General features: G+C 63.0%; 58 protein-coding genes and 2 pseudogenes. 28 read left to right on the top strand and 32 right to left on the bottom strand.

What is annotated here, in order from left to right; all coding sequences use genetic code 11:
- Positions 1–704, bottom strand: a 704-nt coding sequence (locus tag AC1DIN_RS26990) for an SOS response-associated peptidase family protein (protein ID WP_476811977.1), incomplete at its 3' end; no start/stop codon positions are given.
- Positions 697–1,077, bottom strand: a complete 381-nt coding sequence (locus AC1DIN_RS26985) for a hypothetical protein (protein ID WP_441471591.1) — start codon at positions 1,075–1,077, stop codon at positions 697–699. The genes AC1DIN_RS26985 and AC1DIN_RS26990, both read right to left, overlap by 8 nt.
- 407 nt (positions 1,078–1,484) lie before the next feature.
- Here AC1DIN_RS26985 and AC1DIN_RS26980 point away from each other — a divergent pair, with 407 nt between their 5' ends.
- Positions 1,485–1,814 (top strand): hypothetical protein, encoded by a 330-nt coding sequence (locus AC1DIN_RS26980; RefSeq protein ID WP_476811976.1) that lies wholly within the window; start codon positions 1,485–1,487, stop codon positions 1,812–1,814.
- Here AC1DIN_RS26980 and AC1DIN_RS26975 read toward each other — a convergent pair.
- From AC1DIN_RS26975 to AC1DIN_RS26960, 4 genes are all read right to left on the bottom strand, one after another.
- Positions 1,800–2,021, bottom strand: coding sequence for a hypothetical protein (locus AC1DIN_RS26975; protein ID WP_476811975.1), 222 nt, complete (start codon positions 2,019–2,021; stop codon positions 1,800–1,802). The genes AC1DIN_RS26980 and AC1DIN_RS26975 overlap by 15 nt on opposite strands.
- 598 nt (positions 2,022–2,619) lie before the next feature.
- Complete coding sequence (locus AC1DIN_RS26970; RefSeq protein ID WP_476811974.1) at positions 2,620–2,895, bottom strand: type II toxin-antitoxin system HicB family antitoxin; 276 nt, start codon at positions 2,893–2,895, stop codon at positions 2,620–2,622.
- A gap of 239 nt (positions 2,896–3,134) precedes the next feature.
- Complete coding sequence (locus AC1DIN_RS26965) at positions 3,135–4,172, bottom strand: hypothetical protein (protein ID WP_476811973.1); 1,038 nt, start codon at positions 4,170–4,172, stop codon at positions 3,135–3,137.
- A gap of 172 nt (positions 4,173–4,344) precedes the next feature.
- A protein-coding gene (locus AC1DIN_RS26960) for an IS3 family transposase (protein ID WP_476811972.1) occupies positions 4,345–5,525 on the bottom strand; the annotation gives its coding sequence in 2 pieces (ribosomal slippage) (positions 4,345–5,270 and positions 5,270–5,525; 1,182 coding nt in all).
- A gap of 202 nt (positions 5,526–5,727) precedes the next feature.
- Between AC1DIN_RS26960 and AC1DIN_RS26955 the strand changes: the two genes are divergently transcribed.
- Positions 5,728–5,970 carry a hypothetical protein gene (locus AC1DIN_RS26955; RefSeq protein WP_476811971.1) on the top strand — a complete coding sequence of 81 codons (243 nt, stop codon included), beginning with the start codon at positions 5,728–5,730 and terminating at the stop codon, positions 5,968–5,970.
- A 418-nt stretch (positions 5,971–6,388) separates the two neighbouring features.
- Here the strand turns inward: AC1DIN_RS26955 and AC1DIN_RS26950 are convergent, their stop codons facing one another.
- The 8 genes from AC1DIN_RS26950 to AC1DIN_RS26915 all read right to left on the bottom strand — a co-directional run bounded on the left by AC1DIN_RS26950 (position 6,389) and on the right by AC1DIN_RS26915 (position 15,647).
- The gene (locus AC1DIN_RS26950; RefSeq protein WP_441473576.1) at positions 6,389–6,595 is read right to left on the bottom strand and encodes a hypothetical protein; all 207 of its coding nucleotides are present in this window, start codon (positions 6,593–6,595) and stop codon (positions 6,389–6,391) included.
- 496 nt (positions 6,596–7,091) lie between these two features.
- Positions 7,092–8,573: a sensor histidine kinase gene (locus tag AC1DIN_RS26945; protein ID WP_476811970.1), complete on the bottom strand. Its 1,482-nt coding sequence runs from the start codon at positions 8,571–8,573 to the stop codon at positions 7,092–7,094.
- A 488-nt stretch (positions 8,574–9,061) separates the two neighbouring features.
- Positions 9,062–9,892, bottom strand: coding sequence for a transposase (locus AC1DIN_RS26940; protein WP_476811969.1), 831 nt, complete (start codon positions 9,890–9,892; stop codon positions 9,062–9,064).
- A gap of 352 nt (positions 9,893–10,244) precedes the next feature.
- Positions 10,245–12,203 (bottom strand): FAD-binding monooxygenase, encoded by a 1,959-nt coding sequence (locus AC1DIN_RS26935; RefSeq protein ID WP_476811968.1) that lies wholly within the window; start codon positions 12,201–12,203, stop codon positions 10,245–10,247.
- A gap of 46 nt (positions 12,204–12,249) precedes the next feature.
- Positions 12,250–13,038 carry a class II aldolase/adducin family protein gene (locus tag AC1DIN_RS26930; RefSeq protein ID WP_476811967.1) on the bottom strand — a complete coding sequence of 263 codons (789 nt, stop codon included), beginning with the start codon at positions 13,036–13,038 and terminating at the stop codon, positions 12,250–12,252.
- A gap of 34 nt (positions 13,039–13,072) precedes the next feature.
- On the bottom strand, positions 13,073–13,279 hold the full coding sequence (locus AC1DIN_RS26925; protein ID WP_142020961.1) for a hypothetical protein: 207 nt from the start codon (positions 13,277–13,279) through the stop codon (positions 13,073–13,075).
- Positions 13,280–13,481: 202 nt separating this feature from the next.
- A complete protein-coding gene (locus AC1DIN_RS26920) occupies positions 13,482–14,678 on the bottom strand; it encodes a Gfo/Idh/MocA family oxidoreductase (protein WP_476811966.1) in 1,197 nt (398 codons plus the stop codon).
- Between the two features lie 9 nt (positions 14,679–14,687).
- Positions 14,688–15,647 (bottom strand): PDR/VanB family oxidoreductase, encoded by a 960-nt coding sequence (locus AC1DIN_RS26915; RefSeq protein WP_476811965.1) that lies wholly within the window; start codon positions 15,645–15,647, stop codon positions 14,688–14,690.
- 115 nt (positions 15,648–15,762) lie between these two features.
- Between AC1DIN_RS26915 and AC1DIN_RS26910 the strand changes: the two genes are divergently transcribed.
- The 3 genes from AC1DIN_RS26910 (at position 15,763) to AC1DIN_RS26900 (ending at position 20,558) form a co-directional block, all read left to right on the top strand.
- Positions 15,763–17,097, top strand: a complete 1,335-nt coding sequence (locus AC1DIN_RS26910; RefSeq protein WP_476811964.1) for a Rieske 2Fe-2S domain-containing protein — start codon at positions 15,763–15,765, stop codon at positions 17,095–17,097.
- Between the two features lie 131 nt (positions 17,098–17,228).
- Positions 17,229–18,692, top strand: a complete 1,464-nt coding sequence (locus tag AC1DIN_RS26905) for an aldehyde dehydrogenase family protein (protein WP_476811963.1) — start codon at positions 17,229–17,231, stop codon at positions 18,690–18,692.
- A 78-nt stretch (positions 18,693–18,770) separates the two neighbouring features.
- A complete protein-coding gene (locus tag AC1DIN_RS26900) occupies positions 18,771–20,558 on the top strand; it encodes a thiamine pyrophosphate-binding protein (RefSeq protein ID WP_476811962.1) in 1,788 nt (595 codons plus the stop codon).
- A gap of 154 nt (positions 20,559–20,712) precedes the next feature.
- On the opposite strand, the gene AC1DIN_RS26895 is transcribed toward AC1DIN_RS26900, so the two are convergent.
- Positions 20,713–21,228 (bottom strand): MarR family winged helix-turn-helix transcriptional regulator, encoded by a 516-nt coding sequence (locus AC1DIN_RS26895; RefSeq protein WP_476811961.1) that lies wholly within the window; start codon positions 21,226–21,228, stop codon positions 20,713–20,715.
- Between the two features lie 330 nt (positions 21,229–21,558).
- Here AC1DIN_RS26895 and AC1DIN_RS26890 point away from each other — a divergent pair, with 330 nt between their 5' ends.
- From AC1DIN_RS26890 to AC1DIN_RS26860, 7 genes are all read left to right on the top strand, one after another.
- Complete coding sequence (locus tag AC1DIN_RS26890) at positions 21,559–22,410, top strand: ABC transporter ATP-binding protein (RefSeq protein ID WP_142020955.1); 852 nt, start codon at positions 21,559–21,561, stop codon at positions 22,408–22,410.
- A gap of 3 nt (positions 22,411–22,413) precedes the next feature.
- Positions 22,414–23,169 carry an ABC transporter permease gene (locus AC1DIN_RS26885; RefSeq protein WP_476811960.1) on the top strand — a complete coding sequence of 252 codons (756 nt, stop codon included), beginning with the start codon at positions 22,414–22,416 and terminating at the stop codon, positions 23,167–23,169.
- A gap of 133 nt (positions 23,170–23,302) precedes the next feature.
- Positions 23,303–24,232, top strand: a complete 930-nt coding sequence (locus tag AC1DIN_RS26880; protein ID WP_476811978.1) for a LysR family transcriptional regulator — start codon at positions 23,303–23,305, stop codon at positions 24,230–24,232.
- A gap of 122 nt (positions 24,233–24,354) precedes the next feature.
- Positions 24,355–25,347 (top strand): ABC transporter substrate-binding protein, encoded by a 993-nt coding sequence (locus AC1DIN_RS26875; protein WP_476811959.1) that lies wholly within the window; start codon positions 24,355–24,357, stop codon positions 25,345–25,347.
- A 101-nt stretch (positions 25,348–25,448) separates the two neighbouring features.
- Entirely contained in the window at positions 25,449–26,411 is a 963-nt protein-coding gene (locus tag AC1DIN_RS26870) for an ABC transporter substrate-binding protein (RefSeq protein WP_476811958.1), read from the top strand.
- Positions 26,412–26,453: 42 nt separating this feature from the next.
- On the top strand, positions 26,454–27,266 hold the full coding sequence (locus AC1DIN_RS26865) for an ABC transporter permease (protein ID WP_476811957.1): 813 nt from the start codon (positions 26,454–26,456) through the stop codon (positions 27,264–27,266).
- Positions 27,256–28,203 (top strand): DMT family transporter, encoded by a 948-nt coding sequence (locus AC1DIN_RS26860; protein WP_476811956.1) that lies wholly within the window; start codon positions 27,256–27,258, stop codon positions 28,201–28,203. The genes AC1DIN_RS26865 and AC1DIN_RS26860 overlap by 11 nt, the downstream gene beginning before the upstream one ends.
- A 510-nt stretch (positions 28,204–28,713) precedes the next feature.
- Here the strand turns inward: AC1DIN_RS26860 and AC1DIN_RS26855 are convergent.
- Positions 28,714–29,283 (bottom strand): inorganic diphosphatase, encoded by a 570-nt coding sequence (locus AC1DIN_RS26855; RefSeq protein WP_476811955.1) that lies wholly within the window; start codon positions 29,281–29,283, stop codon positions 28,714–28,716.
- Positions 29,284–30,027: 744 nt separating this feature from the next.
- Here AC1DIN_RS26855 and AC1DIN_RS26850 point away from each other — a divergent pair.
- On the top strand, positions 30,028–30,420 hold the full coding sequence (locus AC1DIN_RS26850) for a hypothetical protein (protein ID WP_476811954.1): 393 nt from the start codon (positions 30,028–30,030) through the stop codon (positions 30,418–30,420).
- Positions 30,421–30,678: 258 nt separating this feature from the next.
- On the opposite strand, the gene AC1DIN_RS26845 is transcribed toward AC1DIN_RS26850, so the two are convergent.
- Positions 30,679–30,966 (bottom strand): PRC-barrel domain containing protein, encoded by a 288-nt coding sequence (locus AC1DIN_RS26845; RefSeq protein ID WP_441473600.1) that lies wholly within the window; start codon positions 30,964–30,966, stop codon positions 30,679–30,681.
- Positions 30,967–31,050: 84 nt separating this feature from the next.
- Between AC1DIN_RS26845 and AC1DIN_RS26840 the strand changes: the two genes are divergently transcribed.
- Complete coding sequence (locus AC1DIN_RS26840) at positions 31,051–31,218, top strand: hypothetical protein (protein WP_441473601.1); 168 nt, start codon at positions 31,051–31,053, stop codon at positions 31,216–31,218.
- A gap of 608 nt (positions 31,219–31,826) precedes the next feature.
- Here the strand turns inward: AC1DIN_RS26840 and AC1DIN_RS26835 are convergent.
- Positions 31,827–31,955 carry a MucR family transcriptional regulator gene (locus tag AC1DIN_RS26835; RefSeq protein ID WP_441473602.1) on the bottom strand — a complete coding sequence of 43 codons (129 nt, stop codon included), beginning with the start codon at positions 31,953–31,955 and terminating at the stop codon, positions 31,827–31,829.
- 184 nt (positions 31,956–32,139) lie between these two features.
- On the opposite strand from AC1DIN_RS26835, the gene AC1DIN_RS26830 reads away from it, so the two are divergent.
- The 3 genes from AC1DIN_RS26830 to AC1DIN_RS26820 all read left to right on the top strand — a co-directional run bounded on the left by AC1DIN_RS26830 (position 32,140) and on the right by AC1DIN_RS26820 (position 34,141).
- The gene (locus tag AC1DIN_RS26830) at positions 32,140–33,138 is read left to right on the top strand and encodes a helix-turn-helix domain-containing protein (protein ID WP_476811953.1); all 999 of its coding nucleotides are present in this window, start codon (positions 32,140–32,142) and stop codon (positions 33,136–33,138) included.
- A 372-nt stretch (positions 33,139–33,510) separates the two neighbouring features.
- Positions 33,511–33,765 carry a hypothetical protein gene (locus AC1DIN_RS26825; protein ID WP_476811952.1) on the top strand — a complete coding sequence of 85 codons (255 nt, stop codon included), beginning with the start codon at positions 33,511–33,513 and terminating at the stop codon, positions 33,763–33,765.
- Positions 33,766–33,832: 67 nt separating this feature from the next.
- Entirely contained in the window at positions 33,833–34,141 is a 309-nt protein-coding gene (locus AC1DIN_RS26820) for a DUF1236 domain-containing protein (protein WP_441473896.1), read from the top strand.
- A gap of 107 nt (positions 34,142–34,248) precedes the next feature.
- On the opposite strand, the gene AC1DIN_RS26815 is transcribed toward AC1DIN_RS26820, so the two are convergent.
- The 3 genes from AC1DIN_RS26815 to AC1DIN_RS26805 all read right to left on the bottom strand — a co-directional run bounded on the left by AC1DIN_RS26815 (position 34,249) and on the right by AC1DIN_RS26805 (position 35,579).
- On the bottom strand, positions 34,249–34,818 hold the full coding sequence (locus tag AC1DIN_RS26815; protein WP_476811951.1) for a peptidoglycan-binding domain-containing protein: 570 nt from the start codon (positions 34,816–34,818) through the stop codon (positions 34,249–34,251).
- 68 nt (positions 34,819–34,886) lie between these two features.
- Positions 34,887–35,159 (bottom strand): DUF4376 domain-containing protein, encoded by a 273-nt coding sequence (locus AC1DIN_RS26810; protein ID WP_476767390.1) that lies wholly within the window; start codon positions 35,157–35,159, stop codon positions 34,887–34,889.
- Between the two features lie 210 nt (positions 35,160–35,369).
- Positions 35,370–35,579: a cold-shock protein gene (locus AC1DIN_RS26805; RefSeq protein WP_441473898.1), complete on the bottom strand. Its 210-nt coding sequence runs from the start codon at positions 35,577–35,579 to the stop codon at positions 35,370–35,372.
- Positions 35,580–35,626: 47 nt separating this feature from the next.
- On the opposite strand from AC1DIN_RS26805, the gene AC1DIN_RS26800 reads away from it, so the two are divergent.
- Together AC1DIN_RS26800 and AC1DIN_RS26795 are read left to right on the top strand one after the other, a co-directional pair.
- Positions 35,627–36,418 (top strand): NAD(P)/FAD-dependent oxidoreductase, encoded by a 792-nt coding sequence (locus tag AC1DIN_RS26800; RefSeq protein ID WP_476811950.1) that lies wholly within the window; start codon positions 35,627–35,629, stop codon positions 36,416–36,418.
- Between the two features lie 125 nt (positions 36,419–36,543).
- Complete coding sequence (locus AC1DIN_RS26795) at positions 36,544–36,957, top strand: DUF1236 domain-containing protein (RefSeq protein WP_441473900.1); 414 nt, start codon at positions 36,544–36,546, stop codon at positions 36,955–36,957.
- A 101-nt stretch (positions 36,958–37,058) separates the two neighbouring features.
- Here AC1DIN_RS26795 and AC1DIN_RS26790 read toward each other — a convergent pair whose 3' ends face one another.
- The 3 genes and pseudogenes from AC1DIN_RS26790 to AC1DIN_RS26780 all read right to left on the bottom strand — a co-directional run bounded on the left by AC1DIN_RS26790 (position 37,059) and on the right by AC1DIN_RS26780 (position 39,374).
- On the bottom strand, positions 37,059–37,319 hold the full coding sequence (locus AC1DIN_RS26790; protein WP_476811949.1) for a hypothetical protein: 261 nt from the start codon (positions 37,317–37,319) through the stop codon (positions 37,059–37,061).
- A gap of 253 nt (positions 37,320–37,572) precedes the next feature.
- Positions 37,573–38,253: pseudogene (locus AC1DIN_RS26785) on the bottom strand (UdgX family uracil-DNA binding protein); the annotation flags it as partial.
- Positions 38,254–38,504: 251 nt separating this feature from the next.
- A complete protein-coding gene (locus tag AC1DIN_RS26780) occupies positions 38,505–39,374 on the bottom strand; it encodes a hypothetical protein (RefSeq protein WP_476811948.1) in 870 nt (289 codons plus the stop codon).
- A gap of 250 nt (positions 39,375–39,624) precedes the next feature.
- Between AC1DIN_RS26780 and AC1DIN_RS26775 the strand changes: the two genes are divergently transcribed.
- The 5 genes from AC1DIN_RS26775 (at position 39,625) to AC1DIN_RS26755 (ending at position 41,854) form a co-directional block, all read left to right on the top strand.
- Entirely contained in the window at positions 39,625–39,813 is a 189-nt protein-coding gene (locus AC1DIN_RS26775; protein ID WP_476811947.1) for a hypothetical protein, read from the top strand.
- Between the two features lie 158 nt (positions 39,814–39,971).
- Positions 39,972–40,373 carry a GNAT family N-acetyltransferase gene (locus AC1DIN_RS26770; protein WP_476811946.1) on the top strand — a complete coding sequence of 134 codons (402 nt, stop codon included), beginning with the start codon at positions 39,972–39,974 and terminating at the stop codon, positions 40,371–40,373.
- Positions 40,370–40,747, top strand: a complete 378-nt coding sequence (locus tag AC1DIN_RS26765) for a VOC family protein (protein ID WP_441473903.1) — start codon at positions 40,370–40,372, stop codon at positions 40,745–40,747. Before AC1DIN_RS26770 ends, AC1DIN_RS26765 begins: the two co-directional genes overlap by 4 nt.
- 11 nt (positions 40,748–40,758) lie before the next feature.
- Complete coding sequence (locus AC1DIN_RS26760) at positions 40,759–40,947, top strand: DUF3008 family protein (protein WP_113584337.1); 189 nt, start codon at positions 40,759–40,761, stop codon at positions 40,945–40,947.
- 49 nt (positions 40,948–40,996) lie between these two features.
- Positions 40,997–41,854, top strand: coding sequence for an SDR family oxidoreductase (locus AC1DIN_RS26755; RefSeq protein ID WP_476811945.1), 858 nt, complete (start codon positions 40,997–40,999; stop codon positions 41,852–41,854).
- A gap of 11 nt (positions 41,855–41,865) precedes the next feature.
- Here AC1DIN_RS26755 and AC1DIN_RS26750 read toward each other — a convergent pair whose 3' ends face one another.
- The 4 genes from AC1DIN_RS26750 to AC1DIN_RS26735 all read right to left on the bottom strand — a co-directional run bounded on the left by AC1DIN_RS26750 (position 41,866) and on the right by AC1DIN_RS26735 (position 43,848).
- Positions 41,866–42,111 carry a hypothetical protein gene (locus AC1DIN_RS26750; protein ID WP_476811944.1) on the bottom strand — a complete coding sequence of 82 codons (246 nt, stop codon included), beginning with the start codon at positions 42,109–42,111 and terminating at the stop codon, positions 41,866–41,868.
- A gap of 296 nt (positions 42,112–42,407) precedes the next feature.
- A complete protein-coding gene (locus tag AC1DIN_RS26745) occupies positions 42,408–42,911 on the bottom strand; it encodes a YciE/YciF ferroxidase family protein (RefSeq protein WP_476811943.1) in 504 nt (167 codons plus the stop codon).
- A 141-nt stretch (positions 42,912–43,052) separates the two neighbouring features.
- Complete coding sequence (locus tag AC1DIN_RS26740; RefSeq protein WP_441473906.1) at positions 43,053–43,232, bottom strand: hypothetical protein; 180 nt, start codon at positions 43,230–43,232, stop codon at positions 43,053–43,055.
- A gap of 202 nt (positions 43,233–43,434) precedes the next feature.
- Positions 43,435–43,848: a low affinity iron permease family protein gene (locus tag AC1DIN_RS26735; protein ID WP_476811942.1), complete on the bottom strand. Its 414-nt coding sequence runs from the start codon at positions 43,846–43,848 to the stop codon at positions 43,435–43,437.
- Positions 43,849–43,988: 140 nt separating this feature from the next.
- On the opposite strand from AC1DIN_RS26735, the gene AC1DIN_RS26730 reads away from it, so the two are divergent.
- Both AC1DIN_RS26730 and AC1DIN_RS26725 read left to right on the top strand, forming a co-directional pair.
- A complete protein-coding gene (locus tag AC1DIN_RS26730) occupies positions 43,989–44,543 on the top strand; it encodes a phosphatase PAP2 family protein (protein ID WP_441473908.1) in 555 nt (184 codons plus the stop codon).
- Positions 44,544–44,552: 9 nt separating this feature from the next.
- Positions 44,553–45,449 carry a DUF6328 family protein gene (locus tag AC1DIN_RS26725; protein WP_476811941.1) on the top strand — a complete coding sequence of 299 codons (897 nt, stop codon included), beginning with the start codon at positions 44,553–44,555 and terminating at the stop codon, positions 45,447–45,449.
- 145 nt (positions 45,450–45,594) lie between these two features.
- Here the strand turns inward: AC1DIN_RS26725 and AC1DIN_RS26720 are convergent, their stop codons facing one another.
- Positions 45,595–46,839: an NRAMP family divalent metal transporter gene (locus AC1DIN_RS26720; RefSeq protein ID WP_476811940.1), complete on the bottom strand. Its 1,245-nt coding sequence runs from the start codon at positions 46,837–46,839 to the stop codon at positions 45,595–45,597.
- Positions 46,840–46,972: 133 nt separating this feature from the next.
- Positions 46,973–48,250: pseudogene (locus AC1DIN_RS26715) on the bottom strand (amylo-alpha-1,6-glucosidase); the annotation flags it as partial.
- Between the two features lie 89 nt (positions 48,251–48,339).
- On the opposite strand from AC1DIN_RS26715, the gene AC1DIN_RS26710 reads away from it, so the two are divergent.
- On the top strand, positions 48,340–49,107 hold the full coding sequence (locus AC1DIN_RS26710; RefSeq protein WP_476811939.1) for a hypothetical protein: 768 nt from the start codon (positions 48,340–48,342) through the stop codon (positions 49,105–49,107).
- A gap of 88 nt (positions 49,108–49,195) precedes the next feature.
- The gene (locus AC1DIN_RS26705; RefSeq protein WP_476811938.1) at positions 49,196–50,815 is read left to right on the top strand and encodes an ATP-dependent nuclease; all 1,620 of its coding nucleotides are present in this window, start codon (positions 49,196–49,198) and stop codon (positions 50,813–50,815) included.
- Positions 50,816–51,082: 267 nt separating this feature from the next.
- Here the strand turns inward: AC1DIN_RS26705 and AC1DIN_RS26700 are convergent, their stop codons facing one another.
- Positions 51,083–51,475 carry an ABC transporter permease gene (locus AC1DIN_RS26700; protein ID WP_476811937.1) on the bottom strand — a complete coding sequence of 131 codons (393 nt, stop codon included), beginning with the start codon at positions 51,473–51,475 and terminating at the stop codon, positions 51,083–51,085.
- Positions 51,476–51,484: 9 nt separating this feature from the next.
- Positions 51,485–51,798, bottom strand: a 314-nt coding sequence (locus AC1DIN_RS26695) for a hypothetical protein (RefSeq protein WP_476811936.1), incomplete at its 5' end; no start/stop codon positions are given.

The following is a 51,798-nucleotide window of genomic DNA, read 5'->3' as shown; positions in this document are numbered from 1 at the left end:
TTCACACCGCGGGCTACGATGCTCAACGAGCCATCCGGCAACGGTCGCTGCAGCGCCCACGCCTGTTCCCACGGCGCCGTCATCCAGGTTTCGCACTCCTCCGGTGTCGTGAGGATGACCGGCATCGCCTTGGGATGGATCGCCTTCACCTCGGCATTCGGATCGGTGGTGAGGAAGGCATAGAGATCGGCCGTCACCTCACCCTCCTTGACCTTCCGCACACTCCGCCATTGAGGCGTCCACACCCCGGCGAAGAACGCGGTTGGGCGCTCCTCCCCGAACGCGAACCAGATGTCGCCGCCAGCGTCCTTGTTGAATTCGGAGAAGGATGTGAACGGCACCAGGCAGCGATGCCCGACCCCCAGAAATTTCTGCCAGTGCGAGTATTTCGTATCCCGGATGTTCGTGTTGCCGGCGCTCGGCTCCATGCGGATCATCTGAGCCATGTCGACGGCCTTGCCCTTCGCCGCGAGTTTGTCTGCCCGCAGCTTCGCCGCTTTCTCGATGAYGAAGAATGGAGACGGCATGCCCCAGCGCGCCATGGCGAGCTCAGGGAGGCCACCGCCCACCGGATTGCGGATCACAGGAGCGGTATAGTCGGGGAAGATGCCGGGTTGCTGGACAATCTGCGCCGCAACGTCGAACCGGGCGAACAGCTTGCGCATCGCCTCGACGTTTCGCGTGTGGCTGTAGAGATTACACATCGTCACCGCCAACCCTGCGCCTGCGCTCAATCGGCGCTGGCTCGGCCGGCAGCATGTCCGTCTTGCCGCCCTCGATCAAGCTGAGGCCCATCATCGGCGGAGGCCAGTCGGGTGGCGACGTTCGGCCGATATCAGGGCAGTAGGCCCCGCACTTCATGCCGTACTTCTGCGGCTTGCGTGTGGGGTTACCGTGCCGCCAAGGGCAAGGCTCTCGGAACAGTGCGAGGAGTTGGGCGAGCGTCGCGTGTGCGCCATACCGCCAGGCCAAGGAAGCCAGCCGAGCGTCCCCGCTGCGCCGGCAGTAGTGGCAGCGGAAGCGCACCACCACCCACGGAAAATCCCGAAGCTCGGTCTGGTCGTTCGGCTGTTTCATTGGTCATTCGGGTTCGCGAACAGGCCGCGCTCCCTGTGAGAACAGCCCGCGCAGATACCCGCGCGAGACGGAACGATSGGCGTCGGCGAGCAGAACGTTGAAATCGTGCAGAACTGCCCGTAGCGCGGCCGCTCGCTGCCATGCTCAGCGACCAGATCGTTGATTTCGCACTCAATTYCATTCGCCAAGTCGGGTTCTGGTGCGGGTTCGGGTGACATGGCTTGCGTCCTCGAGYATGAGAACATAATGAGAACAAACCGCGCCTAGGAGTCAAGCTATGAACGTCGACACCTTCTTCCTTCAGCCCTTCAAGACGCATCGGAAGAAGCTCGTCCCGGCGCAGCGATCGACGTCCTCGCGCGTCACGGGGCCATCCCGGAGGAATTCGAGGAGCAGATCCGAGCGCTATGAAGCGAAATCCGCGCCGCGCCTACGACAAGGACGGGAAGGAGATCCAGCCGGCGACGGTCGGATCGGAACGCGCCCGCGGATGCAAGCTGGCTGAGGTCTGGTGCAACGACTGTGTTCGCTATGCTGAGGTCAGCCTGTACGGGCTGCCTGACGATCTGCCGATCCCGGACATCTGCCTGCGCTATCGCTGCTCCAAGTGCGGCGGCAAAAATCTCTCGTCTCGCGGGAGCATAAGCGAACACTACGAGAAGGCCCAGGAGAGCCGGGGCAAGTCGACGCGGAGCCCGCCGGCAATCGTCGGCGGGCATGACTCAGCTGAGCACTGAATGATTGTAATGAAGCAGGACGTTCTGCTTCAGATCCTCCTCGTCGAGCGCCAGGGGCGCAAACCCGGCGACGAGGCAGGCGATTCTGGTCCGCTCCCTTTCATGCTCCGGCTCGGGAATGGACCTCTTGACCTCGTCCCAGACGGCCTCCAGTGCGGCATAGACCCGAGCGAGATCGGCAGGATCGGTCAACGATAAAAACGGCATGACTCCTTTCCCCTAGAAGTGAACCGCGGGGAAAAAATTTAGGTGCCGTGGAGCGGTTCGCAAGAGCGCCGAATGGCGATCGGAACAGCCGCCTCCCGCCGCAGTTGAATCGTTGGCAATAGCGTTGTGTGAGGTGTGCAGTGGTTGCGTTGCGAAAACCTGCAGGGCCGTCCGCGCGCCGCCCCATGCCCCCTAAGCGCGAACTCTATCGGGAGCGCTGCCAGGATGAGTATGGCAACCACTATATCGTCATTGTCTGGCGCGAGTGGCCCGGCCTCCTAACGACATCCTACACGCTCAAGGACGGCACGCCGGTTCACTATGAAGACGAGTGCAGCTTCTCGCTTCCATCGGGAAAAATGATAACCCGGTGCGAGGACTAGGCCGCGCCAGGTGTGCGGCTCAGCGTCCGGTTTGAGGATAGGATTGAAGGTTGGCTCTGTGGCCTCGAATTGGTCCACTGATCAGCACCCCCGCGGGTGCGTAAGTCGGAAGCCGCATCGGCGTCCGAAAGCGGAGCGCAGCCGGCAGTGAAAGCACGAACTGGGAGGCGGCAAGGAAGGTATGGACCGGTACCTTGAAACGGTGTGCCGGGGCGCTAGCCCGATAGTTTCAATGGCACAGCAACAAACACAGCCCCGCGCCTGCGTGCTGCTCTGACGTCACGATCGGCCTGAATATCCTGAAGAGCACGAGCCGGCGGCAAGTGCCCGCCATGAGCCAGGGCCTCAGCGGCCCATTCGCGCAGGCACGTTCGCGCCGATGCGACGCATTCGTCCAGCGTCCTACCGGCGGAGATGGCACCTGGAACGTCGGGAAACCACCCGCCGTAAAGCGTTTGAGGTTCTTTTTCGATGACGGCTACAAAATGCATACCTCAGCGTCCCGATCTGGGAATTCTTGCGGTGAATCTATCCTGAAAACCATGTGATCAGCCGATCTCGGTCTCTGAAGCTCGACGAGAAATCACGCCTCAAGAAACGAAATCGGAGGCGGAAACGCTCTTCATCGTAGCGAGTTCCGTCGAATTTCGTGGGTCATTGAAAATCGTCGTTGCCAGCAGGTCCACTGCCGACGTCTTACCGGCCGAGCCCAGTCAACTTGCGACCAGCCTCAGCGCAATGCCTGGGCATCCGGCCCTACTGTCTTGGACAATAAAAGCACCTGTGCGCCGCGCGCCGGTGCATCAGCCGCTGAAGACGGTTTGGTCGTCTGAAGGGCTACGAGATCAGCCAACTCTGCCGCAGAAACCGCTTCCAGATTCGATGCCGTGCGTGGATCACGGTTCATCGAATACGCCCATTTGATAGCTGCAGTTCGGCTGTCAACCAAGCGCGCGATGATGCGTAAACTGTCGCCGGACTGACGAACGCTGCCTTCGAGAATGTATCGAGGCACAAGTGGATCACCGAGAGATGCAGTCGATACACCGGTCGACGAGTCCTTACCGAAGACCCTTAGTCGCTTCAGCTGTGAGAGGCGATTCAGAACCTCCTCGGAAAGCGCTGCGGCGAATGTGACGCATTCCGACGACGCTGACAGACTAACGAAGGGCCTTACGATTACCTCCGGGTCAACCATGTCTTCGGAAGTCGTTGGCTGGGCAGCCGAACGCACCCGCATGGCCTGCATGACAACGGTCAGGCTCAGTGCCATCGCGAGAAACAGAGCGCAGGCCAAAGACCAAGGGTGGTTGGCGAGTGCCGCAAGCCCGATGCCTCGGCTTTGCATAGTTACCTTTAGCGGCTCAGTTTGAAACTGCTGCGGCGGCGTTGCATCCTGCCAGCGGAATGTCGGAACGTAGCTGCCCTTTGCCACCTCGATAACGACCGGATCCCGTTTCCCGTCGAGCAAATAATACCGTTCCAGAGCGCGCCTCAGGCGGGCTGCCTCAATCCGTACAACCGGGTCGTTCATTGCGTCGAAGTCTTCACATCGGCCAAACACGGCAATCGCAATCGTGTAGGCTTTCAGTTGGCGCTGTCGCCCGCAAAGCGTCTCATCGACAATGAATTGGAGAAATGCCCTGATGCGTTCCGGGACAATGAAATCCATGCTTCCAGCGATACGATCCAGCTGAGACCTGACTGCATCGGCACCGGGAAACGCAGTGACTGCGCCATCGTAGTTTGACTGTTCTGAAGCTTCCACGGCCGCCTCCAAGAACGCAAGGCGCAACAAAACTGACAGTCTGAACGCTACGGTAGCCCCATCCAGTGTTGAACGCCAACGCCAAATCCCACTGGAGGTGATCCAGTTCTGCCCTCCAATAAAGCCGCATGCGCGCCCTGATCCGCCCCCGCCGGCTGGTCCAATGTGATTGTTAGTGGACGGTTGGCCTGGGCGCCAGCGCGGGCGGCGTAGCAGGTCCGGGATGCGCAGCCGCCCGCGCGGCCATCGCGGGGATGAAGACCTCGGGGGCGGGAGGCTTGTAACCAAGCGAGCCATGCGGGCGGACGGTGTTGAAGTGCCGGCGCCAGCTTTCGATGACGATCTTGGCCTCAGTGAGGGTATAGAAGATCTCGCCGTCGAGCAGCTCGTCCCGGAGCCTGGCATTGAACGACTCGATGAAGCCATTCTCCCAAGGGCTGCCGGGTGCGATGTAGGCGGTCTTGGCACCGACCGCGCCGATCCAGGCTTGCACTGCCTTCGCGACGAACTCCGGCCCATTATCTGAGCGAATGTGCTCTGGCACGCCGCGCAGGATGAACAGGTCCGAGAGCACGTCGATAACGTCGATCCCCTTCAGCCTGCGATCGATGCGGATCGCCAGGCATTCATGGGTGAACTCGTCGATCACGTTGAGCATGCGGTATTTTCTCCCGTCATGGGTGCGGTCCTCGACGAAGTCGTAGGACCAGACGTGGTTGGGTCGTTCGGCGCGAAGGCGGATGCAGGATCCGTCTCCCAGCCAGAGTCGGCTGCGTTTGGGTTGTCGAGCCGGAACCTTCAGCCCCTCGCGTCGCCAGATGCGCTCGACCCGCTTGTCGTTGATCACCCAGCCTGCCGTCGAACGCAGCAACTCGGCGATCTTGCGATAGCCGTAGCGGCCGTAACAGCGGGCCAGCTCGACGATATCGGCGATGAGTTGCTCCTCATCGTCGCGCCCGCGCGGGATCCGGCGCTGGGTCGAGCGGTGTTGCCCCAGCACGCGGCAGATCCGCCGCTCCGATACCTTCAGGGCAAGCCGGACATGATCGATGCAGGCACGGCGACGCGCGGGGCTCAGTARTTTCCCGASGCRGCYTCCTTCAGGATCAGCTTGTCGAGCGTCAGGTCCGCSACGGCRCGMCGGAGCCGGGCGTTCTCRGCCTCGAGCTCCTTCATCCGCCTCACCTGRTCCGTCTTCAGGCCGCCGAACTCRCGGCGCCAGCGRTARTARCTAACCTCCGTCACGYCGATCGAGCGGATCGCGTCGGCAACGGATTGCCCCTGYGAKACCARCACATCGACCTGGCGYAGCTTCSCGACGATCTCTTCGGGCTTGTGGCGCTTCTTCGGCATCTCGGTCCTCCTGTCTGCCAAAAGACATACTTCAGGGTGGACCAATTCAACGGGGGTGGATCAGCCCTCCCCTCGGGGCCTCGACGCGGAGTTCAAAGATGGGATTGCATTTCCCCGGTGCGCAGGCGCGAAAATGACATCAAGGACAATATTTGCGGGTCCAAAGAAGGATTAACTTGCGCCTTTGATCGCAGCGGTCGCTATGACGCCAGAACAGAAATCAGGGCTGGCGCGGCTGATGCTCCGCTGGCCCGAGCGGCGGGGCGAGCTTGAGCGAGCCGCCCACGGTTCGGTTCTCGACCTCTATGAAAGCTACGAGCTAGCGTCGCTCGCTTACATCCGGTGGTCTCAGAAAGCGGAGCCGGCGGCGGTAGTTATCGCGGCAGACTATCGGCGCATCCTGATCGAACTTGAACACGACATCGCGGCCGCCCTCGCCGGATAGCCCCAAAGGCAAAAAGGCTCCGCCAGCCGGAGCGGATGGGGCCAGCCCTCTAACTGTGACCGCGCCATCACAGCGCAGGGCCGATGCGGTCAGAGTGGGGCTAGAACGTTGCGCTACCGCCGCAGATCAAGGCGGGTCTGCGGGAGGGCTTGTTATGCGTGCGCCCAATCCCTCAGAGGCCTCAATGGCCCGCATCCACGGCGTTTTGATCCGGACGGCTATCGTGGTTGCTCTAGCCGCGGTTGTGCTGCTGCCCCTGGCCCTTCGTTGAGAGCTATCTGCCGCTCCGCGCCACACGAAAAAAGGCCCGCCCGCCGAAGCCAGGGGGCCTAAATCATTTAGCGGAGGGTCGTCGGTATCCGTTCGGCCGCCAGAGTGGGGGCGTCCTTGTCTTCCGCGATGCAAGAGGCAATTTGGTTCAGCGCGTCGCCCGCCGCGTCTCCCGCACGACCGTTGGCGCCGTAACAGCACCTGCTGCTCCTCCGACAACCGCGCCAACCGGGCCGCCCACTGCGGCGCCGGTGCCGGCTCCGACCGCGGCTCCGCCGACGCGCTGCTCGGTCGTGCTACAGGCTGTCGTGGCGATCGCGACTGCGAAGAGCAGAGCTAAAGTCAGTGCATTCATGGCGTATCCTCCTTGGGCCATGAACACACGCCGAGGGGCGCAGTTCCTCAAATGAAAGATGGCCCGATCGCCTTCGGAGATCGGGCCGATCATCGTTGTCGCAGCGACGACGTTCAGACCGTTGTTTGGTTCCGCTCCATGCGCCTGATACACATCAGCTTATTGTCGGTATCGATCGAGGGCCTTTTCCTTCAGGTCTACCTCATCTTCTGCGACCGTGAACAAGGCCGCCACTAGGTAGGCCAGCCTCGTCCTCTCCTTCTCAGCAATCGCATCGGGAATGGCCGATCCGACGTCGTTCCATGGGCACCCAAAGCCGCCTGTGCCCGAGCGAAGTCAATGGGGTCATTCAACGCGGAGAATGACATCGCTCCTTCCTCCGCCAGGATTCTGCGTTAAGAAATCTAGCTCGCTGGCGGGGCGCTTCAAGAGCGTTTGCCAAAACGAAAAGGCGCCGCCAGCCGGCACCTGACGGACAGGCGCCAGCGCCCGAAGGTCAGGAGCCGGCTTCGCTGGCTCCTCCGTCGAGCGCGTGGAAGGGCGCATCGAGCGTGAAGATCAACCCGGCGGGCAGATAGACGCTGGCGGTGCCGGTCCGCACGGCCGGGAAGGAGCGTTCGATAAGCCGGGTGCCGAACCCCCTGCGTGATGGCGGCGTCACGGGCGGACCGCCGCTCTCCTGCCAGCGCAGCCGGAACTGCTTGACGCCCTCCATATCATCCACGCCCCAGTTAAGCGTGACGATGCCGGTCTGATTGGAGAGCGCGCCGTACTTCACCGCGTTTGTCGTCAGCTCGTGCAGGATCAGCGTCAGCGCGAGAGCGGCTTTCGGCCCGAGCACGACTTCGCCTCCCTCGATCCGGAAGCGCGCCGCATCGCCCTGAAGCGCTATGACGCTCCGCGCAATGTCGGCCACGCTCGCATCGGCGCGCCGGCCACCGACCAGTAGATCATGGGCGCGCGCAAGCGCCGCCAGACGGGCGCCGAAGATCTCGCGCGCCGCTTCGAGCGAGTGCGCATCGCGGAAGGTCTGGGAAGCCAGCGCCTGGACCATGGCCAGGGTATTCTTAACGCGATGCGCCAGCTCCTGCATGAGCAGGCGCTGCTCGGCCTCCGCCTCCTTGCGCTCGGTGACGTCGAGATGCGCTCCGACGAGTCGTATCGCCTTGTCGTCTGCATCGCGCTCGATCTGCGCGGTCGCCGAGATCCAGCGCACCGCCCCATCGGAAGGCCGGATGATGCGATACTCCGCCTGATATTCGGTGTCTGTCCCTTGCACCGCCGCGCGGAAATGGCTTTCGACCGCGTGCCGTTCCTCGGGATGGATGCGCCGGACCCAATCTTCATGCGTTTCCTGGGCCGCCTCGGGCGGCAGGCCATGGATCAGCAGATATTCCGGCGAGCGGCGGTTGCGGAAACCCGAGCGCAGATCCACCTCGAGCCCACCCACGCGGCCGATTTTCTGGACCTGCGCCAGCTCCTGCTCGCGCCGCCGCAGCGCCTGCTCTGCGTGCACGCGCTCCGTCGTCTCGGTGACGAGCGCAAGCACGCCCGCGACCTTGCCTGCCTCATCCAGCACAGGGCTGTAATCGACGTTCAGCCACACTTCTTCGGCCGTGCCGGTCCTGTAGAATACGAAGGGCAGGTCGCGATAGGAGGACGATTGCCCGGCGAAAACCTCCGCCATCACCGCCCGGTTGAATGCCTCGACCTCGGGCCAGGCTTCGAAGACGCTCATCCCGAGCGTGGCCGGGTGCCTGGCACCGGCAATGACCGAATAGGAGTCGTTGTAGAACATCAGCCCCCGCTCTCCCCAGAGCAGCGTCATCGCCGATGGCGACAGCAGGATCAGTTGCAGGGCATCGCGGAGATGAGGCGGCCAGCCGGATGGCGCCCCGAGCTCGGTTTCCTGGCCGGTCCAGCGCCGCAGCAGTGCCACGATCTCGCCCTGTCCGACGGGCCAGGCTCGCTGTTCCATGGTCGTATCCCCCAACCGACCAGAATGTGACGTCGCAAACCGTATCGGCCCGCAGCCGGCTGTGGCGGACATTCCAAGGCCGCCACAAGCGGCCTTCGAGCCCTCTCCAGAACGAGTAACAGGCACGACGGTTCCCGAGCGTGTCAAAAGACATTCCGGCCTGTCGATCTAGGGACCTCCGCGGCAAAAGCACTGGCGGCGACGGGCATCGAGGAGGTCGCTCGCTCGGCGCTGAGCAAGATCTGCGTCTGCCAGTCCCGGGCGAGCTCGGTTCGCTCGCGCCGGCCACACAACAGGTCATCGTGCGTCAATGTCTGCTTCCGGGCGATCATACAATATCTGGAGGTGGCGCTTTCACGCGGAAGCTAGCGCGCAGATTTCCCGGAACTTGCTCACATTAATAAGGTTTTAAGGTCGGCCTACTGAGGGTCGTTCGCAATCCGGGGGACTATCTGTGTATGCACAATCCCTATCTAAGTCAGCTTGGATCATATGTGCGAGCCTGCGAAACTTCCTGGAGGATTCACGTCGGGCGCTGGCATGGTTTGGGCGACGATTTCTGCGAAAGCCTCCAGATCGATTGGCTTGCCGAACAGGAAACCCTGGCCAAAGCGGCATCCCAAATCTCTCACCCGCGCGCACTCTTCGTGCGTCTCTATGCCTTCAGCGACGATCTGGAAGCCCAGTTCATCGGACAGGCGAATAATCGCTTCGACGATGATGGTTTTCGATCGGCTTTGCCCTAGGCCGCGGATGAAGCTGCTATCGATTTTGAGTTCGGTGATGGGAAGCTCCTCCAAGTAGCGCAGATTGGAGTATCCGGTTCCGAAATCATCGATCGAGAGGCCAACGCCGAGGTTTCGCAGGCGCGTCATGATGGAAATCATCGCGGGCGAAGTCTCCGCCATCTTGGTTTCCGTAAGCTCAAGGGTGATCCAACGAGGATCGACGCTGCTCGCCGAAATGACGTCGTTCACGAATTCGGGCATATCGCGATGGCTGAATTCGATGGCTGACACATTGATTGAGACGTTGAGCGCACGTTTGTTGGATCTCGGACTTGTCGCGGCAAACGCCTCGGCGCCGACAAGGTCCAAGGCGAGATCGGCGACGAGCTTGCGCAGCTTCGCGTTCTCGTCCTCGAGCTGCTTCAGCCGGCGCATCTCGGCCGGCAGCAGCCCCTCGTACTTCTTCTTCCAGTTGAAATACGTCGCCTGGTTGATCCCGGCCCGCCGGCAGATCTCCGCCACCGGAATCCCGTCCGCGCCCTGCTTCAGGATGAACGCCTTCTGGGCGTCCGAGAACTTCGAATCCTTCATCGTCTTCCGCTCCTCCCAGCCCATGGGAAACGACGCGGAAAACTCTAGCTCAAAGCGATCCAGTTTTAAGGGCTCAGATCACGAATGACGGTTTCAACGCCCTACGGTGACGGAATTCAACGCACCCATTCGTCTAAGCAATTGAATTATTTGAGTGCGCGGTGACAAACTCAGGCTCTCCTGACACAAGCCAAACTGGCCAGCCCGATCGAGTGATCCACTGAATATGCTAATTTAGCAGCTGGCGAGGGAAGCTTCCACGGGCTGCATCTGGCTGTCGCAGCGCAACTGGTGGCATTCGCGATCTTTGCGCTCCGGCGCCGCGGCTGGCGCAGAGCCATGCCCGCTTGACTCAGTTCACCTGCTCGATATCCGAAATGACGCCTTCGAAATAAGCCGCCAGCGCCGCGTAAGCATCCAGCGGCAGCACATGGGCGATGTATTGGTCTGGTCGCACGATCACAAGGCAGCCGCGCTCGCGGTCGATGCCACGCATGTCGAAGATGTCCTGGCAGGAGTGGAGATCGGGACAGAATATCTTCTCGTAGTCGCGCAGACCCAGGCGTCCTTTCCGGGGCAGAAGTAGCTCCGGCATCGCCTCCAGCTTGAGATCGCGATGCCCCTGTTGGACGATCGCACGCAAATCTATGACGGCGTCGACATCGTCCCCGGCCCGCCGGGATCGCCGGACCGGCGACGAGGGCGAATTCGCCAGGAAGTCACAGAGCGCACGCAACCGCGAAGACCGCGTTGCCGGATCGCTCCGATCTGCGAAAGCGTAGAGCCGCCATCGGCCATCGGCCAGCGCGACATGACCGAGTTGGACCGGCTTGGCATCGGCCAGACGCACCACCGGCGCGGAATGGAAGCGGGTGCCGATCGACAGCCCCCGGGCCAGATCGGCATACGTCGGCTCGCCTGTAAGCAATGACGGAGCGTAGCGGGTTGCCGTCCCGGCGGTATAGCGCCCGTGTCTGACGAAATAGGCCTGGACCTCCTTCGGGTCGACACCTTCGCTGTCCGATGCCGATGACTTCAAGGGCGCGCTGAGCATCTTCGCCCATTCACGATCGAAATCGATCAGCTCCCGCGCGATCGCCCGTCGTTCGGACGAATAGCTGTGCAGCAGTTCCGGCCCGGATCGCCTCTGAAGGACGGCCGCGAGTTTCCAGCCCAGGTTGAAGCTGTCCTGCATCGAGACGTTCATGCCCTGCCCCGCCTTCGGGCTGTGGGTATGGCACGCATCGCCGGCGATGAAGACGCAAGGCGGGCGGCCTTCCACCTCTTCGGCCGGCACATCATCGAACTTGTCGCAAAGGCGCTGCCCGATCTCATAGACGGAGCACCAGACAACCTCATGAACCTCGAATGCGTAGGGATGTAGGATACGTTGCGCCGCGGCGATCAGGTGCTCGACGCCGAAATTGCGGTTCGCGACCCGCTCATTTTCGCTGAGCTTGTCGAGCTCGACATAGATCCGGATCAGATAGCCGCCTTCGCGCGGGATGATCAGGATCGAACCCTCGCCGGCCGACTGGATCAACGCCTTCAACCGCACATCCGGGAAATCGGTCACGGCCAGCACGTCCATGACACCCCAGGCCTGATTGGCGGAATCGCCGTGCAAGGCGCGCCCGATCGCTTTGCGCACGGCGCTACGGGCGCCATCGCAGCCGACGACGTAGCGCGCCCGGACGGTCTCGATCTCGCCCTCCTGCCCAGGATCGAGACGCTCCAGTTGCACCGTCGCCCGATGCGGCGACGCGCCCGACCCGGCCGCGCTGCCTATATCGATCTGCAGATCAACCAGACGCCGCGAATAGCTCGGCTCCAGCCGTGTCGGCGCCTTGCGCATGACGTCAAGGAAGAAGTCATGCACCCGCGCCTGGTTCAGGATCACATGGGGAAATTCGGAGAGTCCGTCCTCGACGTCTTGGATCCGGCCATGGCGGATGATGTTCTCCGGCCGCTCCGCGTCGGGCTTCCAGAACGAAACCTCGTTGACCCAGTAGCTTTCCTTGAGAACCCGCTCGGAAAAGCCGAAGGCATGGAACATCTCGATCGTCCGGCATGCAATGCCGTCGGCCTGTCCGAGTTCCAGGGGCCCGCTCTTCTGGTCGACGATCCGGGTCTTGATATCGGGGAAGGCAGCAAGTTGCGCCGCCAGCGTCAGGCCGGCCGGCCCGCAGCCGACGATGAGGACATCGACCTCCGCCGGCATGGTCTCGAAGGTCGGGGGGTTCTCGCTGCCCTCGGGGCGTTCGGAAACGTTCGGATCGCCGGCCCGAAAGCCATTCAGATGAAACTGCATGGAGGCCACCCTCGGCGCTTTGGACGATTGATGCCAGCGAGACCGTTCAGCTTCGCCGGGCGCGCGCCTGTTCCAGCCACATCTCCCAGGGGCGATGAACCTGCGCTTCGATATTCGCAACGCAGGAGCGGCTTTCGCCCTCGGTGAGATAGGTTACCTCGCCGAGCTGCATCGCCTGCAACTGGTAGCGTGCATTAAGTTCGGCATAGACCGCGCGATAGACCGCCTGCTTGATCGAGCCGCCCACCACCGTCGAGCCATGCCCCCGCATAAGCACGATGTCGTGGCCGTCGAAATGTTCGGCCAGGGAGCCGCCGAGGTGGCTGTTGCTGATCAGGAGGTCGGTTGCGTCGCCACCGGCTTCGCGGATCTCGAAAACCGGCGCGCCCTGTCCGACGAAGCCGGCCATGTGGAACATCGCCCTTAGCCGCACCCCCTTCACGACGCTGAGCGGCACGATCGAATGTGAGTGGCTATGGACCACGGCCATCACATCGGGACGCCTGCGAAAGATCTCGGCGTGGATGAAGCGCTCGAGATAAACCCTGCGGCCGGCTGCGTTCACCGCCTCGCCGTCGAGCGAAAATTCAACGATGTCCTCGGCCGTGACTCCGCTCGGCGCCATGTTGCGGGCCAGCAGGAAACGGTCTGGGCGCTTGTCGTGCCGCACGCTGATATGGCCGAAAGCGTCGACGACGCCCTGGTCGAAGAGGATGTGATTGGCAGCGACGAGCTCCTCGATCATCTCCTGCGATGGGGAGACGGAGGCGTCGGCCGTATCGGCGACGTCGACCGCGATTGGATGATGATGTTCGCCATGATCTGACGCGCACATAGTTCGGTTCCTCCCAAAATCGCCGGTCGAGAGCCTAGCGTCGGTTGGCCGGCTCTTCCGGAGCCGGATTGTTCGCGGTGGAGGCTAGGATCGCGATGGTGTCCTGCTCCGCCGCAGCGGCGCTCTTATAGCGGGGCGCTGTGGTGACCAGCGGGCGCTCGGCATCGGCCGGATAATAGATCTCGATCGCGAAACGACCCGTGGCGTGGTCCTCGACAGGCTCGATGCGGATGAGCGGCATGGCGGATTCCCTGGCGGCGCGGCTGCTGTGCGTAGGCTGAACTAGACCGTGCGCCGCCTGGCCGGTCCAAGACAAAAAGGCTTCTCCTGCCAAGCATTTTCATGCCAGGCGGGACGATTTTACTGGCGGCCGGGCCCATGCTGGATCCGCTCGGGCCGAGCCGACCGGTCGGCAAACTCGTCTCCAGCTTTGGGATATCGGCTCAAGCCGCTGCGACCTGGTGGCGAAGGACGACCTCCCGTCCCCTACGCGCGGATTCAAGGATCGCGAGGCAGACTTCAAGTGTCGCCATGCCCCAGGCGCCGGAATGCAGAGGCGGAATGCCGCCCCTCGCCGCGGCATGGAGCTCGTCAACCACCTCGGCGCGCGGCACGGTTGGCGCCGGCACCGGCTCGAGCCAACGTTTGTCATCGGCATAGACCATCACGCCCTCAGCGAGGGGGCGCAGATCGGCCTGCTCGCAGCAGACCGTGATCGGCCCGAAGTGATTATGCGCGGCTGTCACGGGCGCCGCGACGGGGCTCTTCGCCACGCCATAGGTGCGGGTGTTCTTGAGCGCGGCTTCCTCCTCCGGCGTCGAGACCTGCGCCAACCCGCGCCGCGCGCTGCCATAGCTCTCCGGGTCGCGCCGCTGGCCCATCTCGCCGATCCAGCCGAGCTGCTCATCGCTGTCGTAGCGGCCATAGCCGCTATAGGTCAGCATCGCGCTGGCCCCGTCCTTGAAGACGAGGAACGCCTGGTAAGCTCCCTCGGTCGGGCGTGCCGGATCGAACCGTCCGGTGGTGGCCCGCACGGTCGCAACCTGCCCGCCGCCGAGCAGCCGGGCGATATCGACCTGATGGGCACCCTGGCTGAACACGACGCCGCCCCCTTGCGCGGTGTCGAGCTCTTCCGGACGGCGCGGCCGGTAAAGGAAATCGGTGTGGTTGGACGCCGTAATCATGCGCGCGCGGCCGAAACAGCCCGAACGAATCAGCTCCGCTGCCTTCAGATAAGGCGCGTCGAAGGAATGGCTGTGCCCGACCAGGAGATGCACGCCGCCGGCCTGCGCCGCCTCGATCATCGCCCGGCAATCGGCGAGGGTCAGGGCCATCGGCTTCTCGACGAGGACATGCTTGCCACGGGCCGCCGCGAGCCGGACATGGGCCACATGGAATTGGTGCGGCGAGGCGATGTAGAGCGCCTCGACCGCCGCGTCGTCGCAAAGCTGATCGACGCTATCGTAGCTGCGCGCGGGTTCACCGGGCCGCGAAAAATCGCTCTCGAACTGCCCACGCGCCTCCGCGCGCGGATCGGCGGCGGCGACGAGCCGCACGAGCGGATGATGCGCCAGCGTTGGCAGCATCAGCATGAAGGCGCGTCCCAGCCCGACGACACCCAGACGTAGCGGCTCATTCATTGCGGCCACCTAAAGGTCGAGCACGAGTTCGGCGGACTTCGCCCGCGACACGCAGATCATGATGTTGCGGGCGCGCTCGTGCTCGGCCAGCGCCAGGTCGCGGTGATCGGGCTCGCCCGAGACGAGCCGCGTCCTGCAGGTGCCGCAGGTGCCGCTCTCGCAGGAGGACGGCAACACCTTGCCGGCCTCGCGCAGCACTTCGAGGATCGACTTGTCGACCGGGACCTCGAAGCGCTCGCCGCTTTTCGCCAGCGCGACCGTGAAGGGGGTGTTGTCTTCCGGCCGGGCCTTGGCCGCACCGAAATCCTCGAAATGCACCGCCGACGACGACCAATGCCCGGTCATGTCGCGCACCGCCTCCATCAGGCCGCGCGGCCCGCAGCAATAGAGATGGGCGCCCTTCGGCTCCTCCAGCACCGGCCAGAGGTCATAGGCCTTCTCCGGATCGCCGCCGTCATGGTGGATCACCACCTTGCCGCGGAACTCCGGGCTCAGGAACTCGTCGCGGAAGGCCATCATCTCGGGTGAGCGCGTGAAATAGTAGAGCTTGAACGGCTTCGCCCGTGTCGCGATCAAATGCTTGATCATCGCGCGGATCGGCGTGATGCCGATGCCGCCGGCGATGAAGATATAGCTCGAGGGACCGGGCTTCAGCGCGAAGTCGTTCTTCGGCAAGGTGATCTCGATCTCGTCCCCGGCTTGTGTCTCCTCGATCAGGCTGATCGACCCGCCCCGGCCGCCGAGCTCCTTCTTGACGGCGATGACATAGTGGTCGGTCTCGTCGGGATCGTTGCAGAGCGAGTATTTCCGCACCTCGCCAGTGGGAACCCTGACGCCGAGATGCGCGCCCGGCGTGAATGGCGCCAGCGCAACGCCATTCACCGGGCACAGCTCGAACAGGCAGATGTCCTGCGCGACCATCTGCTTGTCCGCGATCGTGACCCGTAAGGTCGCTTTTTCCTCGCTCATGTTCGCCTCCGCCCGCCTCTCTCGACAAGGGCTTGAAACCGGAATAACTTAAGACTTAGATATCTAAGTAAATGGCGATTGGCTAGCCCCGACCGCACGACTGGAGGGATCGTCCGTGCTGACCCGTGAGGAAAATGAACTGCTCTGCCGCGTCGAGGGCGAGGCCCCAATGGGCGCGCTCATGCGGCGCCACTGGGTGCCGGCGCTGCTGTCCGAACAGCTCGTCGAGAGCGACGGCGCGCCGGTCCGTGTGCAGCTCTTCGGCGAGGACCTCGTCGCCTTCCGCGATACGGACGGGCGCATCGGCGTGCTCGGCGAGTTCTGCCCGCACCGCAAGGCCTCGCTCTTCTTCGGCCGCAACGAGGAATGCGGCCTGCGCTGCCTCTACCATGGCTGGAAGTTCGACGTGGACGGCAAGGTGCTGGAGATGGTCTCCGAGCCGGCCGAGAGCGGCTTCGCCGAGAAGGTCCAGCACAAGTCCTATCCGACGCAGGAGGCCGGCGGCTTCATCTGGGTCTATATGGGGCCGAAGGAGCTGATGCCGGCATTCGAGGCGCCGCCCTGGGCGCCGACGCCGGAGGCCAAGGTCTCGATCGTGAAGATCGACCTGCCCTGCAACTGGGCGCAGATCATGGAGGGGCAGATCGATTCCGCCCATTCCTCCAGCCTGCATTCATCGGACATGAAGCCTGCTCGCGTCACGACCGCCGGCGCCAACGCGACGCATTGGACGCGCCCCTCGACCGACAAGAACCCGCGCATCCAGGTCCAGCTCACAAATTACGGCTTCCGCTACGCCGCGATCCGCCGTCCGATCGTCAACGCCCAGACGCATGACTATATCCGGCTGACGGTCTTCGTCGCGCCCTTCGCGGCGCTGATCCCGCCGAACGCCTCCTACAATGTCGCGACCGTGATCGTGCCCAAGGACGACGTCTCCAGCTATTTCCACTTCATCGCCTGGGGCAATGACGACTGCATCGACCAGGAGAGCTGGCGCAAGTTCTGTGTGGCGCAGGTCGGCATCGATCTCGACAAGACCTACAAGCCCGTCCTGCGCAACAAGGCGAACGGCTATCTGCAGGATCGCAAGGCGATGAAGCTGGGCGACTTCACCGGCGTCCCCGGCATCCCGAATCAGGACATCATGATGTGGGAGTCGATGGGGCCGATCGCCGATCGCACCAGCGAGCGCCTTGGCGCCAGCGACATCGCCATCGTCCAGTTCCGCCGCGTCATGATCGATGCCGCTCGCAAGCACGCAGCCGGCGGCGAGCCGCTGGGACTGATAGAGCCGCATATCCCGCAGGCCAAATTGCGCTCCTACCAGGGCATCGTTCCCAAGAGCGAGGATTGGCGCAAGCTCGGCGCATCGAGCGAGGAGGTCGCCGTGCTCGACGGGCTGGAGCAGGACGAGACCGAAGCGGAAATGGCGGCCGCGCGGGGCTAGAAGACTCCACGCCTTCGCAATTGCGAAGAAGCTTTTCGGCATAGCCGCCAAAGCGGGAAAGTCTTTGAACGCCGGCCATGGCTGCGCGAGTGTTTGCGGCGACGACGCGCACCATCGCCATGAGATCCGCCATGCTCGACAAACCCGCACCGACAGGCCGCAGCCTCTATATCGGGGGAAGCTGGCGGCATCCGCTGTCAGGACGCTATGTCGCCACGCTCAATCCCGGCACGAACGAGGCGATCTGCGATGTCGCCGAGGCCTCATCCGCCGATGTCGACGCCGCCGTCGAGGCGGCGCGGGCGGGTTTCAGGATCTGGCGCCAGGTCCCGCCCCTCGAGCGTTGCCGCATCCTCAAGGCGATCGCCGTGGTGGTGCGTGAAAACGCCCGCGAGCTTGCCGCGCTCGACGCGGCCAATTGCGGCAATCCGGTGCGGGAGATGCTCGGCGACGCCGCGATCGCTGCCGCGCAGCTCGACTTCTTCGGCGGTCTCGTCACCGAGATGAAGGGCGACACCATCCCGATGGGGCCGGATGCGCTCAACCTCACGATCCGCCAGCCGCTGGGCGTGGTCGCCCGCATCCTCGCCTTCAACCACCCCTTCATGTTCTGCGCCGGCAAGATGGCGGCGCCGCTGGCCGCCGGAAACGCCGTCATCATCAAGCCGCCGGAACAGGCGCCGCTGTCCTCGCTCAGACTGGCCGAACTCGTCGGCGGCCTGCTCCCGGAAGGCGTGTTCGGCGTCATTCCCGGCGGGCGGGAGGCCGGCGCCGCGCTGGCGAACCATCCCGGCATCGACAAGGTCGCGCTCATCGGCAGCGTCCAGGCCGGCCGCGCCGTGATGAAGGCCGCGAGCGACACGATCAAGCCGGTCCTGCTCGAACTCGGGGGCAAGAACGCGCTGATCGCCTATGCGGATGCCGACCCGGAGCGCGTCGCCGCAGCGGTCGTCGCCGGCATGAACTTCACCTGGTGCGGCCAGTCCTGCGGCTCGACCAGCCGCGCCTTCATCCACCGCGACATCTACGAGGCGGTCCTCGCCGGGCTGCCGGCGAGGCTCTCCGGCTACGTGCCGGGCATTCCGACCGACGAGGCCACCACCATGGGCGCGATCGTCAGCCGGACGCAGCATGCGCGCATCCTCGATTTCATCGCCTCGGCGAAGGCCGAAGGGGCGCGACTGGTCTATGGCGGCGGCGTGCCGGACGATCCCCACCTCGCCAAGGGATTCTATGTCGAGCCGACGATCTTCGCCGATGTGACACCGCAAATGCGGATCGCGCGCGAGGAAATCTTCGGGCCGGTCCTCTCGGTCCTCCCGTGGAGCGACGAGGCGCAGATGCTGCAGACGGTCAACGCCGTCGAATATGGGCTGACCTGCTCGATCTGGACCAATGATCTCGTCAAGGCGCATCGCACTGCGATGGCGGCGGAAGCCGGCTTCGTCTGGATCAACGAGGTCGCCAAGCATTTCCTGGGCACGCCCTTCGGCGGCTGGAAGCAGTCAGGCATCGGCCGTGAGGAATGCCTCGGCGAGCTCATCGCCTTCACCCAGGAAAAGAATATCCATGTCAGCCTGAAACTGCCGGGCTGACGCTCCAGACGCGCGCGCGATCGCTGCCTCGCTCAGGCGGTCGCGCGCGTTCCCAACAAGCCTATTCGGGGAAACGCCATGAACGACCTGACGCTTTCCGGCATCGATGTGCCCGTGGCATCGAGCGACAACGGCATCTGGGGCAGCGACGTCGTCGCGCAGATGCTGCGCGCGCTCGATATCCCCTATCTGGCGCTGAACCCCGGCTCCAGCTTCCGCGGCCTACATGACAGCCTCGTCAACCATCTCGGCAACCAGCAGCCGCAGATGCTGCTCTGCCTGCACGAGGAGCATGCCGTCGCGATCGCCCATGGTTACGCCAAGGTCACGGGCAAGCCGATGGGCGTCATCCTGCACAGCAATGTCGGCCTGATGCATGGCGTGATGGCGGTCTACAACGCCTGGTGCGACCGCGTGCCGATGCTGATCCTGGGCGCGACCGGGCCTGTCGACGCGGCCGAGCGCCGGCCCTGGATCGACTGGCTGCACACGGCAAAGGATCAGGGCGCCCTCATCCGGCCCTATGTGAAATGGGACGACCAGCCCGTCTCGGTCGCCGCCGCGATCGACTCGCTGATCCGCGCGACCAACCTGACGCGCAGCGCGCCGCAGGCCCCGACCTATGTCTGCCTCGACGTATCCATGCAGGAGAAGCGGCTCGAAGAGATGCCGCCGCTGCCGGACCCCAAACGCTTCGCCGTCGCCTCGCCGAGCGTCCCCCCCGCTGCGGAGATCAACCGGGCGGCGGAATTACTGCGCAACGCCAAGGCGCCGCTCATCTTGTTCGGCCGCATGTCGCGCGATGAAACCGATTGGGGCCGCCGCGTCGCGCTGGCCGAGCATCTCGACGCCGCCGTGCTGACCGACATCAAGACGGCGGCCACCTTCCCCACCGACCATCGCCTGCACGCGGCCAAGCCATCCTTCTTCCTCGACGCGCAGGCGGGCGAGGCCATTCGCGCCGCCGACGTCATCCTCGCCTTCGACTCGATCGACCTCGGGGGCACCTTGCGCCAGGCCGCCGGTCCGCTGTCGGCGCAGGTGATCAGCGTTTCGCTGGACCATCATCTGCACAATGGCTGGAGCATGGATCATCAGGCGCTGGCGCCGGCCGACCTGCATCTCGCCGCCGATCCCGACGCAACCATGCATCTGATCGCCGATGCGCTCGGGGTCGGACCCGGCACGGCGCCGGCCATTCGCCCGACATTGCCCGCGCTGGCCTTCGACGGGGAAAGCCCGCTGGATGTCGTGTCGCTTGCCGCAGCCCTGGGCGAGGCGTTGCGGGACGAAGTGATCAGCCTCGTTCGCCTGCCGCTCGGCTGGGCGACGGAGTCCTGGCATTTCCGGCATCCGCTCGACTATCTCGGCATCGATGGCGGCGCCGGCATCGGCTCGGGACCCGGCATGCTGATCGGCGCCGCGCTGGCGCTCAAAGGGTCGGGCCGTTTGCCCGTGGCGGTCCTGGGCGACGGCGACACCATGATGGCGGCCTCCGCGCTGTGGACGGCAGCGCATTACAAGCTGCCCTTCATCGCGATCGTCTCGAACAACCGCTCCTTCTTCAACGACGAGATCCATCAGGAGCGCGTCGCCAGGCAGCGCCAGCGCCCGGTCGAGAACAAATGGATCGGCCAGCGCATCGATGGGCCCGATATCGACATCGCGGCCATCGCCACTGCGCAGGGGCTCTTGGGCATCGGTCCGATCAAGACGGTGAACGACCTATGCGATGCGGTCGCCGAGGCTGTGAAGGCCGCCAAGGCCGGCGCCTCGGTTCTGATCGATGCCCGCGTCATGCCGGGCTACAACCCCGCAATGACGGCTGGCCTGACGCGCCATGCCGGCGAAAAGCCGAAGGACTAAAACCAGCTGCGTTTCCAGGGAAGTACGGGTCATCCCGGACGCTGCGAAGCGGAGGTCCGGGATCCATGCCTGAGCCTTTGCCGGTAGCGCTGAGGCATGGATCCCGGGTCAAGCCCGGGATGACGGCATGGTTCTGCTCTAAAATCAGCAGACTCTAGAACTGGGTAGGCGACTCTGGCAGCCCCGGCCCATCCGGCACATCGGCGAGATTGCGCTGGACTGCGGCGAGATAGCCGAGAAAGCGGGCTCGATCGTCCGGCGAAAAGCCGGCGGTCGCTCTCTGAACCACCTCCTGCGCCATCGGCAGCAGGGCAACCTCGAGCGCCCGCCCCTTCGGCGTCAGCAGGACGTGCAGCTTGCGCCGATCCTGCGGGTCGCGTTCGCGGCTGATGAAGCCAGCCTTCTCCATAGCTGCCAGCGCGGTCAGTGTCGTCGGCTCCATCGTACCGATCCGGCGGGAGAGCTCGCGCTGCGTCAGCCCGTCCTCCTGCCAGAGCGCGCGCAGGAAATACCACATGCCGGTGGTGACGCCGTGCGGCTCGATCTTGCTCTGCAGGTAGCGCTGCGTCGCGCGGTTCGCCATCCGCAACTGGTAGCCCACGCTGCCTTCGAAGGGCAGTTCCCGCGGTTCCGCGATCGGCTCGCCCTTGTCCTCCGCTATGCTCGCCACGGTCGCTCGCGTCTCCGGCTGCCTCGGGAACAGTATAGGCCGCAACCCGACAGCCGATAGAGTGTCCGGGAACATCCGCGCCCATCGCGAAAAGTTTGTCAGGCCAAGCAAGATAATCTTGGACCTGACCGGTAGCGCTTCACTATCGTTGCGGTCGCGTCGGCTGCGAACAGCAACCAAGACGGCTGCGCGAGGGAAGAACGACATGCCGCCGACTCCGTCGGTCCTCGATCCTATCCGGCGCCCGCGCGCCGCGCATCGGCCGCTTGCGAAGGCTGCCGGGCGAAGGTCGGGGCGATGAGCGATGGCCAGCCAGGGGATGAGCGCGCAATGCCCGCTTCGGCCACCAAATTGCGTCTAGCCGAGACCGTGAAAGAGGCCGACCTGGTCATCGACCGCGTGACGATGCGGTTCCAGACGCGCGAGGGCGTCGTCACCGCCGTCGACGACATGTCGTTCTCGGTCGAGCGCGGCGAATTCGTCTCGATCATCGGCCCGTCCGGATGCGGCAAATCGACCGTCTTCAACATCCTGGGCGGGCTGGTGCGCGGCTATGAGGGCCAAGTCAGCGTCGGCGGCGACCTGATCTCGGGCCCGCACCCCTCGATCGGCATGGTCTTCCAGGAGGAATCGACCTTTCCCTGGCGGACCGTGCTCGACAACGTCGCCTTCCCGCTCGAGGTCAAGGGTGTGCGCAAGGCCGAGCGCTACGAGACGGCGCGGCGCTTCATCGACATGGTCGGCCTGAACGGCTTCGAGCAGCGCTATCCCGCCGAGCTTTCCGGCGGCATGCGCCAGCGCGTCGCCATCGCCCGCACGCTGGTGTTCGAGCCCAAGATCCTGCTGATGGACGAGCCCTTTGCCGCGCTGGACGAGCAGACCCGCCTCCTGCTCGGCGACAAGGTTCTCAAGATTCAGGAAGAGCTGAAGCAGACCACCCTGCTGATCACGCACAACATCACCGAGGCCGTGCAGCTCTCCGATCGGGTCATCATCATGACCTTCCGCCCCGGCAAGGTGAAGCGCATCGTCGACATTCGCCTGCCACGGCCGCGCACGGGCGATGTCGTCGGCAGCGAGGCCTTCGGCCGCCATGTCGCGGAGATCTGGAACGATTTGCGCGAGGAAGCCTCGCGCGGCATGGCCGAATCCGAGGCCGGCGCCCGTCGCAGGGGGGCCTGAGCCATGTGGCTCACCAGAATCCCGCCGCTCGCAATCGGCTTCGCCACGGTCGCCCTCGGCCTGGGCGTCGTCGAGATCCTGCTGCTGCTGGGCGTGCTCAACCAGTATGTGATCCCGCTGCCGTCGACCGTCCTCGGCAGCTTCGGTCGGCTCTTCGCCGAGGAGCAGTTGCTGGAGCGGCTGACGAGGACCGGAGGCGAAGCTTTGACCGCGAGCATCCTGGTCGCCATCGTCGGCGTCGCGCTCGGCGTGCTCTTGTACAAGGCCCGCATCCTCGCGCTCGCGACCGAATCCTGGGTGGCAGGCATTGCCGCCGCGCCCGTAGTGCTCGCCTACCCGCTCTTCCTCGTCATCTTCGGGCGCAGCACCGTCACGATCATCGCGATGGGCTTCGTTGCCGGCATCGCGCCGGTCATTCTCAAGACCCTGGAAGGGCTGAAAGGCGTCAGAAAGAGCCTGATCAATGTCGGGCTCAGCTACAACCTGACCCCCGCGCAGCAGTTCTGGAAGATCGAATTCCCCGCCGCGATCCCGACGATCTTCGTCGGCGTGCGCCTCGGCCTCGTCTTCGCGCTGATCAACCTGATCGGCGTCGAGTTCCTCATCAATTTCGGCGGCCTCGGCCAGCTCATCAATGATCTCGCGGAACGCTATGATCTCGCGGGTGTTTTCGCAACGATCGTGTTCGTCATCCTCGTCAGCGTCGTGATTTTTGCGGTGCTCGAGCGCATGGAGCGCTGGTTCCGGCCAGGGCGCTGAACGACAAGCTGCACGGATGGCAAACCGGCCCGATCGAGACTGGAGCGGGCCGTCCGCCACTCGCCCCACGCCTTGTCCCGCTGGCTGAAGCGCCGCATGATGGGCTTCAAGAAAAAACGCCCGGGAGGCCGCGATCAATCTCCGCCAGCTCCGCTATTTCGTCGGGATCGCCGAAGTCGGGAACATCACTAAGGCCGCCGAGCAGCTCAATGTCGCGCAACCCGCTTTGGGTCTGCAGATTCGTCAGCTCGAGCAAGATCTTCAGACCGAGCTTCTGCTGCGCCATTCGCGTGGCGTCGTCCTGACCCAGGCCGGAGAACTCCTGCTCGAGCGCGCGCGGCGCATCCTGCAGGAGGTCGGGGACGCAAAGCGCGACGTCCGGGCGCTGGCCGGCAACGACCAGGAAATGCTGACGATGGGCCTGACGCCGAGCATCATGCTCCAGATCGGCCCCGATTTGCTGATCGACGCCAAGAACGGCATGCCCTCGGTCTCGCTCAGCCTGGTCGAGGAGCTGAGCCATGTTCTCATCGCCGCGATGGAGCGCGGCGAGCTCAATGCCGCCTTCGCCTATGGCGTCGACGAGCCACGCCCGGGGATCGAGCGGACCGCGCTGTTCGAGGAGGAGCTGATTCTCATCAGACCGGTGGGCGACGGGCCGCTGCCGGAGACGGTGACCCTCGCGGAAGCCCTGAGCCACGATCTCGTGCAGGCCGGCGAGCGCGACATGGTCCAGCGCCTGCTCAGGGCGGCGGCCGAGAAATTCTCGCTGCCGCTGCGCATCGTCTACGAGGCGCAGTCCATCCCGGCCATGCGTGCGCTCGTCGTGCGCGGCGTGGCGGCGAGCATCATACCCTATGGAACGGCCATCGAGGAATTGCGGGCCGGAAAGCTCGCCATGCAGCGCATCTCGGACCTGCCGCCGAAGCGGACGCTCTACCTGATCAGGCCCAGCGGCGCACCGGTCCTCCGTCAGCAGGAGGCGGTCGACCGCTTTTTCGATTCGGTCACCGACCACCTGCTCGAATCCCTGGGCACGCTCGCGCGTCGCGTCGGCACCTGAAACTTCTGCCATACGGCGCGCGTCTTGTTCTCATTTCGCGGAAGTCTTTGTGCCCTCGCCCAGCGCGGCGCACTCTCCCGCAAAATGATGGCGCGCCATGTCGCGCCGGCTGGGAGGAATGCGTGTCCGATTTGCGCCTGTCCATCGCCATCGGCGACTATGATCGCAACCGCCCGCTCATCGACGGAGCGGTCCAGATCGACGGTGTCGACCCCGTCTTCATGAAGCTGGTGCCGGAGGAGATCTTCTTCCGCGCCTTCCGCCATGCCGAGTTCGACGTCTGCGAGGCCTCGCTCTCCAGCTTCACCCTCAAGACGGCGCGCGGCGACAACCCCTATGTCGGCGTGCCCGCCTTCCTGTCGCGGGCCTTCCGCCACACCGGCATCTTCATCAGGACCGATCGCGGCATCGCCCGCCCCGAAGATCTGCGGGGCAAGCGTATCGGCTGCCCGGAATACCAGCTCACGGCCTGCGTCTGGATCCGCGCGATCCTCGAAAGCGACTATGGCGTCAAGCCTTCCGAGGTGACCTGGGTCCGGGGCGGCCTGGAGCAGCCTGGCCGCGCCGAGAAGATCAGCGTTGAACTGCCGCCGGAAATCACGGTCGTGCAGGCACCGGCCGATCGCTCGCTCAACGGGATGCTGATGGACGGCGAGATCGACGGCTATATCGGGCCGCGCTCGCCGCCGGCCTTCGAGGCCGGCCATCCCAAGATCGCGCGTCTCTTCCCGGACCCGACAGCCGCCGCCGCGGACTATTTCCGCCGCACCCGCATCTTCCCGATCATGCATGTGCTCTGCGTGCGCCGCAGCATCGTCGAGGCGCAGCCCTGGCTGCCGGCCGCCTTGCTGAAGGCCTTCGAGCAGTCGAAGGCGGCTGCGCTTGCCAAACTCGCCGACACTTCCGCTACCAAGGTCACGCTGCCCTTCATCGAGGAACAATTGCAGGCGGCCCGCGCCCTTATGGGGCAGGATTTCTGGTCCTATGGTGTCAGCCCCAACCGGCATACGCTGGAGGCGTTCCTCGAGGCCCATCACAGCCAGGGGCTGTCCGCTCGGCGGCTTTCGGTCGAGGAGCTCTTTCATTCCAGCACGCTGGAGGCCTTCAAGATCTGACATAGGCGGATGACCGCCGGACTTTCCACTTCGCCGCAGAAGCGAAGGCAAGACGACGAAAAGCCAGCCGCACCGAGCTGGCGATACGGGAGGACAGGATTGTGACATTCAAGACGGTTACGTTAACGCTCGCGGCGCTCGGCTTTGCGCTGTCGTTGGCGCAGGAGGCCGCCGCCCAGGACAAGCTCAAGTTGGCGATCGGCCAGCGCGGCAACTGGGACACCTCGATCTCGGAGGTCGGTACCAGGCTCGGCATCTTCAAGAAGCACAATCTCGAGCTCGAGATGCTCTACACCCAAGGAGGAGGCGAGACCCAGCAGGCCGTGCTCTCCAACAGCGTCGATATCGGCGTTGCCGGCGGCATCATGGGCGCGCTCTCAGCCTTTTCGAAGGGCGCTCCGATCCGCATCATCGGCGGGGAGACCACCGGCGCGAAGGATCTCTACTGGTATGTCAAAAGCGACTCGCCGGTGAAGACGCTGAAGGACATGGAGGGCCGCACGGTCTCCTATTCGACCAACGGCTCCTCGACCCATGGCGTGGTCAATGCCTTCGTCAAGGAGAACAATCTCAAGATCAAGCCGACGGCGACCGGAGGTCCGGCGCCGACGCTGACCCAGGTGATGTCCGGCCAGATCGATGTCGGCTGGGCGGCGCCACCCTTCGGCCTGCCGCAGCTCGACAAGGGCGAAATCCGCGTCGTCGCGACCGGCAACGACTCCTCGACCTTCAAGAACCAGACGGTCCGCCTGCTGATCGTCAACACCGCCACACTGCAGAACAAGAAGGCGCTGATCGACCGCTATATGGCCGCCTATCGCGAGACCATCGATGCGATGTATTCCAGCGACGCCGCGATCAAGGCCTATGCCGATTTCGTCGGCATCCCGGAGGCCATCGCCAGGCGCACGCGGGACGACTTCTTCCCCAAGGAAGCGCTCAACCCCGACAAGATCGTCGGCCTGGGCGAAATCGTTCCCGACGCGGTTGCGCTCAAATACACCGCCCAGCCCCTGACCAAGGAACAGCTCGGCGAGCTGATCCAGATCCCACCGCGCAAATGAGCCCGTCTCCCGGCGGCCCCATCGACCAGGAGTGATGGCGCGATGACCACAGCGATCCTCGGGCGGACAGATGCCCGCCCGGCAAAGATGAGCCAGGCGCGAGCCGTGCTGCTGACGCGGATCGGCATCATCGTCGCGATTCTGGCGCTCTGGGAGGTCACGGCGCGCTCGGGGCTGCTCTATCGCGACGTCGTGCCGTCGCTGCTCCTCATCGTCGGCGCGCTCGCCCATCTCCTGATCGAGCCGAGCTTCTATGCCAATCTCGGCGTTACCGCGGGCGAGGTCGCGCTCGCCATCCTCATCGGTGGCGGCGCAGGGGTCGCCGTCGGCATCCTGCTCGGGAGCAATCGCTTCCTGCAGCGTGCCTACGAGCCGCTGCTGCACTATCTCGGGCCGACTCCGAAGATCATCTTCTTTCCGCTCCTGATCATGTGGTTCGGTGTCGGGCCGGGCTCGAAGGTCGCGATGGGAGCGCTATCCTCGTTCTTCCCGGTCGCGATCAGCGTCGCCGCCGCGATGCGCGAGATCGATACCGTGCTGATCCGGGTCGGCATCAGTTTCCGGCTCAATGTCGGCCAGATGATCGCGAAGATCTATCTGCCGGCGATGCGCGCCCCGGTCATCAACGGCCTGCGCATCGGGCTGGGCGTCGCGATCATCGGCACGCTGCTGGCGGAGACCAAATTATCCAATCAGGGGCTGGGCTATGCGGTGATCCAGACCTACGCGACCTTCGACATGCCGCGCATGTACGCCCTGCTGATCGTCGTCTTCCTGCTGGCCGTTGGCGTGAACGCGGTGCTCGGGCGCTATGTCGAGCTGCGCGCCACCCGGCGGCATTCCGATGCGCACTGAACCTGCCGGCGGCCCTGCCCTCACCGCAAGGCAACAGGCTGGGCTGCCCGCCTCGGCCTATTGGCTGGCGGTGCTGCCGCCTCTGTTCTGGTCGGGCAATTTCCTGATCGCGCGGCTGATGCGCGACGCGATCCCGCCGGTGCAGATGTCGTTCTGGCGCTGGAGCCTGGCGCTGCTCATCCTGGCTCCGTTCTGCTGGCGGCCCATCGCCGACTCCTGGCCACGCGTCCGCGGCAACATGCCGTTCCTGGCGCTGCTCGGCGCGATCGGCGTGACCGCGTTCAACTGCTTCGTCTATGCAGCGCTGCACTACACGTCGATAGCCAACGCGGCGCTGGTCAATTCCCTGCTCCCCGTCGTCACCTTCCTGCTGGCCTATCTCATCCTGAGGGAGACGCTGAAGCCACGACAGCTCGCCGGCATCTCGCTCTCGCTCTGCGGGGCCGTCCTGGTGATCGGCCGGGGAGACCCGACCAGGCTCGCCGGGCTCGCGCTCAACGGCGGCGACCTCCTGGTCTTCGCCGGCATGAGTTGCTGGGCGCTCTACACCGTGCTGATCCGCTGGCGGCCGGCAGGGCTGCCGCCGATCGCGCTTCTCGGCGTCACCGTCTGCTTCGGCGTCCTCTTCCACCTCCCGGGCGTCGCATGGGAATACAGCACGCAGGGCGGCTTCGCGCCGACCGCGGCGATTGCCGGAGCGCTCCTCTATTTCGCGATCTTCCCCTCGGTTCTGGCCTATATCTTCTGGAACCGCTCGGTCGCCACGCTCGGCCCCGGTAAGACCGGCATGTTCATGCACCTTCTGCCACCGAGCAGCGCGCTGCTCGGCTTCGTCGTGCTCGGCGAGACGATCACCTGGTTCCACCTCGCAGGCTTCGCCATCATTACCGTCGGCATTTGGCTCGTCACTGCCGCGCCGCGCGGAACTGGATCGTAGCTGCGCTCAATCATTCGCATAGCAGTCTGCTCAAGAACAAACGTTCCTGACGACGCCTGGAACCAACTCCAACTGCTCGGCTGCCGACCTCAGTGGACTGGCCTGCTGCAGACATTCCGGACGTCGGCTTTGGCCAATTTCGGAAGCTGCCCCTTCCCAGAGACGGACCGAAGCTCAGCTGACGCAGGTCGCCTGCCTACAGCACAGAGGTCTGGTTGCGGAAGCACTTTGCCTTAACTGCGGCACTTTCAGCTTAAACGCCGCCACACCCGTATTAAAATATTTCAAGGGGTTATGAGGTGCTTTGATTGTCAGTGCGGCAAACTTCGCCTTTCCCAACAGACACGTCTACGCTTCGCGCACACGGTTTATTCCGACCTCGCTGCTCACCCATTCTGATCGGAGGTCGTGGCCCATTGTAACCGCCTTCGCATTGGTGCGGCGCGGTGGACTGACAGCAGACCTCCCGACGTGAGGCCGACCGCGCTGTCATGAGTTGGGCGCGCCGTGCTACGGGCGCGCGCTTGGCTTCCGGCTCGCTTTGCGAATTAGCGCGAGGGCTCGTTTTGCTTTTCTCACTCCAAGAACTCGCAATTGCTTATGCTCAAGCTGAGCCTTGTTTTCCCAGAAAGATTCCAGATTCTTGATGAAGGTCGATTCGATGTCGCTCAGTTTGCGAATATTTTCATAGAGATACGACTCTGTCGCGACACCTACGATGCGATCGTTGCGCTCGACGATACCGTTTTCAATCTCTTCGATCTCGAGAACCCCAAGTACCCTGATCTCCACCACGCCGCCGAYGATGCCRGGTTCATCCATGAGGATCATCACATCCATCGGATCGCCATCGTCGCAATGAGTAGAGGGAATGAACCCGAAATCGAGTGGAAAACTTTGACCTTCAGGCAGCAATTTCTTCAACGAGAAGACGCCTGTCTTCCGATCGTAGTCGTATTTGCTTCGCCGTCCCTTTGGGGTCTCGATGACTGCGCGACAGGTGCGATGGGCCTTATCCAGAAGCTTCGGCAGTCGAGTCAAATCGTGTTTCATCGCAGCTTCTCCCGTCAGGCTTTGCATGGCTGCTCGAGTTTTGCCGGCTCGCTCGAGTGGGCAACCGGATTGGTCTGCTTGGCCTATTCGGTGCGAGACGCCTCAGCGGTATCTTGGATTAGGGCCTGCTCGTTGTTCGCCCTCGACGTCGAGGTGCCTGGGGCGAGGCTCTGTATTAAGCCCCCCGCGCCGACGAGCGTCCGTCACCAACTGGGGTTTTTCTTAATTCCAACTCGTGGACTTCGGCGACCGGAAAGACCCGCTCGATTGCTTCCGGAATGCCTTCTCTGACGTTCGAAAATTCCCAGACCCAAGGGGCTGATTACCGAGCTGTCGTGAGAGGCATATGAGTGTCCTCCGAAGCGTTGCTCGCATAATTCCCACCGCAGTCGGTCGGTTCGGCAGACAACTGAGGACGAAATTCTGGTGCACGTATTCAACGTAGTTCGCAACAGGCGGTTCCGTTGTCTGCCCCCGGTCTTGCAGCATGGCAGGAGCCGAGGTGCACAGTTGGCCGCGAACACATCCACGGCAAGGGCCCGCATCCACGGCGTTTTGATCAGGGCGGCTATCGTGTTTGTTCTAGCCGCGGTTGTGGTGCTGCCCTTGGCTCTTCGGTGACAGCTATCTGACACGCCGCGCCACGAGAAATTTGCCCGACCCGCCTGAGCGAGACCGGGCCGACCCTGTTTTCCAGATTGAGATTGCTGGATGACACGAACTCGCGTGGAACCCATCTTCGTCGACAGAAAGACCGCAGCGGCTAGGATCATGATCAGCGTCGACACGTTCGACACGTGGCTGCGCGCGGGGTTCATCCCTAGACCGCAGATCGATCGAGGACAGATCGTCCGCTGGCACTGGCCCTCTTTGGAAGGGAAGCTTGCGGGCCTCAATCAGGAGCCCACACAGCCAGACCCGCTTATGGAGGGCGTCGCGCGTGTCTTCGGGAAGAGAGACAAGGCCGGGCGCAGCGATCAAGCCCCGCCCCCCGCCGACGACTATGCTGAGATGGCGCGGCGTTACGCTGCGGCACAAGAACAGTGGAAGGCCGATCTGCCGAAAAGCCCGCTATCGAAACGAGAGCGTTACTGCCTAAGCCAGTTCGAAGGCGTGAAAGCGGGAGAGCAGGTCGGCTTCAAAGACATTAGAGGATCAGCCTAGGTACTGCAGAACACCTAGAGCTTCGTCGCTTCATCGAGCGCCGCCGCGATCTGGACCGGCCCGGCGAACTCGGTTGGATACTTACTCCCGCGGGAGAGTGGGCTGTCGAAGACGTCCTCGCCGGCCGCGAGCCTGACCCAGCTCCTTGAATAGACGCGAGAGCCTTAGTCAGATTTCCGCGATACGATGGCCACAGCCAAGGCGCGGGGAGAGTGAGGCAGGAAACAAGCCCGCACGCGTCATCCTGTCTCAACGACCTTAGCGGTCGATATGCTCAGGCATCTCTTTCAACTGCTCCTTGGTCCAGGTGGTGACGGCATGGACGTTGCCATCTTCGTCGCGCATGAACTCGAGATCGCTGATAGGTACCACGACGGGCTTGGCGCCAATGCCAAGGAAGCCGCCAACATCGATCACGACCTGGCTCCCGTGGAGATGTGACACGGAGCCGATCTTTTCATCGCCCGGCCCGTAGATCGTTGCCCCTTCGAGGATAACCGCGGTCAACTCGCTGCTGGCGAGACGGATATGGCTGGAGTGGTCCATTGTGTGCTCCTCGCGTTCGAGACTAATCGAACGTGCGGAGGCTCAGCGCGTTCCCCGCCGAAATCGGTTCCTAGGAGGTCAGGATTGATCGCCCTGATCCTTCACACACCACTCTTTCTCCGTACCGACGGACTGGCAGAGCATCTGCCGGCCGTCGCGCATCTCCGTGCTGAGATCGACCGCTATGCGGCGCTAAAGGCGAAGGGCTGGGTCACTCAAAGACGATATCTGCCAATTGTCTTTTCAGATTAGCTTGACCTGGCCATCGACGCTCCTCGCCATGACGCAAGAGCAAAAATCTGGACTAGCCCGACTGATTTGCCGGTTGCCTCAGCGGCGACGCGAACTTGAGAACGCCGCGGACGAATGGATTTTCGAAGTCTACGGTGTTTACGAGCGAGCGACACGCGCCTACCTCCACTGGACTCAACGACTGGGGCCGAGTGCAGACGCTCTGGCTGATGCTTTTCGGCGCATTGTCGTCGAGCTCGAGGAAGAAATCTCCGCCGCTGTCGCCGAGTAGATTTCGGAAAAGACGCCGAGCCACACACGCCATGGGAGGGGAAAGACGGCAGCTCGGCGCCACGCCGCATCGAAGGCGCTTCAAGAGCTTGGCTGCAAATGATGAACGATGGGCAAATGTCGGCGTTCACCCAAAACAGCAAACCCCGCCATGGCGGTGGCGGGGTTCACTTGGGCCTCCAGCCCCTGCTCGATGAGCTCGAGCACTTCTCTGAAATCCAGCTTCGAAACGCGGCCTAGCGCAGTCCAAAATGCAAAAGCCCGGCCCCGCGCGAGCGGAACCGGGCCAAGCTTCAACAGGGAAGCACCAAAGCCGAATTGCTCAACAGCCCCGAAGCCTATCCTTGACCGATCCTCAGCAGCACCTGATGAACTGATTGGATCAGCGCAGGGAGTTGCGAGCTGGGGATGCGATTTTTGGCGACGTAGGCCGCCACGACCCGGGCTGACAGGCGTTTGGTCTTCACTTCCGTCCTCCACGCGAGCAAGCCGGATAGTTTCGTCGATGGATGGCGGTGCTGTAAAGCCGGCCGGCGGTTCAATTCCCGCAATAGCCGCTGGTTCTCCTTTTGCAGTCGGCGGTGCCTGGTCCCGCGGGCCTCATAGGAATAGACCGAATATTGCGAGATAGTTGGCTAGCGGAGGATATTGATGGCTAGCAATCAAATCAGTAATTCTGCGAGAGAATTTTATACTACCCGGCACCTGCCTATTCGCGATCAGATGGACGGATGGCGCCAACTGTATCGCAACACGTTCGACATTTCTTTAGGCGATGGGGTGCAGGCGCCGTTTCCGGCCGATCATACAACATGGCATATTTCCCAGGGCCTGAGGCTGACACGGGCAGCAATGCCAGAGGGGCTTTTGCGTCATTGGAAGCACTTCTCACCAACGCGGCTCGATGATTGGTTAGTCGTGGTTGTGCCTGAGAAAGCCGAGCGCCCCGTGCAGTTTCGATCTTTAACCAGCGCATTCGAGGGTGTCGGGCGAGATGGCGAAGTCCTGACTTTGTATCTTTCGCGGGATTCGTTTCGGCGCCATACGCGCGAGTTTGAAGCACTGCCCCAAGGAATTGAACGAAATGGCATGCTCGGTCTTTTCGCGGATTACCTCATAGCACTGGAGCGCATGTTCCCTACAATTCCCGCTGCCTCTCTTCCCTTAATAGAGCAAGCGACAAGGGATATAATTCTGGCGAGCCTCGCGCCAACGAAGGATCGAATCACGCGTGCGGAGCGCCCCTTGGATCGGCTATTGCTCGATCGAGCGCGCGATCTCGCCCGATCGAATATCGGGGCATCGAGATTCGGACCAGACAAGCTAGGCGAAGCGCTCGGCGTTTCTTGCTCCCGCTTGTACCGAATGTTTGAACCGTTTGGTGGAGTGGCCAAGTTTCTGGCCGATTACCGGCTCGCCGAGGCGCGCCGGCGACTGTTGTCCTCGGATGCCCACGTGGCAATTCAGCAGATTGCTTTCGATGTCGGTTTCCCGATCACTCGACATTCAGCCGGGCCTTCAAAAGGAAATACGGCTATGCGCCACGCGATACACGTGAACAGGGCGATGCGGCCGATTGCGATCGAGAACCGTAAAGCCGCCTTCAGGTTTCGTCGATGTCCATCACCTACGGTGAAAGCAACCACTTGACCGTTATCGCGCCGCCCAACAAGCCGGCTGCATGCCGCTTCACTACGAGGATGATCAGCACGACTTCGGGTCAAACACAAAAGGCCCCGCCAGCCGAAGCCAGCGGGGCCGAAATCAGGGAGCGGGCCTGGACGGCCCCCCCCTGCCGCTTCGAGAGGGGACCAGAATCGCCTTTGAGGGAAATCATCGGCGCTCGAAAGCGGCAGAATAGAAACGGGATGGAACCGGAAGGGTTCCGTGTCGATCAGCCACCCGCTCAGTGGAACACGAAATGCGACTTGCCGCGGCCCGGCAACAGGCGCGTACTGCTGGGTTGTTGACCCCGTGGGGACGACGTCGGGAGGCCGGCGCCGTTGAGGTGGGAGGCGGGCGATGCACACCGGGAAAGGCCTGCTTGTCCTGCGGGACGGCCGGACGCTCCCGCTCACGTACCAATTCGGCAGCGACTGCGACGACACGCGCGCCGGATACCTCTTCTGCGATATTTCAGAGATCGATCCCGCCGAGCTCTTCTACCGGCTGCGCGTGATATGCGATGACGGCAAGCAGATACTTGTCGCCGTGATGCATTCCAGCGATCGGTATCTCGCGATCACAGGGCGAGTGGCGCCCTGGAAAGGCACCTGAAAAGGGAACAAGCGCGCTGCATCGGTGTTTCCGAACCGGCGGGGGGATCCAAAAATGGAGAACCTCGATGCGTTATCCCTTTGCGATCGTGCTCGTTGCCTCGCTTGCCGGCACTATGGCGTTCGCCCAGACCTCCACAACCACCACCATCACCACTGACCAGCAAAGCAAGGTCAGGACGTATGTCATGAAGGAGCACCCTGCTTCGGTGAAGGTGACCGAAACAGTCGGCGTGGGCACCGCCCTCCCGTCATCGGTAACGCTGCATACCTTGCCGTCGGACGTCGGCGTGACCCAATACCGCTTCGCGGTCGTCAACGACAAGACTGTCCTGGTCGAGCCCAGCACCCGGAAGGTTATTCAGATCATCGAATGATATCTTCATTCGCAAAAAGGCCCGATCCCCTTTCGGAGACCGGGCCAAGTTTAGCGAGGAAACGCCCGAAGGCAGCCGGTTAGGCCGGCCAGTCCATCTAGCGGCGCTCAGCCGCTCGATTTCGGGGGCATCGGGATCGACGGCGGACCATCGCGCCAGCGCCGGGCCCAGCGGATCACGGCGTCACACACCGTCATGCCGATGAGCCCGAGTGCGAAGCCGACGGAGCCCTCAATATCGCCCGTTGGATAGGCGCGCGCTTCGGCATCGGTCTGCTTGAAGCCCTCGCGCACCGGGACCATGCCGGCGCCGACCTCGCGCCGCGCCGTCGCGGGACCATAGGCCAGCGTCTCGTCGCGGCCGTCGCCGGTCTTCGCGAAGCCGTCGAGAATGCCTTCGATGCCCTTGACCTGCCCGGCAGACAGCGACGTGCCGGATCGCAGGAAGGCGAAGAACTTCGATCGGTCGAGGCCTCCGGCAGGCTGCGATTGCGGCTTGTCGGCAATAGCGACCTTCAGCGCGGTCTCAGTCCTTGGGCCGACGACGCCGTCGACATGCAGGCCATGCGAGATCTGGAACGCCTGGACGGCCGCCTTCGTCTTCGGCCCAGGCTTGCCATCAACAATAAGCGAATAGCCGAGCGCGACCAGCGCCCGCTGAACTGCGGTCGTGTCCATGAAATGCTCCAGATGTGAAAAAGCCGCCTACGGGGCGGCGCGCGCAGCCGGGCTACGGATCTGCGAATCTAAGCGAAGGCTGCGTCAATCTCGGCAGCTATTGTGATCAAGCCAGCCTCGATGTCGCCGGCCACCTCGGCCTCAGTCGCGAAGCAGGCTTGGACATGCTCGGCGACGGCGATCGCGATGGCCGACATCTGTGCGGCCGAAACCGTCACGAAGCCTGAAGGCGTCATGAAGTTGAGCGTTGTATCGGGCTTGGCCTGCACGAGCGCGAAGGCGCCCGAGATCATTGCCTGGCTCTCTCGGTCCGTCGCGATTGGCACCCCGGAGACGGTTATTCCACCTTGTCCTTGGTCCAGTTCGGCATCTCCACCCCATTCACTTGCGTCGAGGGGCCGGAGCCTATGCTAGGCACGGAGCCGGGGGAACTTCGCTTTTGGGTTGATGCCCGCTGAAATGACAACGCCCGCGGGCCTTTCGGCTGCGGGCGCGGTTCGGAGTGAGTAATATCTGACACATTAGCGTCGGCCCCGCAAGAGGCCCGTGGATCACTCCGCCTTCAGGTTTTCTGCTGATGATTTCCCTGAGCGTCTATCCGCGACCACTTCGAATGAAATCTTCTGCCCATCGCGCAGCTCGCGGAGGCCTGCGCGCTCCACGGCGCTGATATGGACGAACACGTCCTGCCCACCATCGTCAGGCTGAATGAAACCGAAACCCTTCGTTGAATTGAACCACTTCACAATACCCGTTGCCATTAGCGGCCTCCTCAAACCAAACCGAAGCATGTCCCCGAGCATTCGAGATGACAAGCCCACCCTGCATCCGATTTGCTCCTCAGTCAGCTCCCGACCGTCTTAAGGTGCTGCGCGAGGCTTTCGGCTTTGATCGGCTGGCTGCTATCGTTTCGCCGGGTTCGGCCGAGGCCGATCCGCTCAGTCTTTGTCACGGCCTGCTCGCCGCAGCCGTGCGGCGAGGAGCGAGACTGATCCGCGACGAGGCAGTTGCCTTCGACACTGCTGGCCGTAGCGCGGCTGTCACGCTCGCCAGTGGGCGGCTCGTAGAGGCCGACCGGATCGTGCTTGCCACCGGCTATGTCATGCCGGAGATCGTCCGTGACGGCCTCCATCACGTCGCATCAAGCTGGGCAATCGCAACCGTCCCGCAAGCACCTCGGGTACTCTGGCCAGGTGCGGCACTGATATGGGAAGCCTCGAAAGACTACTGCTACTGCCGCACCACGGTGGATGGCCGTATTATCTTCGGCGGTGAGGACGAGGAATTCAGCGATCCGGATCGGCGGGAAGCCCTCGGACCGGAGAAGACGAAGGCCTTGCAGTCGCGACTGCATGCCATGATACCGATGGCCGACCTTGACCTCGATCGAGCCTGGTCCGGGGCCTTCGGCCAGACGCAGGAAGGCCTGCCACTCATTGGAAGCGTCCCGGGCCACCCCCGTCTCCTCGCCGCCTATGGCTACGGCGGCAATGGGATAACCTTCAGCTTCTTGGCCGCGAGGATGATCGGCCAATTGATCCACGGCGTGGAATGGCCATGGTTCAGCGCATTTGCGATCGACCGCGATCGTATTTGCTAGAGCATCAATTGGCACTGTCGGCGCTCAGTGGTTGTTCCGATGCCAACGATCACGAGGCCCCGGGGAACAGTTCAAGCGAATTCCAAGTTATGCCCTCCATCTGGGGGTAACCAGGAGATCGACTGATGAAGAAGATCATTCTCGTTGCAGCCGCCGTAATCGCTCCGATGGCGGTTCTTGCCCAAAATCCCGAAGGCGCGCGCGGTGGCGCCGCTGCCGGAGCGGCGACCGGAGCCGTCGGCGGTGCAATCGTCGGCGGACCAGTCGGGGCTGTCGTGGGCGGTGTCGGCGGCGCTGTCGTCGGTGGCATCGCGGGCGATGCCACACCGCGCTTCAAGACCTACGTCCGCGCCCATGAAGTTCCGTCCTATACCTATCGCGAAGACGTTCGCGTAGGCGCGGTACTGCCGGAGAGCGGGGTGACCTATCGCGAGGTACCGGCCGAATTCGGCGCCAAGGGCTATCGCTACACCGTCGTCAACGATCGCACGGTGATCGTCGAGCCCAAGACGCGCAAGATCATCCAGGTTATCGAATAAAGCTCCTATTGGCCCCCGTGCCCTGAAGCTCGGGGGCCAATGCCACACGGAGCACACCTTCCAACTCGGCGTTCCCGGGACATGCTTTGGAACCGCGGTGCCTAAGCAGAGGACTCGTCGTTCTCCCTCTTGAGCGGCGACAGACGGGGCGCAGTTGCCTCGAACTGTTCTGCCGCCCTACCGGGGATATCGTCCTGTTCTCCCTGCCGCCACAGCGCCGCAACGATATAGGCGAGCCGCTCTCTTTCCGCGGGTGCCGTGAGCGGATCGTGACTGTGTCGCTCTCCCAAGATGCTCCAAGCCTGCTCAAGTGCGGCCTCGAGCCGTACAAGATCCTCAGGCGATGCGAAGCTGAACGGCATCGGCTTTCCTGAGAGCGTGCCGACGGGGATTCGTTCTATACAGCAATCGGAATGTCGACGCAGCGCGCTGGGAAAACATGCGCTCTCGCAGGAGTGTGCGCTGGTTCGGGGTGACGGTGGCGTTGTGCGTCCACGAAAGCGAACACCTGATGCGCTCGGCGCGGGCGCCCATCAAGGTCGTCGACAGGGTGCCGCGCCGCCCTTTCGCGACGGGAGCCTTCCTGATCGAAGAACTTTATCAGGCAGGCCAACATCAGGCGGATGCGAGCCGACGGACCTGACGAAGATCTGCAACGAAAGCAGCAAACGCCTCTGCCCGGCTTTCTTCGTCCGGCAGCCGCAGCAAGTACGAGGGATGGACCGTGATGAAGCCCAGCCTGTCTCCGAAGTGCGTCGCGCCGCGATTGCGTGAGATCGGGAGAGCCTTTCCGGCCAGCGCGAGAACCGCGGTCGCACCCAATGCGACGACGATATGCGGATTCACGAATTCCAGCTCCCGCTCCAGCCACCAGCGATAATGTCTGACTTCGCCGGCCGTCGGTCGCTGGTGAATCCGCCGCCTGCCGCGTTGCTCGAATTTGAAGTGCTTGACGGCATTGGTGAGATAGCTGGAGCGACGTTCGATACCGACCTCATTCAAGGCCCGGTCGAGCAAGTGGCCAGCGGGCCCGACGAAGGGGCGCCCCTGCCTGTCTTCCTGATCGCCGGGCTGTTCTCCCACGAAGGCGATGGCCGCGCCCTTTGGGCCTTCGCCAAGAACGGCACGAGTGGCGCTCGGGACGAGCGGAGCCGATGCGGCGATAGCCGCATTCAGTTCCTCCAGGTTCGACAAGCCCCAGGCATTTTCAGGGATCGCGTCATCGCGGACGGGCATCAGCGAAACCCGTCGCTTAGCGATCGCCTTTCCGGCGATGCTCATGCGTGCGTTGGCGGGCGTTTGCTTCCGAGATCACCGCAGGGCCTTTCACGGCATTCTCCTTCGGCTCTTCGCGGCGCTCGGCCGGGCGCTGGTCCGGCTCGGTTGGGCCGTTGGTGCTGCCATTCCGCTTGGGTTGCTTTTCGGCCATCGCATGTCCTTTCAATCCTGATGATCCAGCAACGCTGCCGCGCCGGGTCGGTTCGGGGACCGATAACGAAAACACGCCCGGCCGCTGGAGGCAGCCGGGCGGAACAGGTTCCGACCGATCAAAGGGCCGGCTCGTTCCGAAGGTTCTCGTCCCGGTGTTCACCACCCAGGGTCGCCGCCCAGGATGCGGCGGCGGCGCCGACGAGCAATGCGGTCGCCGTGAGGAACGCCGTCAGAACCGCGATCTTGCGCGCGCGCTCGGCTGCCTGCTTGGCGGTTTCCTTGGCCTGCGACAGTCGGGCAAAGGCATCGTCGATACGCTTCTGCGCATCCTGCTCGCTGATGCCGGACCGTGCGGCGAGCCGCGACGCGAGATAGTCCCGGTCGCCCTGCTCGATCTTGCCGTTCTTGAGCGCGTTGACGAAAATCCGCGAGGCTTCGTCGCGTTCCTGGGCGCTCGGCGGCTGCTGGCCATTCGCGCGCATGAAATTGTCGAGCGCCATCGCGAGCGGATCCACGTTCTGGGAGACCAGCGACGCCACGCCCGAGCTGGCGCTGGCCACGCCGCTCGCCGCTGTCTTGGCGGCGCCGAAGAGCGACGAGGTCGCGACGATGGTGATCAGCAGCGCCCCGGTCGCCCAGACGAGGAGGCCATGGGTCGCATCGCGCACCTTTCGCTCCTCGCCATTGGCATCAAAGCTCGGCTGCCGCATGCGGCCTGCGAGATAGCCGCCGGCCATCGTGGCGGAGGCCATGACCCAGAGCGCCCAGAGCGCTCCGGCAACCGCCAGGGCGGTCGCGCTCGAACTCTTCTCGAAATCGGCGGAGACCATCGACAGGCCGATCGCCGAACCGAAGACGGTCATGATGGTCGAAATGGCGGTCGCGATCACAGCGCCGCCGATGATCGGCCCCCATTGCACATAGGAGCGGTTCTCCTTGTTGACGGTCACGGGAGCGACGACGACGTCCGTTCCAGACATGGACATGGCGAATTCCTATCGAAGACCGAGGAACGACAGGATGGCCATGATGACCACCACGAGACCGACGAGGTAAATGATACTGTCCATGAGCCCCTCCTGCTGATGAGCGAAAGTGACACGCAAACAGCCGTGAGAGCGGATTGGTTCCTGACCGCGGCAGGCGCAAAAGGCCCGCGCCGAGTAGCGGGCGACACCGGAACCGCTGGGAAGGAGGCCAGTTCTCCTCTGGGGGCATTCCAGATAGGAGGCACCCATGCGAGACGGCCAGGGCAACAAGCTCCGTCCGCAAGAGCAGCAGCGCGTGAGATCGATCCAGGGCGATCCGGACAAGGATGCCACCACGAAGGTCTCGATCAATCCCGACCCCCAAAAGGATACAGGAGACTCTGACAAGCCGAAGGTGAAGCCCGGCGATAAGCCCGCAGCCGGCGTCGGCGAATAGGCGCCGAAGTGGGGCACCTGGTTCCGGCTGCTTTGCCGATGACCGCGAGCGCCAAGCCGAAACTGGCCGCGAGGGCGGCAAGCAAAGTTTTCCGCCATTGCGCGGATTGGTGGCGAGTCCTTTGGGCTCGCCCTTCTTCTGCCGGGACGTCAGTCGGCATGAGCGTCAAGGAACGGTCATCTCCAGGGAACTTGCGGCTTGTCGATGTGTTCGTCTCGGTATCCGCTCCATCAGGTGGGAAAGCCATGCAGGCACCTGATCAAACTAAATGGGTGATCGCCGACCATCCGACCGAGAATCGCTTCGTCATGAGCTCTCCGGGCGGCGAGGCGTTCGCCGTGTATCGCAGGCTCGACGAATATCTCGTCATCTCCCACACCGAAGTGCCTGCCGCCTTTCGCGGACGCGGCATCGGCGAGCGCCTTGTCGAAGGGATCTTTCGTCTGGCCCGAGAACGCGGCCAGCGCATTGTGCCCGCCTGCGGCTTCGTGGCCGATTGGGCGCATCGTCATCCCGGGTATCACGATGTGCTGGCGGCACCCGAGGGAGCGCGGCGATGATCGACCATATCTCCGTCGGGACGAACAACATCGCCCGCGCCCGCGAACTCTATGACAGTGTCCTTGGCTGCCTCGGCCTGCGGTTGCTCCAAAGCAGCGAGCACTCGGCCGATTACGGCGTGGCCAGCATCCTGTTCAGCGTCGAAACACCGCTCGACGGTCACCCGGCGACGCGCGGAAACGGCATGCACGTCGCATTCGCGGTTGGTCGGCGCGAACTTGTCGAGACATTCCACCGGATAGCCCTTGCCCATGGCGGCCGCGATGCCGGAGCGCCGGGGCTACGCCCCGAATACGACGCGCATTACTTCGGAGCGTTCGTGTTCGATCCCGACGGCAACAAGATCGAAGCCGTCACCCGTTCTTTTCAGTGAAGGAGATCACGATGCCTGCGAAATCGGCTGCACAGCAGAAAGCCGCCGGAGCTGCTTTGGCAGCCAAGCGCGGCGACATGAAGAAGAGCGAGCTCAAGGGCGCCTCGAAATCGATGGAGAAATCGATGAGCGAGACCGAACTGGAGAAGATGGCTTCGACCAAGCGCAAGGGAAAGCCGGAGCACGCTTCCAAGCACTGACCCGTCGAGCGTGGAGGCCGTGCGGCTTCCGCCTAGGAGGAGAGTCGCGATGACCGCGCGTTTCGAGCCCCCCTTCCCTGAACAGAAGCAACCGATGCCGGGAAAGACCGCCGCGATGACGCCGCGGCCGGATCATGGCGAGACGAGCTATGTCGGCTCGGGCCGCCTCAAGGGCAAGCGCGCCATCATCACCGGCGGTGACAGCGGCATCGGCAGAGCTGTTGCCATCGCTTTCGCGCGGGAAGGCGCTGACCTCCTGATTTCCTATCTCAGCGAAGATGAGGATGCAGCCGAGACCGCCGAATGGATCGCGAAGGCCGGGCAGAAGGCAGTGCTGATGCCCGGCGACATCCAGCACCCCGCCCATTGCCGGGCCATCGTCAAGCGGGCGCTGGAGGAGTTCGGCGGCATCGATATCCTCGCCAACAACGCCGCGCATCAGGCGAGCTTCGACACCATCGACGAGATCTCGGACGAGGAATGGCAACTGACCTTCGCGGTGAACATTCACGCGATGTTCTACCTGACCAAGGCCGCTGTTCCTCACATGAAGCCGGGCTCCTGCATCATCAACACGGCTTCCGTGAATGCTGACAAGCCGAACCCCACCCTGTTCGCCTATGCGGCGACGAAGGGCGCGATCCAGAATTTCACCGGTGGGCTCGCGCAACTGCTCGCCGACAAGGACATCCGTGCCAATGCGGTGGCGCCCGGGCCGATCTGGACGCCGCTCATTCCTTCAACCCTGCCCGCGGAGAGCGTGAGCCAATTCGGTAAGCAAGTGCCCATGCAGCGCCCCGGCCAGCCAGCGGAGCTCGCGACGGCCTATGTGATGCTGGCGGATCCGCTCTCGAGCTACGTCTCAGGAGCTACCATCGCCGTCACCGGCGGGCATCCGATCCTGTAGTCGCACGCGGCTTAATTGTCTTTGAGCTTCCCGAGATTGCCCGGCAGTCCCGAGAAGGGAAGATCATCCGGCTTGAGCAAACTGTCGGACGATTCCGGGCCTTGGCTGTTCTCGCCCTTGTGCGCCTCATCCCAGCCCCGGATCTCGTCTGCAAGCTGTTGAAACTCGGTCGCCTGCGGAGACCCTTCGGGCGCGTCGCTCAGCGCTGCGGCGCGCTGTACGGCCGCCTCATACTCTTCGTGCGTTTTGAGCGTCATGGCCGAGGGTCCAATTCGGGTGGGTTGCTGGCGGCCGCCTCGTCGAGGAGTTGGGAGGCGGCTGGGGACAAGGCTGGCGACGGAGCCATGCCTTCCTGAAGATGCCATTCCACGAAGTCGCGGCTCGTTCCGGCGCGTTCCGCCAAGAGCGCCACCCAGTCACGATGCGAGAACGCAGCATTCATGCGCAGCGCAAGCTCCCGTCCGGAAGCAACAGACTCTGACGAATTCATCGCACCCTCCTGTATTCCGAAAGAGAAGAAGGCCCCGCCGGATTTCCCGGGGGGCCTCAGTTCTCAGGCGGCCATGCGGTTGACGCCGTCCAACGCCAGCTTCGTAAGCTTCTCGTCGGTCGCGGCTTCCTCGTCGAGGTTCTGCTTCAGGAGCGACGCGCAGTCGTTGCGCCCGAGCTGCTTCGCCCAGGCGACCAACGTGCCGTAGCGCGTGATCTCGTAGTGTTCGACGGCCTGTGCGGCGGCGATCAGGGCCGCATCGAGAACCTGCTTGTTCTCGACTTCGCCGGCGACGTCATTGGCCTCTTCCAGAATGCCGTCGATCGCCGGGCAGGTAACGCCCTTCTCCTCGACCCCATGGAGGCGGAAAACTTCCTTCAGGCGGGCGATCTGGCCCTCGGTTTCCCGCACGTGCGTTTCGAAGCCGCGCTTCAGATCCGCGCTCGTCGCCTTCGCTGCCATGTCGGGCAACGCCTTCTTGATCTGGTGCTCGGCGTAATAGATGTCCCGTAAGGTATGGACGAAGAGGTCGTCCATCGTGGCGATGTCCTTTGAAAACCAACCCATTGGATTCTCCGTCTGGTGCAAATCCCCCAGTCCGTAAAACCCGAACGAGTCGTCCCGAGGGTTGTTCCCGCGAAATGAGCCACCGCCTGGTCCCGGGGCGTACGTGCCGATCCAACCTCCATAATGAGCGGCGCCCTATCCTCAATGCGAGGAGGGCGATCCACCGTCCGGGTTTCCCGCAAAGTCCTCGGCCGATCTCTTCTCCTCAACCCAGTGGCTCTGAACTCTCGCCTCTGTCAGCGCCATATCGAGAAAATAGGACACGCTGCCGAGTTCCAGGATGGAGGCCAAGTGTCGCACTTCCATGATCTGCGCGATCACGTCGTCGATTTGCCCCGACGTCAGACTCCTATGCTTCACTACGGTTCTGCCCCTTGTCGTAAGGGCAGGTTATGCGGTTACCCGGCATGGTTGCAAGGCAGGCAGCCCGCGCTCCCAAAGCGAGTCGCTGAGCCGACTCGGGACGGTATCCAATTACTGGATGCGCGGGTCCGAGGAAGAGTCGGATGCGGTCGATGATGCTTCATCGGTTGCGACACCCCGCTTGTGCGCCCGGCGGGCGCGGCGGCAAAAGTCCTTTTGCATCTCTTCCAGTCGAGCCCCGATCGAGTTCCTCCAGATCGAGCATTTCTTCGCGGGCGCCCTCCAGCTTCACGATCAATTCGTCCAGCTTGATCTGCATCGCGGCGGTATCGCGGTTCTGACTGTTCTGGATCACGAAGACCATCAGGAAGGTCACGATCGTCGTCGAGGTGTTGATGACCAACTGCCAAGTGTCGCTGTAGCCGAAAAAGGGCCCCGATAGCGCCCAGAGAACGACCAGCGCCAACGCAATGAATAACGTCTCCGGTCTGCCCGTCCATGCCGCGGCCTTGTGGGCGAACCTGGTGAAGATCGAGGTCTTCCTGGAGGAAGAGCCGTTATCGTAACGGGGCATGTCGAGCCTCCATGAAGAGCATCACAGAAATGAATTCTCCATCCGATGTTCCGGCAGACGGTCAGGGTTCCAGCCCTGCACGGACACCGGCGAACAATCTCCGCTCAGCGTCGTTCCTGCTGCGTGGATGAGGTGGCGTCATGAAACGTTTGCGTCTTTCGGCTTTTGCCCTCGATCGGCCCATCGCCAAAGTCATTGCCAGGGGCAGTTCCCCAGGGCTCGAGCGATCGCTAAAGTTGCTGACCCGAATCGCGGATGAGCACTTTCTGCTTCCGGCAATCTCGCTTTACTGGCTTGCTTCGCGCGGGGGGCAGCCATCCCGTCGCCGTACCGCGAACCATCTACTCCTGACGATGGCCACGACGACGGTGCTGCCTCATCTTCTCAAGAAGGTCATTGCCCAGGAAAGGCCGGATCGACTGGAAATCCATGGCGATCGCCATGGCGTGCCCCGCTCCGGGAAAGCCTTCGACGCATTTCCCTCAGGACATGCCGTTCACATGGGAGCGCTCGCTGCCGCGCTATCGAGGATGGTTCCCTCTCATCGCATGCTCCTCTGGAGCGTCGCTTCGTTCCTCGCGCTGACTCGCGTGGGATTGCTGGCGCACTGGCTCAGCGATGTCCTGGCCGGAGAGGCCTTGGGCGTCGTGACCGAGAGCCTGGTGCACGCTGTCGATCGGAACCCGAAGACTTGAAGTGCGCAAATGGCTCTCGCCGACCGAACCAAGACCGCCCTGGATGAATCCCGGATGATGATGCTGGGTGCCCAAATCCTTTTGGGCTTTCAACTCCAGGCGCCGTTCCAGGACGGGTTCTCGAAGGTATCGAGCAATGAGAAGGCGGTCGAGCTCGTCGTCCTGGGCTTGATCATCGTCGTCGTCGGGTTGCTGATAACCCCGAGCGCCCATCATCGGATCGCGGAGGATGGCGAGGCTAGTTCCGGCCTCATCGAGTTTCTAACACGAATATCGGCGGCCACCCTGCCCGCCTTCGCGATCGCGATCGGCCTTGATCTCGGGCTTGCCGGAACGCGGATCGCCGGTCTCAGTGCGGGGATTGCTGGCGCCGTGCTGGGCGCAGCGCTGCCGCTGGCGATCTGGTTCGGGCCATTACTCTTTCATCATCCGAGCGAGGACGAGACGATGCCGACCTCCGATAAGAAAACCCCTCTCGACGCCAAGATCGACTACGTGCTGACCGAGGCGCGTGTCGTTCTCCCAGGAGCTCAGGCCCTGCTCGGGTTCCAGCTTGCCATCGTACTGACCAATAGCTTCGAGCAGCTATCGCCCAGCCTGAAGGTGATCCATGGCCTCGCCTTGGGGTTGATCGCGCTCGCGACCGCGCTCCTGATCGCCCCGGCAGCTTACCATCGCCTCGTCTACGCTGGCCGGAACGAACCCGAATTCCATCGCTTGGCGAGCCGTCTCCTGCTCCTCGCTACCGTGTTCCTTGCCCTGGGGCTTGCGACCGATACCTATGTCGTGGTTTCGAAGATCATCCACGACGCTTGGATGGCAGCCTCAAGCGCAATCACTGTCGCCGTCGTGCTCCTTGGGCTCTGGCACATATGGCCTTGGTGGCGTCGATCAGCCGTAGAGTAAGAAGCCCGTGAGGTCCTGCGAGGTAGCCGAGACCCTTTGGCGGTTTCGAAACGTCCGGCCCCGCGGGCTCTCCCTCAAATCGCGGTAATCGCCATGCCGACGACGGCCGCGGCCATTGCCGCAGTGGCAAGCCAGCCGAGCACCTTCAGCGCGTGTGCCCGATGACGAACTGCTTCATGATCTTCGGATCCGATGCCAGGAGCATCAGGATCACCATGATTGGCACGGCGACAACGCCGTTGATGATGGCGCTCCAGACCAACGCCTTGATCGGGTCGACCGACGTGAAGTTCAGGACGACGCCTATAGCCGTCGCTATCGAGACGGCAAGGTAAAAGGCCTTCGCCTCGCGCGGCTCCCGGGAAAGCCCCACCGGCCATTTGGCCGCCTCTCCGATCGCATAGGCTGCCGATCCGGCCAGTACCGGAACTGCAAGGATTCCCGTCCCGAGGATGCCCAGCGCGAAGATCACCTTCGCGAAGGAGCCGGCGATCGGCTCCAGAGCCTTGGCGGCATCGACCGAACTCTGGATATCGGTCAATCCTGCCGGGTTCAGAGTCGAGGCCGTCGTCGTCACGATCGCGAGCGCGATCACATTGGAAATCGCCATGCCGATCACGGTGTCGAGCTGAATTCGTTCGCGCGCGGGTTCCGCCTGTTCGGGATGGTCGACGAGGGGCTCTTCCCTCGGCTTCTCCTTGAGGTCCTCCGCCTCTTGCGAAGCCTGCCAGAAAAACAAGTACGGGCTGATGGTGGTTCCGAAGATCGCGACGATGATCGACAAGTAGTCGGCACTGAAGGAAAGTCTGGGAAGCACGATGCTGGTCGCAACTGCCAGCCAGTCGACCTTTACGACGAACAATGTCGCGACATAGGCCAAGAGGACCAGCGATAGCCATTTCAGCACCGCGACGTAGCGTTTGTATTCGAGCAGAACCTGCAAGCCGATGCAGATCGCACCGAAGACGACGACGTAGATATGGGCGGGGCCTCCGACCAACATCTTCAGGGCATCGCCCATCGCGCCGAGATCGGCCCCGATATTGATCACGTTGGCGACGAGCAGCGGAACGGTCACGGCAAAGGCCACCCATCTCGGATAGCTGCGCGCGATGTTCCCCGCGATACCGTGGCCCGTTGTCCGGCCGACTCGGGCGCTGATGATCTGGATCGCCACCATCAAGGGGTAGGTCAGGACAAGCGACCAGCTCGCGGCATGGCCGAACTGGGCTCCAGCCTGGGAATATGTAGCGATGCCGCTGGGATCGTCATCGGACGCGCCCGTAACCAAGCCCGGCCCCAACAGCTTCAGCAGCCGCGGCTTGCTGGGTTCGACGACCGGATCGCGCGCGGACCCGGGCCCGGATCGAGAGGAGGACTCGGCAGCCAAGCTCAGCGTTCCCCACGGCAGCTCCCGCCAGGCGAAGGTTGCTCCGCATTTGAACGGACTATGCCCTGGCAACCTGATCAACGATGTTGCCGAGCTGCGGGTTCCTCCGAGCGGTTTGTGCCGCTGACTGCGTCTATCTCGTCTTGATCATCGTGACCCGTGCGTTGCTTTCGTCCCAGCGCTTCAGGACGTTGAGCGTGACGTCGCTTTGGTGGCGGTGCACGCGCAGGTCGAATTGAGAACCGCCCAGGGTCAGCTCGTGAATGATCACGTCGTCGAGGAAAGACGGCAGGACAGGGTCGACCAGCTTGACCTCGTTTGCCGCCGCAGGAAGCTCCAGACCAAGGCAAGCCGAGAGCATCGCGAAGGGAGCTGCCGCGGCCCAGGCCTGCGGTGAGCACGCCACGGGATAGGCCGTCGGCCCACGGCGGGCCTTTCGAAGAAACCCGCAGAACAGCTCCGGCAGGCGCTGTTGGTCCTGGTGGGTCGCAACGTTGAAGATGGCTTCGAACAGGCGCGAGGCCTCGAACTTGAAGCCATAGGCGCCGAAGCCGATGGCGATCAAGGCATTGTCGTGCGGCCAGACCGAGCCATTGTGATAGGACATCGGATTGTAGCGGACTTCTCCGGCATTCAACGTTCGGATGCCCCAGCCGCTGAAGCTGCCTTCGCTCATGAGGGATCGAACAATCCGCTCGGCGCGCTCCGGATAGGCGATGCCTCCGAAAAGGGCATGTCCCGCATTCGAGGAACGAACTCGGCAGGGACGCTTGTCGCCATCGAGCGCCAGTACGTAGGAGCCGATTTCCTCGCACCAAAAGGCCTGGTCGAAGCACTCCCGCAACACCGATGCCTGCTGCGTCAGCTCGTCGGCGCGCAAGTCCAAGCCTTGGGCCCGGGCCATAACGGCGGCCGCCCGTTTGGCGGCATAGACATAGGCCTGGACCTCGACAAGCGCGATCGGGCCGCTGGCCAGCGATCCATCCGTGTGGGAAATCGAATCGTGGCTGTCCTTCCAGCCCTGGTTGGCGAGCCCGTTTTCGGTCTCACGGAAGTATTCAACGAAGCCGTCTCGGTCGCGATCTCCATATGTATCGCACCACAAGAGCGCGGCTTCGATGTTCTCCCAGAGCTGCTGGATCGTCGCCAGATCGCCGGTACGGTTGAAATACTGGCCTGCCAGCATGACGAAGAGCGGCGTGGCGTCTACGGAGCCGTAGTAGAATCCAAACGGCACCTCCCCCAGGGTGGCCATCTCCCCGCTTCGCCGTTCATGGAGAATTTTGCCGGGCTGCGCATCGGCGACTGGGTCGCTGGTTACGGCCTGTGCTCGCGCCAAATGAAGCAGGACCCCGCGCGCCACGGACGGATCGGCCCATAGCAACATCATCGCCGTGATGATCCCGTCCCGGCGAGATCCGGCATGCTACCACGGGGGTCGTCTATGAAATCGAAGCCGACGAGCTCGAATGGGAGCAGAACGGGGGCGACGAGCGGGGAATGGGGCCCGAGTACCGGTACGAGGCGGTCGTGGAGCATCCGCAGCTTGGGACGCTGACTTGGGCGCTTTGGGAGTATCCCGCTGGCGCCTACAACAGAGAAGGCACCGATGTCGGCGAGCATGTGATCGTCACTAATTTCGACCTCGGGCTCAACCACGTGCGCGAGTACGATGGCGAAGACGATCTTTGGGTGGATTACGGCGTACCTGACGATCCATTCGCGATCTACAAAGACTCTTACTACATGACGGGCGACCTGGTTGCCGATCACGGCGGCGATCAAGGCAATCACATCCTCAACCGGATGGTGTTCTCCCATCAGATCACGGCGATGGAAGCTTATCTCGGCGATACCCTCCTGAAGAACACGCTCGCAAGTCCCGCGGCCATGAGCCGGCTCATGCAGCAGGACAGGGAACTTCAGAAGGAAAAATTCTCATTAGCAGAGGTCGCAGCGCAGCCGGACCTAGTGAATAACAAGGTGCGGGATTACCTGCGAGGCATCGTGTACCACGACCTGAGAAGGGTCGATTTCCTATACAAAACGGCTCTTGATATTCCGATTCTGTGCTTAGTTGTCGATGTCGAGGCGATGCTGGAGGCAATCAGGATTCGGCATGACTGCGTACATCGGAACGGTGCCAACAAGGACGGTGAGAAGCTGACGATTTTCACCAAGCCCTACGTCCACCAGACTGCGGATATGATCAATGAGTTCGTAGAAGCCATCGAAAGGAAAGTCCGGGCGATCAAGAGATCGACCTAGGTGACCATGACAGTCGCAGCCCCTCCCAGCTTTCCTCCTCGCGCTCTCACGTGCAACGTACGCGCGCGGTAGTTCGAAGGGGCTGGACTTGAAGATCACGCGAGTGCGAATTCGGAATTGGCGGTCGATTAAGGAGATCGACTTCTCGCCGCAGGACATCTGCGTGCTCGTCGGCGCCAACAACGCCGGTAAGACGAACATTCTTAGCGCGATGAATTTCCTGATCGGCGACCGGTATCCGATGCCGGGCAATCTCCAGGATTCCGACTACTATAATCGCAACACCGACCTTCACATCAAGATCCGGATCGACTTCGAGCACGATTACTACCGGTTCATCGAGTTCGACACGTCGCGACCGCAGTACCCCCTCAACGTGCAGGACGTTCGTGGCCAGCCTGTCCGGCCTTTCAATAACGCGATGCGCGAGGACATGGCCTTCGCCTACGTCGACGCCAGCCGAAATTTCGAGAAGCAGTTCGGCGCGTCGAGGTGGTCTCTGTTCGGCCAAGCGCTGCGCTTCCTCCATGCCGAGCTGAGGAACGACGCTGCTAAACTTGACGCTCTGCGAAAGTCACTGGGCGAGGCGCACCAGCTAATGGAGACGGACCTTTACAAAGGCTTCGAACAGCATCTCCGCGAAGCGTTCGCCGCCCAGCTCAAGACTGCGCGTTATGACGTTTCCTTCGAGTTCCGCACCATGGAAGAGACGAACCTGTACCGCAGTCTCTTCCCCACTTTGGTCGAGCGCGGCAGCCCGCGAAGTCCCCTAGAGGTCGGCTCCGGTGTTCGCAATGTCCTGGTGCTCGCCCTGTTCCAGGCGTTCGCCAAGTCGTTTCGCGGCGACGCGGTGCTCGGTATCGAGGAGCCGGAGCTCTACCTGCACCCGCATGCACAGCGCAGCTTGATGCGGCAGTTCGAGGAACTGGCGTCGGCCGGAAATCAGATCTTCATATCGTCCCACAGCGCGCATTTCCTCGACGTCTCGCGCAGTGACCGCATCGTCCTGGTCGAGCGCTGCGAGGACGACGAGGAGGAGGTCTGCACCCAGGTGGCCATTACGTCTGGCGAAGGGCTACTCGCGCTGCGGAAGGCGCTGCACCCGGGCCGCGAGATGACGGTGGAATCGATGAGGAGCTTCATCCGTAACATCCGCACTGCGGAGATGACTGAAGCTTATTTCGCGCGTGTTGTGGTTGTGGTTGAGGGCGCCACCGAGCGGGAGGCCCTGCCGATCTATGCGAGGGCACTGGGGCTGGACTTCGATCAGGCCGGCGTCTCGATCGTGGGCGCCGGCAGCAAGTCGGCAATCGACACTTTGGTCCATCTCTATGAGGCCCACGCCATACGTCGTTACATAATCTTCGATAACGACGTCGAGAACGATCAGGAAAAGACAACGAACCGGACGCTGTGCCGCCTGCTGGCCCAGCCGGAGGCAGATGTGCCGCCAGCGCAAATCCACAACGCCTTTGCGATCGTCGATGGCAATTGGGAGAAACAGTTCCAGGCTGAGCTCGATGCGATGGAAGTCGGCCTCTACGCGAAGCTTGAAGGTGATGCCAGGGCAGCACTCGGGATTGCTCCTCGCCGGAACAAGCCGCTGGTCGCTCGCTTCATCGCGGAGAACCTGATCGAGCGTGGCATGACCCCTCCTTTCGTGCGTTCCATCGTCGAAAAGATCGCCGCCAAGGCGGCCGCGGCCTGATAGGATCGTCCCCCACTGATTACCGCGGCGGCAGCCGGTATACCGAGCTGCCGGAAAGCAGACGCTCCTGAGGTCAGGAATGGGCCACAAACACCCTGCACTTGCGGGCGAAATGCACTGCGGATATTGCGCGGCCGCCCCACGGCGGACATCTGCAACTGCCGCAGCGGCTTTGCGCGCCGTTCGGAATGAGCCTCACCCGGCTCGTGCCAGCCTTCACACGACAAGCACGTCGTCCGTTTCAAAACCGAACGGATGGGGATCGGGTCACCGCGAACGGGACCTCAGATCGGAAGCATCACGCAGCGCGTCGCCGAGAAGGTTGAGCGCGAGCACCGTCGCCAGGATCGCGAGGCTCGGGAAGACGGCGAGCCACCAGGCATCGAGAATGTTCTCGAACCCTTCGCGGATCATGTTGCCCCATGTCGCTGTCGGCGGCGGCACGCCGAGCCCGATGAAGCTGAGCGAAGCCTCGGTCCGGATGGCGGAAGCAAGCCATAGAGAACTCATCACCACGACGTCGGAGAGCATTTTGGGCGGAACGTGGCGCGTCATGATCCTGAACGGACCGCAACCATAGGAGCGGCTGCCCTCGACGAAATCGCGCTGGCGCAGCGTGAACCGACGGGTGTCGCACCGCCGCTGCCGACTTTGGCTCAAGTACGTCACTCATGACAAATCCCTGCAAAGTTTGGACTTCGCAGCCTCCGTCGCCTGTAGCAGTAATACGGTGCCTGCGGCGAGGGTGAGCGCGGCGACAAGGTGGATGGACCGTCGCTGGGTTCGTTCGGATCGCTCGCAGAGCAGGCTGATCTGAGGAGGCTCGAACCATGTTGCCCGGCCCGCATTCGGATTGTCCCGCCGCGGCCTTTTTTCTGGCATGGCAGCCTTAACCGCCGCCGCAACGCTTTCACCCCAGGTCTTTGCCCAGACTGCACCACAGAATGCGATCACGCCAGACGAGGCGCTGAAGCGGTTGATGG

Source organism: Allobosea sp. 05T438, from assembly GCF_056396025.1.
This window is presented reverse-complemented; position numbering and strand designations above follow the sequence as displayed.

Coding starts and splice junctions, on each gene's coding strand:
- AC1DIN_RS26985 (WP_441471591.1), bottom strand. CDS start 1,077: ATGAAACAGCCGAACGACCAGACCGAGCTTCGGGATTTTCCGTGGGTG.
- AC1DIN_RS26980 (WP_476811976.1), top strand. CDS start 1,485: ATGAAGCGAAATCCGCGCCGCGCCTACGACAAGGACGGGAAGGAGATC.
- AC1DIN_RS26975 (WP_476811975.1), bottom strand. CDS start 2,021: ATGCCGTTTTTATCGTTGACCGATCCTGCCGATCTCGCTCGGGTCTAT.
- AC1DIN_RS26970 (WP_476811974.1), bottom strand. CDS start 2,895: ATGCATTTTGTAGCCGTCATCGAAAAAGAACCTCAAACGCTTTACGGC.
- AC1DIN_RS26955 (WP_476811971.1), top strand. CDS start 5,728: ATGACGCCAGAACAGAAATCAGGGCTGGCGCGGCTGATGCTCCGCTGG.
- AC1DIN_RS26950 (WP_441473576.1), bottom strand. CDS start 6,595: ATGAATGCACTGACTTTAGCTCTGCTCTTCGCAGTCGCGATCGCCACG.
- AC1DIN_RS26945 (WP_476811970.1), bottom strand. CDS start 8,573: ATGGAACAGCGAGCCTGGCCCGTCGGACAGGGCGAGATCGTGGCACTG.
- AC1DIN_RS26940 (WP_476811969.1), bottom strand. CDS start 9,892: ATGAAGGATTCGAAGTTCTCGGACGCCCAGAAGGCGTTCATCCTGAAG.
- AC1DIN_RS26935 (WP_476811968.1), bottom strand. CDS start 12,203: ATGCAGTTTCATCTGAATGGCTTTCGGGCCGGCGATCCGAACGTTTCC.
- AC1DIN_RS26930 (WP_476811967.1), bottom strand. CDS start 13,038: ATGTGCGCGTCAGATCATGGCGAACATCATCATCCAATCGCGGTCGAC.
- AC1DIN_RS26925 (WP_142020961.1), bottom strand. CDS start 13,279: ATGCCGCTCATCCGCATCGAGCCTGTCGAGGACCACGCCACGGGTCGT.
- AC1DIN_RS26920 (WP_476811966.1), bottom strand. CDS start 14,678: ATGAATGAGCCGCTACGTCTGGGTGTCGTCGGGCTGGGACGCGCCTTC.
- AC1DIN_RS26915 (WP_476811965.1), bottom strand. CDS start 15,647: ATGAGCGAGGAAAAAGCGACCTTACGGGTCACGATCGCGGACAAGCAG.
- AC1DIN_RS26905 (WP_476811963.1), top strand. CDS start 17,229: ATGCTCGACAAACCCGCACCGACAGGCCGCAGCCTCTATATCGGGGGA.
- AC1DIN_RS26900 (WP_476811962.1), top strand. CDS start 18,771: ATGAACGACCTGACGCTTTCCGGCATCGATGTGCCCGTGGCATCGAGC.
- AC1DIN_RS26890 (WP_142020955.1), top strand. CDS start 21,559: ATGCCCGCTTCGGCCACCAAATTGCGTCTAGCCGAGACCGTGAAAGAG.
- AC1DIN_RS26885 (WP_476811960.1), top strand. CDS start 22,414: ATGTGGCTCACCAGAATCCCGCCGCTCGCAATCGGCTTCGCCACGGTC.
- AC1DIN_RS26865 (WP_476811957.1), top strand. CDS start 26,454: ATGACCACAGCGATCCTCGGGCGGACAGATGCCCGCCCGGCAAAGATG.
- AC1DIN_RS26860 (WP_476811956.1), top strand. CDS start 27,256: ATGCGCACTGAACCTGCCGGCGGCCCTGCCCTCACCGCAAGGCAACAG.
- AC1DIN_RS26850 (WP_476811954.1), top strand. CDS start 30,028: ATGATCAGCGTCGACACGTTCGACACGTGGCTGCGCGCGGGGTTCATC.
- AC1DIN_RS26845 (WP_441473600.1), bottom strand. CDS start 30,966: ATGGACCACTCCAGCCATATCCGTCTCGCCAGCAGCGAGTTGACCGCG.
- AC1DIN_RS26830 (WP_476811953.1), top strand. CDS start 32,140: ATGGCTAGCAATCAAATCAGTAATTCTGCGAGAGAATTTTATACTACC.
- AC1DIN_RS26825 (WP_476811952.1), top strand. CDS start 33,511: ATGCACACCGGGAAAGGCCTGCTTGTCCTGCGGGACGGCCGGACGCTC.
- AC1DIN_RS26820 (WP_441473896.1), top strand. CDS start 33,833: ATGCGTTATCCCTTTGCGATCGTGCTCGTTGCCTCGCTTGCCGGCACT.
- AC1DIN_RS26815 (WP_476811951.1), bottom strand. CDS start 34,818: ATGGACACGACCGCAGTTCAGCGGGCGCTGGTCGCGCTCGGCTATTCG.
- AC1DIN_RS26805 (WP_441473898.1), bottom strand. CDS start 35,579: ATGGCAACGGGTATTGTGAAGTGGTTCAATTCAACGAAGGGTTTCGGT.
- AC1DIN_RS26800 (WP_476811950.1), top strand. CDS start 35,627: ATGACAAGCCCACCCTGCATCCGATTTGCTCCTCAGTCAGCTCCCGAC.
- AC1DIN_RS26795 (WP_441473900.1), top strand. CDS start 36,544: ATGAAGAAGATCATTCTCGTTGCAGCCGCCGTAATCGCTCCGATGGCG.
- AC1DIN_RS26790 (WP_476811949.1), bottom strand. CDS start 37,319: ATGCCGTTCAGCTTCGCATCGCCTGAGGATCTTGTACGGCTCGAGGCC.
- AC1DIN_RS26780 (WP_476811948.1), bottom strand. CDS start 39,374: ATGTCCATGTCTGGAACGGACGTCGTCGTCGCTCCCGTGACCGTCAAC.
- AC1DIN_RS26775 (WP_476811947.1), top strand. CDS start 39,625: ATGCGAGACGGCCAGGGCAACAAGCTCCGTCCGCAAGAGCAGCAGCGC.
- AC1DIN_RS26770 (WP_476811946.1), top strand. CDS start 39,972: ATGAGCGTCAAGGAACGGTCATCTCCAGGGAACTTGCGGCTTGTCGAT.
- AC1DIN_RS26765 (WP_441473903.1), top strand. CDS start 40,370: ATGATCGACCATATCTCCGTCGGGACGAACAACATCGCCCGCGCCCGC.
- AC1DIN_RS26760 (WP_113584337.1), top strand. CDS start 40,759: ATGCCTGCGAAATCGGCTGCACAGCAGAAAGCCGCCGGAGCTGCTTTG.
- AC1DIN_RS26755 (WP_476811945.1), top strand. CDS start 40,997: ATGACCGCGCGTTTCGAGCCCCCCTTCCCTGAACAGAAGCAACCGATG.
- AC1DIN_RS26750 (WP_476811944.1), bottom strand. CDS start 42,111: ATGACGCTCAAAACGCACGAAGAGTATGAGGCGGCCGTACAGCGCGCC.
- AC1DIN_RS26745 (WP_476811943.1), bottom strand. CDS start 42,911: ATGGGTTGGTTTTCAAAGGACATCGCCACGATGGACGACCTCTTCGTC.
- AC1DIN_RS26735 (WP_476811942.1), bottom strand. CDS start 43,848: ATGCCCCGTTACGATAACGGCTCTTCCTCCAGGAAGACCTCGATCTTC.
- AC1DIN_RS26730 (WP_441473908.1), top strand. CDS start 43,989: ATGAAACGTTTGCGTCTTTCGGCTTTTGCCCTCGATCGGCCCATCGCC.
- AC1DIN_RS26725 (WP_476811941.1), top strand. CDS start 44,553: ATGGCTCTCGCCGACCGAACCAAGACCGCCCTGGATGAATCCCGGATG.
- AC1DIN_RS26710 (WP_476811939.1), top strand. CDS start 48,340: ATGGGGCCCGAGTACCGGTACGAGGCGGTCGTGGAGCATCCGCAGCTT.